This window comes from Pseudomonas sp. Au-Pse12 (genome assembly GCF_021341665.1).
GTDB lineage: Bacteria > Pseudomonadota > Gammaproteobacteria > Pseudomonadales > Pseudomonadaceae > Aquipseudomonas.
Genome location: NZ_JAJTTH010000008.1, coordinates 279749 through 335665 on the forward strand (window position 1 = coordinate 279749; position 55917 = coordinate 335665).

General features: G+C 60.5%; 54 protein-coding genes (2 of these 54 only partly in view). 22 read left to right on the plus strand and 32 right to left on the minus strand.

Annotated features, from left to right (window positions below; all coding sequences use genetic code 11):
- The 5 genes in view from LXM55_RS23065 to LXM55_RS23085 are tightly spaced (at most 34 nt apart) and all read right to left on the minus strand, a layout consistent with a single transcriptional unit that may run on beyond the window.
- Window positions 1–1322, minus strand: the 5' portion of a protein-coding gene (locus LXM55_RS23065; protein WP_233322472.1) for an ABC transporter substrate-binding protein. It extends 193 nt beyond the left edge of the window; the window shows 1322 of its 1515 coding nt (coding positions 1–1322); its start codon is at window positions 1320–1322; the stop codon falls past the left edge of the window.
- Window positions 1323–1356: 34 nt separating this feature from the next.
- Window positions 1357–2325: an ABC transporter ATP-binding protein gene (locus tag LXM55_RS23070; RefSeq protein WP_233322473.1), complete on the minus strand. Its 969-nt coding sequence runs from the start codon at window positions 2323–2325 to the stop codon at window positions 1357–1359.
- Window positions 2322–3305, minus strand: a complete 984-nt coding sequence (locus tag LXM55_RS23075) for an ABC transporter ATP-binding protein (RefSeq protein ID WP_233322474.1) — start codon at window positions 3303–3305, stop codon at window positions 2322–2324. Before LXM55_RS23075 ends, LXM55_RS23070 begins: the two co-directional genes overlap by 4 nt.
- Window positions 3302–4147, minus strand: a complete 846-nt coding sequence (locus LXM55_RS23080) for an ABC transporter permease (protein WP_233322475.1) — start codon at window positions 4145–4147, stop codon at window positions 3302–3304. Before LXM55_RS23080 ends, LXM55_RS23075 begins: the two co-directional genes overlap by 4 nt.
- Window positions 4144–5091 (minus strand): ABC transporter permease, encoded by a 948-nt coding sequence (locus LXM55_RS23085; protein ID WP_233322476.1) that lies wholly within the window; start codon window positions 5089–5091, stop codon window positions 4144–4146. Before LXM55_RS23085 ends, LXM55_RS23080 begins: the two co-directional genes overlap by 4 nt.
- Before the next feature lie 335 nt (window positions 5092–5426).
- Here LXM55_RS23085 and LXM55_RS23090 point away from each other — a divergent pair, with 335 nt between their 5' ends.
- Complete coding sequence (locus LXM55_RS23090) at window positions 5427–6188, plus strand: LuxR family transcriptional regulator (protein ID WP_233322477.1); 762 nt, start codon at window positions 5427–5429, stop codon at window positions 6186–6188.
- Between the two features lie 89 nt (window positions 6189–6277).
- Window positions 6278–7180: a proline iminopeptidase-family hydrolase gene (locus tag LXM55_RS23095; RefSeq protein ID WP_233322478.1), complete on the plus strand. Its 903-nt coding sequence runs from the start codon at window positions 6278–6280 to the stop codon at window positions 7178–7180.
- A gap of 66 nt (window positions 7181–7246) precedes the next feature.
- Here LXM55_RS23095 and LXM55_RS23100 read toward each other — a convergent pair whose 3' ends face one another.
- The 3 genes from LXM55_RS23100 to LXM55_RS23110 form a co-directional block, all read right to left on the minus strand.
- Window positions 7247–8545, minus strand: coding sequence for an NAD(P)/FAD-dependent oxidoreductase (locus LXM55_RS23100; RefSeq protein ID WP_233322479.1), 1299 nt, complete (start codon window positions 8543–8545; stop codon window positions 7247–7249).
- A 60-nt stretch (window positions 8546–8605) separates the two neighbouring features.
- Complete coding sequence (locus LXM55_RS23105; protein WP_092309978.1) at window positions 8606–8779, minus strand: DUF3094 family protein; 174 nt, start codon at window positions 8777–8779, stop codon at window positions 8606–8608.
- Window positions 8780–8967: 188 nt separating this feature from the next.
- Window positions 8968–9597 (minus strand): DUF1780 domain-containing protein, encoded by a 630-nt coding sequence (locus tag LXM55_RS23110; RefSeq protein ID WP_233322480.1) that lies wholly within the window; start codon window positions 9595–9597, stop codon window positions 8968–8970.
- Window positions 9598–9741: 144 nt separating this feature from the next.
- Between LXM55_RS23110 and LXM55_RS23115 the strand changes: the two genes are divergently transcribed.
- The 3 genes from LXM55_RS23115 (at window position 9742) to LXM55_RS23125 (ending at window position 11174) form a co-directional block, all read left to right on the plus strand.
- Entirely contained in the window at window positions 9742–10209 is a 468-nt protein-coding gene (locus tag LXM55_RS23115; RefSeq protein WP_233322481.1) for an FAD/FMN-containing dehydrogenase, read from the plus strand.
- Complete coding sequence (locus LXM55_RS23120) at window positions 10206–10895, plus strand: energy-coupling factor ABC transporter permease (protein ID WP_233322482.1); 690 nt, start codon at window positions 10206–10208, stop codon at window positions 10893–10895. Before LXM55_RS23115 ends, LXM55_RS23120 begins: the two co-directional genes overlap by 4 nt.
- 63 nt (window positions 10896–10958) lie before the next feature.
- Window positions 10959–11174 (plus strand): hypothetical protein, encoded by a 216-nt coding sequence (locus LXM55_RS23125; protein WP_233322483.1) that lies wholly within the window; start codon window positions 10959–10961, stop codon window positions 11172–11174.
- Between the two features lie 19 nt (window positions 11175–11193).
- Here the strand turns inward: LXM55_RS23125 and yacG are convergent, their stop codons facing one another.
- The 4 genes from yacG to LXM55_RS23145 are packed head-to-tail and all read right to left on the minus strand — an operon-like array spanning window position 11194 to window position 14106.
- A complete protein-coding gene (gene yacG / locus LXM55_RS23130) occupies window positions 11194–11397 on the minus strand; it encodes a DNA gyrase inhibitor YacG (protein ID WP_233322484.1) in 204 nt (67 codons plus the stop codon).
- Window positions 11394–12017: a dephospho-CoA kinase gene (gene coaE, locus LXM55_RS23135; protein ID WP_233322485.1), complete on the minus strand. Its 624-nt coding sequence runs from the start codon at window positions 12015–12017 to the stop codon at window positions 11394–11396. Before coaE ends, yacG begins: the two co-directional genes overlap by 4 nt.
- Window positions 12014–12886, minus strand: coding sequence for a prepilin peptidase (locus tag LXM55_RS23140; protein ID WP_233322486.1), 873 nt, complete (start codon window positions 12884–12886; stop codon window positions 12014–12016). The genes coaE and LXM55_RS23140 overlap by 4 nt, the downstream gene beginning before the upstream one ends.
- 2 nt (window positions 12887–12888) lie before the next feature.
- Entirely contained in the window at window positions 12889–14106 is a 1218-nt protein-coding gene (locus LXM55_RS23145; RefSeq protein ID WP_233322487.1) for a type II secretion system F family protein, read from the minus strand.
- Between the two features lie 328 nt (window positions 14107–14434).
- On the opposite strand from LXM55_RS23145, the gene LXM55_RS23150 reads away from it, so the two are divergent.
- Together LXM55_RS23150 and LXM55_RS23155 are read left to right on the plus strand one after the other, a co-directional pair.
- Complete coding sequence (locus LXM55_RS23150; protein ID WP_233322488.1) at window positions 14435–14851, plus strand: pilin; 417 nt, start codon at window positions 14435–14437, stop codon at window positions 14849–14851.
- A gap of 226 nt (window positions 14852–15077) precedes the next feature.
- A complete protein-coding gene (locus tag LXM55_RS23155; RefSeq protein WP_233322489.1) occupies window positions 15078–15434 on the plus strand; it encodes a BON domain-containing protein in 357 nt (118 codons plus the stop codon).
- Window positions 15435–15629: 195 nt separating this feature from the next.
- Here the strand turns inward: LXM55_RS23155 and LXM55_RS23160 are convergent, their stop codons facing one another.
- The 15 genes from LXM55_RS23160 to dksA form a co-directional block, all read right to left on the minus strand.
- Complete coding sequence (locus LXM55_RS23160) at window positions 15630–18548, minus strand: DUF748 domain-containing protein (protein WP_233322490.1); 2919 nt, start codon at window positions 18546–18548, stop codon at window positions 15630–15632.
- A 105-nt stretch (window positions 18549–18653) separates the two neighbouring features.
- Window positions 18654–19670, minus strand: coding sequence for a class I SAM-dependent rRNA methyltransferase (locus LXM55_RS23165; RefSeq protein WP_233322491.1), 1017 nt, complete (start codon window positions 19668–19670; stop codon window positions 18654–18656).
- A 203-nt stretch (window positions 19671–19873) separates the two neighbouring features.
- Window positions 19874–20740: an oxygenase MpaB family protein gene (locus LXM55_RS23170; protein ID WP_233322492.1), complete on the minus strand. Its 867-nt coding sequence runs from the start codon at window positions 20738–20740 to the stop codon at window positions 19874–19876.
- Window positions 20741–20793: 53 nt separating this feature from the next.
- Window positions 20794–22731, minus strand: a complete 1938-nt coding sequence (gene acs, locus LXM55_RS23175) for an acetate--CoA ligase (RefSeq protein WP_233322493.1) — start codon at window positions 22729–22731, stop codon at window positions 20794–20796.
- A gap of 127 nt (window positions 22732–22858) precedes the next feature.
- Window positions 22859–24523: a glucose-6-phosphate isomerase gene (gene pgi, locus LXM55_RS23180; protein WP_233322494.1), complete on the minus strand. Its 1665-nt coding sequence runs from the start codon at window positions 24521–24523 to the stop codon at window positions 22859–22861.
- A gap of 245 nt (window positions 24524–24768) precedes the next feature.
- Complete coding sequence (gene panD / locus LXM55_RS23185) at window positions 24769–25149, minus strand: aspartate 1-decarboxylase (RefSeq protein ID WP_233322495.1); 381 nt, start codon at window positions 25147–25149, stop codon at window positions 24769–24771.
- A 105-nt stretch (window positions 25150–25254) separates the two neighbouring features.
- Window positions 25255–26115 carry a pantoate--beta-alanine ligase gene (panC, locus tag LXM55_RS23190; protein ID WP_233322496.1) on the minus strand — a complete coding sequence of 287 codons (861 nt, stop codon included), beginning with the start codon at window positions 26113–26115 and terminating at the stop codon, window positions 25255–25257.
- A complete protein-coding gene (gene panB, locus LXM55_RS23195; RefSeq protein WP_233322497.1) occupies window positions 26112–26912 on the minus strand; it encodes a 3-methyl-2-oxobutanoate hydroxymethyltransferase in 801 nt (266 codons plus the stop codon). Before panB ends, panC begins: the two co-directional genes overlap by 4 nt.
- Before the next feature lie 395 nt (window positions 26913–27307).
- A complete protein-coding gene (gene folK / locus LXM55_RS23200; RefSeq protein WP_233322498.1) occupies window positions 27308–27787 on the minus strand; it encodes a 2-amino-4-hydroxy-6-hydroxymethyldihydropteridine diphosphokinase in 480 nt (159 codons plus the stop codon).
- Window positions 27788–27791: 4 nt separating this feature from the next.
- Window positions 27792–29189 (minus strand): polynucleotide adenylyltransferase PcnB, encoded by a 1398-nt coding sequence (locus LXM55_RS23205; protein ID WP_233322499.1) that lies wholly within the window; start codon window positions 29187–29189, stop codon window positions 27792–27794.
- Window positions 29190–29933: 744 nt separating this feature from the next.
- Window positions 29934–31361 (minus strand): sigma-54-dependent transcriptional regulator, encoded by a 1428-nt coding sequence (locus LXM55_RS23210; RefSeq protein WP_233322500.1) that lies wholly within the window; start codon window positions 31359–31361, stop codon window positions 29934–29936.
- A 22-nt stretch (window positions 31362–31383) separates the two neighbouring features.
- Window positions 31384–34338 carry a sensor histidine kinase gene (locus LXM55_RS23215; protein ID WP_233322501.1) on the minus strand — a complete coding sequence of 985 codons (2955 nt, stop codon included), beginning with the start codon at window positions 34336–34338 and terminating at the stop codon, window positions 31384–31386.
- Window positions 34322–34498, minus strand: a complete 177-nt coding sequence (locus tag LXM55_RS23220; protein ID WP_003176118.1) for a hypothetical protein — start codon at window positions 34496–34498, stop codon at window positions 34322–34324. The genes LXM55_RS23215 and LXM55_RS23220 overlap by 17 nt, the downstream gene beginning before the upstream one ends.
- Before the next feature lie 77 nt (window positions 34499–34575).
- Window positions 34576–35472 carry a tRNA glutamyl-Q(34) synthetase GluQRS gene (gluQRS, locus tag LXM55_RS23225; protein WP_233322502.1) on the minus strand — a complete coding sequence of 299 codons (897 nt, stop codon included), beginning with the start codon at window positions 35470–35472 and terminating at the stop codon, window positions 34576–34578.
- Between the two features lie 140 nt (window positions 35473–35612).
- Window positions 35613–36053, minus strand: a complete 441-nt coding sequence (gene dksA, locus LXM55_RS23230) for an RNA polymerase-binding protein DksA (RefSeq protein WP_011063504.1) — start codon at window positions 36051–36053, stop codon at window positions 35613–35615.
- 338 nt (window positions 36054–36391) lie between these two features.
- On the opposite strand from dksA, the gene LXM55_RS23235 reads away from it, so the two are divergent.
- Window positions 36392–37564, plus strand: a complete 1173-nt coding sequence (locus LXM55_RS23235) for a pyridoxal phosphate-dependent aminotransferase (RefSeq protein ID WP_233322503.1) — start codon at window positions 36392–36394, stop codon at window positions 37562–37564.
- Window positions 37564–38277: a DNA/RNA nuclease SfsA gene (gene sfsA / locus LXM55_RS23240; RefSeq protein WP_233322504.1), complete on the plus strand. Its 714-nt coding sequence runs from the start codon at window positions 37564–37566 to the stop codon at window positions 38275–38277. Before LXM55_RS23235 ends, sfsA begins: the two co-directional genes overlap by 1 nt.
- Here the strand turns inward: sfsA and LXM55_RS23245 are convergent.
- A complete protein-coding gene (locus tag LXM55_RS23245) occupies window positions 38274–38591 on the minus strand; it encodes a Rieske (2Fe-2S) protein (RefSeq protein ID WP_233322505.1) in 318 nt (105 codons plus the stop codon). The genes sfsA and LXM55_RS23245 overlap by 4 nt on opposite strands.
- 218 nt (window positions 38592–38809) lie before the next feature.
- Between LXM55_RS23245 and LXM55_RS23250 the strand changes: the two genes are divergently transcribed.
- The 4 genes from LXM55_RS23250 to LXM55_RS23265 are packed head-to-tail and all read left to right on the plus strand — an operon-like array spanning window position 38810 to window position 42371.
- Window positions 38810–39685, plus strand: coding sequence for a heme/hemin ABC transporter substrate-binding protein (locus tag LXM55_RS23250; RefSeq protein ID WP_233322506.1), 876 nt, complete (start codon window positions 38810–38812; stop codon window positions 39683–39685).
- Window positions 39682–40719 (plus strand): FecCD family ABC transporter permease, encoded by a 1038-nt coding sequence (locus LXM55_RS23255; RefSeq protein WP_233322507.1) that lies wholly within the window; start codon window positions 39682–39684, stop codon window positions 40717–40719. Before LXM55_RS23250 ends, LXM55_RS23255 begins: the two co-directional genes overlap by 4 nt.
- The gene (locus LXM55_RS23260) at window positions 40719–41486 is read left to right on the plus strand and encodes a heme ABC transporter ATP-binding protein (protein ID WP_233322508.1); all 768 of its coding nucleotides are present in this window, start codon (window positions 40719–40721) and stop codon (window positions 41484–41486) included. Before LXM55_RS23255 ends, LXM55_RS23260 begins: the two co-directional genes overlap by 1 nt.
- A gap of 21 nt (window positions 41487–41507) precedes the next feature.
- Entirely contained in the window at window positions 41508–42371 is an 864-nt protein-coding gene (locus LXM55_RS23265) for a ChaN family lipoprotein (RefSeq protein ID WP_233322524.1), read from the plus strand.
- A 233-nt stretch (window positions 42372–42604) separates the two neighbouring features.
- On the opposite strand, the gene LXM55_RS23270 is transcribed toward LXM55_RS23265, so the two are convergent.
- The 4 genes from LXM55_RS23270 to LXM55_RS23285 all read right to left on the minus strand — a co-directional run bounded on the left by LXM55_RS23270 (window position 42605) and on the right by LXM55_RS23285 (window position 45908).
- On the minus strand, window positions 42605–43405 hold the full coding sequence (locus LXM55_RS23270; protein ID WP_233322509.1) for a Crp/Fnr family transcriptional regulator: 801 nt from the start codon (window positions 43403–43405) through the stop codon (window positions 42605–42607).
- Between the two features lie 13 nt (window positions 43406–43418).
- Window positions 43419–43691, minus strand: coding sequence for a TfoX/Sxy family protein (locus LXM55_RS23275; protein ID WP_011063495.1), 273 nt, complete (start codon window positions 43689–43691; stop codon window positions 43419–43421).
- Window positions 43692–43913: 222 nt separating this feature from the next.
- A complete protein-coding gene (locus LXM55_RS23280; protein WP_233322510.1) occupies window positions 43914–44258 on the minus strand; it encodes a pentapeptide repeat-containing protein in 345 nt (114 codons plus the stop codon).
- 93 nt (window positions 44259–44351) lie between these two features.
- Window positions 44352–45908: a bifunctional aminoglycoside phosphotransferase/ATP-binding protein gene (locus tag LXM55_RS23285; protein WP_233322511.1), complete on the minus strand. Its 1557-nt coding sequence runs from the start codon at window positions 45906–45908 to the stop codon at window positions 44352–44354.
- Between the two features lie 115 nt (window positions 45909–46023).
- Between LXM55_RS23285 and mrcB the strand changes: the two genes are divergently transcribed.
- From mrcB to msrQ, 9 genes are all read left to right on the plus strand, one after another.
- Window positions 46024–48345, plus strand: coding sequence for a penicillin-binding protein 1B (mrcB, locus tag LXM55_RS23290; RefSeq protein ID WP_233322512.1), 2322 nt, complete (start codon window positions 46024–46026; stop codon window positions 48343–48345).
- A gap of 16 nt (window positions 48346–48361) precedes the next feature.
- Complete coding sequence (locus LXM55_RS23295; RefSeq protein ID WP_233322513.1) at window positions 48362–49108, plus strand: tetratricopeptide repeat protein; 747 nt, start codon at window positions 48362–48364, stop codon at window positions 49106–49108.
- Window positions 49108–49443 carry a YqcC family protein gene (locus LXM55_RS23300; RefSeq protein ID WP_233322514.1) on the plus strand — a complete coding sequence of 112 codons (336 nt, stop codon included), beginning with the start codon at window positions 49108–49110 and terminating at the stop codon, window positions 49441–49443. The genes LXM55_RS23295 and LXM55_RS23300 overlap by 1 nt, the downstream gene beginning before the upstream one ends.
- 583 nt (window positions 49444–50026) lie before the next feature.
- Window positions 50027–51751 carry an acetolactate synthase 3 large subunit gene (locus tag LXM55_RS23305; protein WP_233322515.1) on the plus strand — a complete coding sequence of 575 codons (1725 nt, stop codon included), beginning with the start codon at window positions 50027–50029 and terminating at the stop codon, window positions 51749–51751.
- Window positions 51752–51753: 2 nt separating this feature from the next.
- Entirely contained in the window at window positions 51754–52245 is a 492-nt protein-coding gene (gene ilvN, locus LXM55_RS23310; protein WP_011063488.1) for an acetolactate synthase small subunit, read from the plus strand.
- A gap of 45 nt (window positions 52246–52290) precedes the next feature.
- A complete protein-coding gene (ilvC, locus tag LXM55_RS23315) occupies window positions 52291–53307 on the plus strand; it encodes a ketol-acid reductoisomerase (RefSeq protein WP_007959661.1) in 1017 nt (338 codons plus the stop codon).
- A gap of 146 nt (window positions 53308–53453) precedes the next feature.
- The gene (gene pssA / locus LXM55_RS23320; protein WP_011063487.1) at window positions 53454–54311 is read left to right on the plus strand and encodes a CDP-diacylglycerol--serine O-phosphatidyltransferase; all 858 of its coding nucleotides are present in this window, start codon (window positions 53454–53456) and stop codon (window positions 54309–54311) included.
- A gap of 63 nt (window positions 54312–54374) precedes the next feature.
- Entirely contained in the window at window positions 54375–55388 is a 1014-nt protein-coding gene (msrP, locus tag LXM55_RS23325) for a protein-methionine-sulfoxide reductase catalytic subunit MsrP (RefSeq protein WP_233322516.1), read from the plus strand.
- A protein-coding gene (gene msrQ, locus LXM55_RS23330) for a protein-methionine-sulfoxide reductase heme-binding subunit MsrQ (protein ID WP_233322517.1) crosses the window boundary here: on the plus strand, window positions 55388–55917 show its 5' portion. Its footprint extends 91 nt past the window's final position; only the first 530 of its 621 coding nucleotides appear in the window; the start codon lies at window positions 55388–55390; the stop codon falls past the right edge of the window. Before msrP ends, msrQ begins: the two co-directional genes overlap by 1 nt.

Here is a 55917-nt window from a genome sequence, read left to right on the forward strand (position 1 = left end):
GCCACCAGCTCCTTGACCTGCGGGTTTTTGTAGCGGGTCATGTAATTCATGTTGGTGTCGTGCCCAAGGACGAATGTGGTCTTTTGGTCTGGGTCGAGGATGTCGGCGGTCCAATACATGACCGAGAGGTCGTAGTTACCGTCGACCAACATTTGCCAGCTTTGGCTGGGATCAACCTTTTGCAGGTTGGCTGTCACCCCTACGGCCGCTAACTGGTTCTGGACAAGTATGGCGATCTGTTCGTCTGCTTCGTTGCCGGCATTGACCACGTAGTTGAGCTTCAGGCCCTTGGCGCCAGCCTGCTCCAGCATTTTCTTGGCTTTTTCTGGATCATACGGGCGCTGCAGGTTATTGGCGTAGTGGTACATAGCGCCTTTAGGAATGTATGAATAGGCCACCTCACCATGGCTGAAGGTGACAGCGTCCACTAGGGACTTCTTGTCGATTGCCAAGTCCAGAGCCTCACGTACTTGTGGCTTGGCCAGCAGTCCGTGCTCATGGTTGATCAACAGGTGATCTTCTCGTGTGGACGGGTCCAGATGTACCACCAGATTTGGATCTTTCCTCAGGGCGTCGACTCGAGAAAAAGGTACGAAGAGCGCGGTATCTAGTTCCCCAGCCTGGACTTTGAGCATTCGGGTATTGTCATCGGGTATGGAGATCCATTCCACGCCATCAAGGCTGACGGTGTCGGCTTGCCAGAAGTGAGGGTTCTTTTCCAAGATCACCCTGTCCCCTTGCAGCCACTCCTTGACGATGAAAGCGCCGGATGAAACGGGTTTCTGCGCGTAGGCCTCGTCTCCCATTCGGGCCATTGCCTGCTGTGACAGGATTGAGGCATTGGGAGACGCCAGTTGAGCGAGGAAGGGTACTGAGGGACTTTTCAAGGTCAGCACAAGGGTCTCAGGATCCGATGCTTCGGCTTTGTCGAGAATGGTGTAGGTATCGGTCCACAGCGAAGTTTTATCGTCGCGAATTCGCAGCAGGCTGAAGACTGCGTCCTGAGCAGTGATGGGAGAGCCATCTGAGAACTTGGCTGGACGCAGCTTGAAGGTATAGGTCAGCCCATCGTCGGAAACGCTCCAGCTTTTTGCCAGGCCCGGAAGCAGTTTGGTTCCAGCCTTGTCGACACGTACGAGCACGTCGTACACGTTGGTGAATACCCAACTGTCACGATTCTGAGCGCTTTTGATCGGGTCGAAGGTAGTGCTTTCTTCCCGGCAGCCGATGGTTAGAACTCCGGCCGCTTGAGCAATACCACTGGTCAATGTACAGGCCAGAAGTGACGCAGCTGCCAGTAACTGTCGGTGTCTTGTTTTCATAATCAAACTCCCTGTTGATATGTGTTTTTAGTTTTTAGAACTGCGTTTCATCTAATACGCAGCTATAGCGTCGGTTCTGTAGAGACCGGATAGGAGGTGGCGTCTTGGCACAAGCAGGTAGCGCTAGATGGCAGCGAGGATGAAACATGCAGCCGGATGGCAGCTTTAATGGGCTGGGTGGTTCACCTGGCAGAGGATGAGTGGGCAAGGGTTTGCTTGGGTCCAACTGGGGAATGGAGCTAATCAAAGCGGCTGTATAGGGGTGATGTGGACGATTGAATACGGCTTCCACAGGACCCTCTTCTACGATTTGCCCCATGTACATCACTGCAACTCGATCGCAGACACGATGAACCACTGATAGGTCGTGGCTGATAAACAACAATGCCAGGTTCATTTGCTGTCGCAGTTTCAGCAGCAGATTGATGATCTGCCCTTGAATGGACACATCCAGAGCTGAAACACATTCATCGGCAACAATCAGTCTGGGTTCGACTGCTAGAGCCCGTGCAATTCCCAGTCGTTGGCATTGACCTCCGCTCAGGGAGTGAGGTCGGCGCGAAACCATCTCTTTGGGTAACCCCACGAGTCTAAGCAACTCCATCACTCGATCCGTTCTTTGTTCTATCGGAAGTCTGTGATGTACCTGCAAAACTTCCGCGAGAATTTCGCCAACTTTCATTCGTGGATTGAGGGCGGCGTATGGGTCTTGGAAAATCATCGCGGTTTCATGTCGCAGACGTTGAATATCGCACCTGTTACCACGGGTTATATCGACGCCGTCGAACGACACTGTTCCGCTGCGTATCTCTTCTAAATACAGAATCGCTCGCCCGAGGCTGCTCTTGCCACTTCCTGATTCGCCAACCAAACCTAAAACTTCTCCGCGTGCGAGGCTCAAGGAGACGCCATTGACTGCTTTCAGCCATCGTTTATGCATTCCGAGCCAACCAGAACTGGCTGGAAAATGGACGTGCAGGTCCGTGACTTGCAGCAGGCTCATGGAAAGGAGGCCCTCAGTGGGAAGTGGCAGGCAACTAGTTGATTTTCAGTGATTGGTCGGGAGTCTGGGCGCTCGTTGATACATTGCGATTTGGATTGTTGGCAGCGTGAGCTGAATCGACAGCCTTGGGGGCGTGCGTCTGGCTGGGGAGGATGGCCAGTGATCGTTTTCAGGCCGCTAAAGCCAGTGCTTCTGGAGGGCTGGCAATCGATCAAGGCTGCCGTGTAGGGGTGCTGCGGTGATGTCAGTACTTCATGCTTGTTGCCTTGCTCACAAAGCCTCCCCGCATACATCACGGCTACCGAGTCAGCGGTCTGGGCTACTACTCCCAGGTCATGGCTGATCAGGATCAGTGAGAGGCCTCGCTGGTCTCTGAGGTTCAGTAGCAGGCGCAAGATCTGCGCTTGTACGGTCACATCCAGTGCAGTGGTCGGCTCATCGGCGATCAACACTTTTGGATTGCAGCCCAAGGCCACAGCGATCATCGCCCGTTGTCGCATGCCGCCGGAAAACTCATGAGGAAAATGCTTGGCTCGGGCCTGCGGATCGGGAATGCCGACCTGGCGTAGCAGTTCTATGGCCAGCGCCTGAGCTTCCTGTTTTGTGGCCCCCTGATGAAGGCGAATGCCTTCACTGATTTGCTCACCGACACACATCAGTGGGTCGAGGTGGCTGCTTGGGTTCTGGAACACCATGCCTAGTTGGCCGCCACGTATTGCGCGCATTTCGTTGTCGTTCAGTTCCAGCAAGTTGGTGCCGGCGAGCCGTACGGCGTGACCATGGGCATGGAGGTTCCCTGTGGGTAGCAAGCGCATAAGTGCACGGCAGGCCAACGTTTTGCCGCTGCCGCTTTCGCCCACAAGGCCAAGTATTTCTCCTTCGGCGAGTGTGAATGAGAGACGGTCTACCAGAGTGACATCGCGTCCGTTGGAGCGAGCAATAACGCTAAGTTCATCGACCTGCAGCAGAGGGGTATTCATGAGCGTTCACCGAGAATTTCGGCGATACCATCTGCCATGAGGCTGAAGCCCATAGCCAAGGAGACGATGGCCAGGCCAGGAAAGGTGCAGATCCACCACGCCGACGTGATCAGACTTTGGCCTTCAGCGATCATTGTTCCCCACTCTGCCGTAGGGGGCTGCACCCCGAGGCCCAAGTAGCTGACGGCGGCGCCATTCAACAGAATCAGTACTGCATCGGACATGAAAAATACGATGGAGCTGAACAGCGCATTCGGTAGTAAATGTCGGAACAGGATTCGTACATGGCTGTAACCCAGGCTTCTTGCAGCAAGGGCGAAATCGCTATTTTTGAGAACCAGAATTTGTGAGCGGGTCAGGCGGGCGTAGGACACCCACCCCACCAGAGCAATGGCAATGTAGAAACTGCCAAGGCCCGGGCCTATCAGCACCATGATTGCCAGCATGAGGACCAGGAAGGGAAAGGCCAAGATGATATCGGTCACACGCATGCACAGAGTATCGACGCCACCGCCGATGTAGCCCGCTAGCGCGCCTATAGAAGTACCGATCAGAAATGGCAGGATTACGCCCAGAAGTGATAACTGTAGATCTACTCGAGCGCCCCAGATGACCCTGGACAAAACATCTCGACCGAAGTTGTCGGTTCCGAACAGGTGGGTGAAATTTGGAGCGCTCAAACGCAACTCGATATTGTGTTCCAGTGGATCAAAAGGTGCAGTCCATGGCGCAAGTAACGCCAGTAGCAACCAGAGGCAAAGAATCCCCAGTCCTAGCGCCAGTCGACCGTTGCTCAATACCAGATGCAGCCGCCAATTTTCAGCCACAGGTAACGAGGTCATTGGATTTTGACCCGAGGATCGATGGCAACTGTCAGTACATCAGCAAGGAAGTTCACCATAACAGTGGCGCAAGCGAGCACCATGGTTACTCCTTGGACCACCATATAGTCGCGAGTGAATATTCCACGTACCAGCAATTGGCCAATACCGGGAATTGCGAAGAGACTTTCAATCACAACAGTGCCGCTGATCAGCCAGCCAATATTCACTGCCAATAAGTTGATGGTGGGAATCAACGCATTGGGTAGTACATGTCGACGAAATATTGCTGCTTCGTCCAGGCCTCGGGCACGGGCCGCAGCAATGTGATCAGCCTGCATTTCTTGAAGAAGGCTTGCGCGCAAATTTCGAATCAGCAAAGACGACAAGGCCAGGGCGATGGTCAGGCAAGGAAGCACCAGATGATGCAGTTTTTCGGTCCAGGTACGGCCGTAGCCTGACACTGGGAAGAGTCCCCATTGCACACTGAATAACAGTATCAACATGATTCCCAACCAGAAGGCAGGCATCCCCAGTCCCGCAGTAGTAAACAGGCGAATCAATTGATCACGCTTGCCGTCTTGATGGCGCGCGGCTGAACTGGCCAGTGGCAGTGCAATCAATAGCGCCAAGACCACGCTTCCCAACACCAATATCAGAGTGGGTTCAGTGCGCGAACTGATGAGCTTCAGAGTGTCGACCTTGTATAGCAACGACTGGCCTAGCTCTCCATTGAGCAGGTTTTTTAGGAAGTAGAAGTATTGCTGCCACAGAGGTTGATCAAGACCGTATTGAGCCCTGATCTTCAGCAGCGCATAGGGGGAGCTACGGCTGCCTAGCAGGATTCGGGCAGGGTCTCCAGGAATTGAACGTACCAGCACAAACGTCATCAGGCTGATGCCGAAAAGTACCGGTAGCAATTGCAGAGGACGAGATAATACAAAACGGTAACGCCCGAGGTTCATGAGATGACCTCAAGGCTGTAGCTGGGGGTTTGGTTGCCGGGTAGGCGAGCGCGATGTGGTCGTGCCGACAGTCGGCAGATGGAGTTTACCCTCGGAGCCGGGAAGGCATCCCCGATACCGTAGCTATAGACCTCCTGGTCGTACTGCGGCGCTGCCGCCATTTCCTGCCGCATCACTAACATCCTGTCAGTTGCTACCTGATGATCCAACTTAATGAGGAAGCGGTAGCGCCGTAAGCTAGTAAATCTTATAGGTTCGCTCTGGCTGTCCCTCGCCGAGGCATGGCATTCTACTGGGTGGTTGTCAAGAATGAAAACCACAAGGGAGCTGAAGGGATGCAGATCAAGCTGTCTGAATACAATGACTGTCTTTTACCAGGAAGGAATCTTGAGGAGCAGTTGGATAAAGCCATGCTATTGGCGGCCGATTTAGGTTTTGACGCCTTAGTGTACGACTACAGTCCAGTACCTTTTGATCATGCGGGCTTGTTGATTACGCCTGAGGTTCTCTTGCGTAACACTCCGACGGAGTGGCAGGAACTGTGGTGCTGCGAGGGTTACTACCAGATCGATCCAGTGCAGCAAGTGGCACTCAATTCAATTTCACCGTTTCTCTGGTCCTATCAACCAGAGGCAGAAACGGTTTTGAAACAAGTCATTGGTCTGCATCACGCGCCCGTTGTGAGCTATCTGCAGAATGCTCAGATGGCTCATGGCGTATCAGTGCCGATCCACCTTCCAAAAGGCGGTTTTGCTAGTCTCGCGGGATTGCGCTCCGGACGGACCCAAAGTGCGCTTCAAGATATGCGCCACGTTCTCGGTGAGTTCAGCCTGATTGCTTATGCGCTGCAGGAAGCGGCTTATCCTGTTCTCAGTCAAAGAGAGGGGACTCATCCTTCGAAGCCACTGACCAAGCGTGAGCGAGAATGTTTGAAGTGGGCGGCAGAGGGATTTACGGCTATTGAAATAGCTGATCGATTACACCGGTCTGTCGCGACAGTGACTCTGCACTTGAACTCAGCCATGCATAAACTGGGTGCCAGGAACCGGGTTCAGGCGGTGGCTCGGGCAGTGCATTACCGACTATTGGATAGCTGAAACGGGGCAAAACCTATCCTTTCTTCTAGTTACATCGACTTTCCCCCGTCGATAGTGTGTGCCATGTGGAATACAGGGAGTGGCACACAATGGACTCGAACAAGAAAGTACTCGAAGGTTATGCGCCCTTCGGTCTTTATAGAACCTGGTATCGCGTTACCGGCGATTTACTCAATGGGCATACGCCCTTGGTGATTCTGCATGGCGGGCCGGGTTGCACCTATGACTATGTCGATACATTCAAGGATGTGGCTGCCAGCGGTAGAGCGGTTGTTCACTATGATCAGCTTGGCAATGGCTTCTCCACTCATGTGTCGGACAAGCCTGCAACATTCTGGACGGTGAAGCTGTTTCTTGAGGAACTGGACAGCCTTCTGGATCACCTGGGCATAAGCGATAACTATGCGCTGTTGGGACAATCCTGGGGAGGGATGCTGGCCAGTGAGCATGCAGTGCTGCGCCCAGCAGGTTTAAAGGCATTGATTATCGCCAACTCTCCGGCCGATATGCGTACCTGGGTCGCGGAGGCCAATCGCTTGCGTGAAGCCTTGCCAGAGGAGGTGCAGCAAACTCTGCTGCAGCATGAACAGGCAGGGACCACCGATTCTGCAGAATACATTGCTGCTTCGCGCGTCTTTTATGATCGGCATGTCTGCCGTATCAAGCCCTGGCCTGACGACGTGGCCCGCACCTTTGCCAAGGTTGACGCTAATCCCACGGTGTATCGAGCCATGAATGGTCCCAATGAATTCCATATCATTGCCAGCCTGAAGGACTGGACCATCGTCGAGCGCCTGAAACGCATCAACGTACCGACGCTATTGATTTCCGGGCGTTACGACGAGGCCACTCCGACCGTGGTCCAACCCTATCTGGAGCAGATCCCCGACATCCGTTGGGCGTTGTTTGAAAACTCCAGCCACATGCCCCACGTCGAGGAACGGGTCGCCTGCATGGGGACGGTGGTGAGTTTTCTCGACGAATGCCTGTAGTCGCCAGGTAGGTGGCCCATGAGCCCCACTACCTGGCGTAGCGGGGCCCATGGACAGTTCAGAGGCTCAGTGCAGCTTCAAGCGTGGGTCGGTGCCGCGGCCGATGCGGCTGCCGAGCATCAGCATCGCGGTGCGAAAGACCCCATACAGGGCCATCTGGTGCATGCGGTACAGCGAGATGTAGAACATCCGCGCCAGCCAGCCTTCGAGCATCACGCTGCCGGTAAGGTTGCCCATCAGGTTGCCCACCGCCGAGAAACGCGACAGCGAGATCAGCGAGCCGTAGTCGGTGTACTTGTAGGTCGGCAGGTCCTTGCCTTCGATGCGCAGCTTCAGCGACTTGGCCAGTAAAGATGCTTGCTGGTGCGCGGCCTGGGCCCGCGGTGGCACGTTGCGGTCGCTACCTGGTTGCGGGCAGGCGGCGCAGTCGCCGAACGCGAAGATGTTCTCGTCGCGGGTGGTCTGCAGCGTCGGCAGCACCTGCAGCTGGTTGATGCGGTTGGTCTCCAGGCCGTCGATCTCCTTGAGGAAAGCCGGTGCGCGAATGCCCGCGGCCCAGACCTTGAGGCTGGCGGGAATGGTCTGGCCGTCGGCGGTGATCAGGCTGTCGGCGGTCACTTCGCTGACCGAGGCATTGGTCAGGACCTTGACCCCGAGTTTTTCCAGGGTCTTGTGCACCGGGCCGCTGATGCGCTCGGGCAGGGCCGGGAGTACCCGTGGCCCGGCTTCGATCAGGGTGATGTGCATGTTTTCCGGGAGAATCCGGTCCAGCCCGTAGGCGGCCAGCTCATGGGCGGCATTGTGCAGCTCTGCCGCCAGTTCCACGCCGGTGGCGCCGGCACCGACAATCGCCACGCTGATCTGCTCCACGGCATCGGTCTGCCCGGCATGAGCGCGCAGGTAGTGGTTGAGCAGTTGCTGGTGGAAGCGTTCGGCTTGCTTGCGAGTGTCGAGGAACAGGCAATGCTGGGCCGCGCCCTGGGTGCCGAAATCATTGGTGGTGCTGCCCACGGCGATCACCAGGGTGTCGTAACCCAGTTCCCGGGCCGGCAGCAGTTCCACGCCGGCCTCGTCGTAGGTGGCGGCGAGCTGGATCTTCTTCTGCTGACGATCGAGCCCGCTCATACGGCCCAGCTGGAACTCGAAGTGGTTCCATTTGGCTTGGGCGACGTAGTTGAGTTCGTCTTCGGAGGAGTTCAGCGAGCCGGCAGCCACTTCATGCAGCAGCGGTTTCCAGATGTGGGTCAGGTTGGCGTCCACCAGCATCACACTGGCGGTGCCGCGCTTGCCCAGAGTCTTACCCAGGCGGGTCGCCAACTCCAGGCCGCCGGCGCCGCCGCCAACGATGACAATACGATGAGTCATGGGGATATCTCGCAAGGCTAAAAGAAATCGGTGCAGTCAACCGAGCGAGCGCGAAGCGGCTCATAGCGTCAGGTAACTGATAAAACGGCTCAACAGGCCCAGTGCGACAGTCACCGCGACCACCACCACGAGGAGCATCCACGGCCGAAAGGGCCGGCGCTCGACTCGGTGCTGGGGCAGTTGCAGATATTCTTCGACATGGCGTTGGTCGTCGGGGTTCAGGCGGCTGCTCATAAAAGGCCTCGTCAGGTAGACGTCGCAACTTTGAGGAATGTTACAGCGCGGTATAAGCCGGCATGAACGGAGCATAGCCGCTGCCACCGGGGGGCTCGAAGGCCGGGTCCCGGTGCTGGCAGGCAGTGCGCTTTTTTACCATTGCCGGGCGGATTGCGCCATGCCGACACAGGGCGGATTGACGGGCTTTACAAACTGATGCCGACGTCGAAGAGAATGCTGCGGCCCAGGTTGCTGCGCAGGAATTCCGGCGCATCCGGGTGGGCGAACAGCACGCGGGCGAAGGTTGGCCCCACCAGGGATAGCGAGCGCCAGCCCTGGCGCAGGTATTCGGTGGGAGGCGGGAAGTGGCTGTTGAGGTCCAGCACTTCGCGTTTCAGGGCGGCAAAGGCAATGATGTCCAGTTCCCCGAGGTTCATCCCGCGTTCCTGATAATTGTGCGCTTTCTTGCGCAAGGTCGGCCCCAGGCGCAGCAACAGCTCGTTGGCCGGGATGCGCTTGGGCTTGGCTTCGCGCCGTACCAGCTGGCTCAGGGAGAACGCGCTGCGCCGCCGCTGCAGTTCGTCGCGCCATTCATCATTGAGCCGTCGGCCTTCATCAAGGACGAAGAACACTTCGAAACTGGCTTCGCGAAACAGCACGTCCGGCGGCTCTTGTCCGGCGGCGGTGAATTCGTCGTTGCGATAGGGAATATTCAGGCCTTGCAGCAGGCGCTGGCAGACCCAACGCTCACGCTCCCATTTGCGGGCATTGGACAGGAACGCGTTGGCTTGTTCGGCCTGGATGGTAAGCAGGCGCAAAAAATCTGAGTCATCCATACCCCCAAGCTTAGCGCTCAAATATGACCTTAAAAACCACGCCCGCGGAAAAACCTCTGCCGGTGTTGACGGTAACCCTCGCTGGAGCCTGCTCAGGGGCGGTGTAGACTGTTCGCCTTCCAACCGTTCGATAAGGAGTGTGCCGTGAAGCGCTGGTCAATGCTGTTGCTGGCCCTGTTGCCGTTGTGGGCCCAGGCCCTGGAGATCGGTGAGCGCCTGGCACCCTGGACCCTGCTGGATCAGTTCGACCAGCCCTACAGCCTGGATTCCCAGGCGCGGATTCTGCTGGTCGCGCGCAGCATGGAGGCAGCCAAAGTGGTGAATGCGGCGCTCAAGGACAGGCCCCAGGGCTATCTGCAGGAGCGTCACGGGGTGTTTGTCGCGGATATCCAGCGCATGCCGACGGTGATCGCCAAACTCTTCGCCGTGCCGGCCATGCGTGATTATCCCTACCGGGTGATGCTCGACCGGGACGGCCGCGTAGCTCCGCGCTATCCGGCCGCCGAGAACCAGGTGCTGTGGCTGCAACTGAAGGATGGGCAACTGGTGGAGCAGCAGGCGTTCACCACCGCCGAGCAACTGGCGACGGCGCTGGAGCGGGCCTTGCCATGATCAGTGCGGCGCTGCTGTCGCCGGAAAGCTTGATGGGCGGTTGGCTGCTGTATGTGCCGGTACTGATCTGGGCCATGCTGCGCGCGCCCTGGGTCGAGCTGTTTACCGACAGCCGGCGCCAGCATCTGCTGTTCGGTACTGTATTCGCCTTGTTTCTGTTGTGGCTGGTACGCCGGGACTTCGACACCGGCGTCTCCTACCACTTCATTGGCATGACCGCGGTCACCCTGCTGCTGGACTGGCCGTTGGCGATCGTTGGCGGGCTGATCGCGCAGTTGGGGCTGCTGGCCCTGGGGCGTCAGGATCTCGCGGCGCTGGGAGTCAATGGCGTTCTGCTGATCCTGCTGCCGGTGGCGGTCACCGAGGCCTGCGCCTGGCTGGTGGAACGGGCCCAGCCACGCAATCCCTTCGTCTATATCTTCTGCTCGGGATTCTTCGCCGCCGCGCTTTCGGCGCTGTTGTGCCTGCTCTGCGCCCTGGGCCTGCTGTGGTTCGACGAGCGCTTTGCCATGCCTGAATGGCTGGAGGACTTTGTCGGCTACCTGTGGCTGATCATCTTCCCTGAAGCCTTCATCAACGGCATGGTGATCAGCGCCCTGGTGGTGTTCTGCCCGGAATGGCTGGAAACCTTCAACCGCACTCGCTACCTGTCGGCGCCTTGGAAAGATGAGGATCCGCGCTCTTGATCCATATCAATCCAGGGTTTTTGGCGGCGCTGCATGCTCGGCAAAAATCTCAGGAGTGCGGTCATGAGTGTCTACCAGTGGGCCCGGCAGGAAGTGCGTGACAGTCTGCAAAATGCTCAGCAGGAAGGCTTTGAACCAGGGTTGAGCCTGCGTGCCCTGCTCAGTGCAGTGGTGCAGCAGAGCAAGAGCGTACGCAGTATCGAGGACTTGGCGGACGAGCTGCAGTTTCTTGCGGAAAACCTCGATGACGACCAGGACTACAGCTTCATGCGGCCCTGATCGTCAGCGAAGTGAGCGCTCAATGAGCGCGGGGTGGCATGTCTTCGGAGAACAGTTCGTCCTCGGCATCCGGGCTCACCGGAATCTTGTGTTCTTCGGCGGCCCAGGCGCCCAGGTCGATCAGTTTGCAGCGATCGGAACAGAACGGCCGATTGACGTTGGCCGCCGTCCATTCCACGGGGGCGCCACAGGTTGGGCATTCGACGGTCAGGGGTTGGCTCATGACTGGCCTCCACGCAAAGTTAGGTAAAAGTGATGCAGGCGCTCGACCTCGCTGCGCAACCAGGCTTGGTCGCGGTCGTTGACCAGCACATCATCGGCGTGGCGCAGGCGTTCCTCGCGGCTGGCCTGGGCCTGGAGAATCGCCTGGACCTGCTGTTCGCTGATCTGGTCGCGCTGCAGGGTACGCTCGATCTGCAATTGCTGTGGCACATCGATCACCAGAATCCGTTGGGTCATCCGTGACTGCCCGGATTCGATCAGCAATGGCGATACCAGAATCGCGTAAGGCGATTCCGCGCGGGCCAGGTGGCTGACAATTTCCTCGGCAATCAATGGATGCAGCAGGGCTTCCAGCCAGCGGCGCTGTTCGGGCACTTCGAAGATCAGCTTACGCAGCGCGGCACGGTCCAGCTGGCCGTCGGCCTGCAACACGCTGTTGCCAAAATGCCGGGCAATCTGCTCCAGGGCCGGGCGGCCGGGCTCCACCACCCAGCGGGCGGCGTGATCGGCATCGATGACATGCACCCCCAGGTCGATGAAATGCTGCGCTGCGGCGCTTTTGCCGCTGCCAATGCCGCCGGTCAGGCCGAGGGTCCAGGGTGTGTTTACGGAGTGAGTCATTGGTAACCGACAAACTGCAGGTAGAAGTCGGCCATTTGACCACCCCAGAGCAACGCAATCCAGCCGGCAATCGCCAGATACGGGCCAAAGGGGATGGGCGTCGAGGTCTTTTCCCTGCGCAGGCGCAGCATCACCGTGCCGAGAACTGCCCCCACCAGGGAGGACAGCAGCAGGGTCAGTGGCAGGATCTGCCAGCCGCCCCAGGCCCCGAGCAGCGCCAGCAGCTTGAAGTCGCCGTGGCCCATGCCGTCCTTGCCGGTCAGCAGCTTGAACAGCCAGTACACCGACCACAGGGTCAGGTAGCCGAATACCGCTCCCCACAGCGCATCCCCGAGGCTGACCAACAGGCCGAAACTGTTGGCGATCAACCCCAGCCACAACAGTGGCAGCACCAGGGCATCCGGCAGCAATTGGTGATCGGCGTCGATCAGGCTCATGGCCAGCAGTCCCCAGCTCAAGATCAGCATCAGCCCCGCTGCCCAGCCGAAACCGAAGTGCCAAGCGATAAAGGCCGAGATCAGCCCGCAGGCCAGCTCGGTCAGTGGGTAGCGCGGGCTGATGGCGACCTTGCAGTGAGCGCAGCGGCCGCGCAGCCAGAGGTAACTGAGCAGCGGGATGTTTTCCCAGGGGCGGATCGGCTGCGCACAGTGCGGGCACTGCGAGTGCGGGAGCAGCAGGTTGTAGGGCGCGGCCGCAGGCTCAGGTTCCAGCCCCAGCACGTCACGAGCCTGGGCTTGCCAGTCGCGCTCGAGCATCTTCGGCAGGCGCCACACCAGCACGTTGATAAAACTGCCGACGATCAGTCCCAGGATCAGGGCCGAGACCACGAATGCCAGGGGGTAAAGGGTCAGGAGTTCAGTCAGGGGCATGTTCAGATCGCTGTACCGAGTTGAAAGATAGGCAGGTACATGGCAACCACCAGGGCGCCGACGATACCGCCGAGGATCACCATGATCAACGGCTCCATGAGGCTGGTCAGGCTGTCCACCAGGTTGTCCACTTCGACCTCATAATGATTCGCGACTTTTTCCAGCAGATGATCCAGGGTCCCGGATTCTTCACCAATGGCGGTCATCTGGACCGCCATAGTAGGGAAGACGCCGCTGGTGCGCATGGCAAAGTTCAATTGCATGCCGCTGCCAACCTGCTGGCGGATGCGCTCCACCGCTTGCCTGAAGACGCTGTTGCCACTGGCTCCGGCCACCGAGTCCAGGGCCTGCACCAGCGGGACGCCGGCGGCGAAGGTGGTGGCCAGGGTCCGGGCATAGCGGGCCACCGCAGACTTGTGCAACAGCGGGCCGGCCAGGGGCAGTTGCAGCAGGCCGACATCCAGGCGGTCACGCAAGCGCGGCGAGCGCCGATAAGCCTGGCGCGCGACCCACCCGCCCAGCAGGCAGGCCCCCAATAGCAGCCCGCCGTGCTGCTGGATGAAGTGCGACAGGGCGATCACCCACTGGGTGAGCGCAGGCAGCTCGGCATGGAAGCCGGCGAACAAGCTCTGGAACTGGGGGACCACCTTGAGCAGCAGGATGCTGCTGACTGCCACGGCCACGGCAATGACCGCGATTGGATAGACCGTGGCTTTCTTCAGCCGCGCCTTGAGGCTTTCACTTTTTTCCTTATAGAGGGCGACTCGCTCCAGCAGGGTATCCAGGGCTCCGGCCTGTTCGCCGGCGTCCACCAGGTTGCAGTACAGCGGGTCGAAATGGCGTGGGTGCCGGCGCAGCGCCGTGGCCAGGCTGGAGCCGGCTTCGATATCGCGCTTGAGGCTGGCCAGTAGCTGGCGCATTTGCGGTTGTTCGAAACTCTCGGCAATGATTTCGAAGGATTGCAGCAACGGTACACCGGCCTGCAGCAGCGTAGCCAATTGCCGGGTGAACAGGGCGATGTCGCGGGCCCTCAGCCGCTGGCCCCGGCGCAGCCATCCCCTGGGTTTGCGCCGGACTCGGGTCGGGGTGATGCCCTGCTTGCGCAATTGCGCCCTGATCAGCGCCGGGCTTGCGGCGCTGAGTTCTCCGGCCATGGTCCGGCCCTGACTGTCGGTGCCGTTCCACAGATAGACGCTGGTCGTGGGGGCTTTTGCCGCCATGGTTCGATCCTTGGTGCAAGGGTGGATATCGGGGCGCGCGTGCCTTGCGGGTCTCAAGCAGGTGACGGATTAGCCTGTCCCCGGGCGTTCCCTGGCGGGGCGGCAGCCCGACTGTCGGGCTGCCATGCACCTGCCGAAGTCTAGCTGCGAGGTACCTGACACACAGGGGCAGCGGGTGACGAAATTTGTCAGTTTGTGCGACTTCTGGTGCTCAAGGCCTTGGGCTATCGCGCCTGCAGGCCGCGTAGTCCGTGGGTTGGCCTCTGGCACAAGGCGTGCTTCAGGCCTGGTTGCTCATGCAATGTTCGTTCATGCCAGGAGGCAATCCATGAAACATCAATCCGGTTTTACCCTGATCGAATTACTGGTGGTGGTGGCCATCATCGGCATTCTCGCCACTGTGGCGCTGCCCCTGTATTCCAAGTACCAGGCGCGGGCCAAGGTGATTGCCGCACTGGCCGAGGTTTCGGCGCTGAAGGTCAATGTCGAGGACCTGCTCAACCAGGGAACCGACCCGACCCTGGCCCTGGCCGGCGGTACGGCGCTGACTTCGAATTGCCAGATGAGTGCCGGCGGGACCGCGGCCACTGGTGAAGGCAGCATCGATTGCAGCTTGCTCAATGCGCCAGGGGCCGTGTTGAACAAGACCCTGACCCTGAGCCGCTCGGCAAACACCGGGTGGACTTGCACCACCACGGTGGAGGCGGACTATGCGCCAAAGGGCTGTGGCGCGGAGGGTGCCTGAGGACGATTGGAGCGATCGGCGCCGCGCCGCTGAAAAACGGCAAGTTGCATGCAGATTGGCGGGGCATCATGCATTTTGCATGATTCCGGTTTTCTTGGTTGTTTTTAAGTTATTGATTTATATCGATATTTTTACTGATCGGACTTGGCACAGCACCTGCAATATCCCTCATAACCCTGTTGCCAGGACACGGCGCAGGTTTTCTAAAAGAACAGGAGTTACTCGTATGAAGAAGTTCGCTATCGCTGCTGCAACGGCTACCGCTCTGACCCTGACCCTGGCCAACGGCGCGTTTGCGCAGACCACTCAAAACACCCAGTCGCCGATGGTTGTGGCTGCCGGTGAAGTGACCAAGGCCAAAGAGGCCACCTCCGATACCTGGATCACTACCAAGGTGAAAAGCGATCTGGTAACCGAGAAAGGCATTCCTGGCACCGACATCAAGGTTGAAACCAACAAGGGCGTTGTTTCGCTGTCGTCCACAGTGGCAATTACCGAGGCGCAGAAAGCCACCGCCGTGGCGATCACCAAGAAGATCAAGGGCGTCAAGGCTGTCTCCGCTGACGGCCTGAAAGCCGAATAACTGGCAAGCTTCTCGCCTGGACAGGGAGAGGGGGCGGTAGACGAGCCGAGTGATACGTCTGCCGTTTTCCCTGAAAAGTTCATGCGAAAGATCACAAGGATGTGATCATTACAGGCCCCGGCACTCTGTGGCGGGGCCTGTTCTATTGCGGGCGGGCAATACCGGCCGGGCCCGATGGGGCCCGGCGCAAGGCGCTTACTCGCTGTCCAGATGCAGTGGCGTCACCACACGGCCGTCGCTTTCTGCCTGGCCCAGGTTGGCGTCGATAAAGTAGACCCGGTCGTCGGCCAGTTGCCCCTTGTCCACCAGGAAGTCCTTGATGCTGCTGGCGCGCTCTTGCCCCAGCTGCCGCAACAGTACGTCGCTGCCGCTCCAGAACTTGATCAGGCCTTCACGCAGCTTGGCACTGCGCTCGTCGCGGCTGAGCTGGGTCCATTCGGCCGGCGGCTGCTGTTTCAGGCGGGTGCGGTAGATGCCTTCGAGCAACGGTGCTTTCTCGTCATCGGGAACCTGCAACAGGGACGCCTGGGCCGGAACCTTGTCGCCGCGGCGCTGGAGGATCTTGTAGTAGGTGTATTGGTATTCCCGCTCCAGCCGCTGTTCGGCGATCAGCGGGCCGTCGCTGCTCTGGGCGCTGGTGCCTTCGATTTCCAGGCGCAGGGTCGGACGCTCCTTGAGGGCCTTGGCCAGGGTGGTCAGGGCCGACTCGGACTCCTTGCTCAGGTCGCTGGAGCCGGGGGCGAAGGAGACGTTGCTGAGGTCTTCCGAGCCGCCGCCACTGATCAGGCCGCCAATGAACTTGAACGGTGCTTCGGCGGCGCGCAGTACCAGGTTGCGCAGGGTCTGCCAGACGATGGGCATCACGCTGAACTGCGGGTTGTTCAAGTCGCCGGATATCGGCAGTTCGATGGAGATCTTGCCGTCGGTGTCTTTCAGCAGGGCCACCGCCAGGCGGATCGGCAAGTCCACGGCGTCGGGGCTGTCGACCTTTTCACCCAGTTGCAGTTGCTCGACCACCAGTTTGTTCTCGGCCTTGAGCTGGCCCTTGGTGATCATGTAGTGCAGGTCGAGGTTGAGCCGGCCCTTGCGGATGCGAAAGCCGGCGAATTTGCCGGAGTAGGGGGTCAGGGTGGTCAGTTCCACCCGTTTGAAGCTGGTGGCGATATCCAGGGCGGCCATCGGGTCGAATGGGTTGACGCTGCCCTTGATGGTCACGGGGGCATAGCGGTCGACCTTGCCCTTGACGTCCACGTCCGCCGGTTTGGCCTGGCGGCTGTCGATGGTGCCGACATGGCCGTTGAGTTGCTGGATGGCCGTGGCGAAGTTCGGTGTCAGGCTCAGGTCGGCGAAGTTCGCCGAGCCGTCGTTGATGGCGATTTCACCGATGTGGATACCCAGTGGCTTGCTCGAACTGGGGGCCGATTTTGCCGAAGACTTGGGGCTGCTGTCGGCAGGCTGGGGAATCAGCAGGTCGTCGATATTGGTGGTGCGGTCATCGTTGATGATGAAGCGCGCATAGGGTTGCATCAGGTTGACCCGGCTGATGGTCAGGCTGTCACCGTGCTGGTAGTTCAGGCCTTCCACCACCACCTGCTTCCACTTCACGAAGTCGCGGGTCTTGAGGGTGTCCAGGGTGTGCAACTGGTCCACATTGGCCCGGCCGGTGACGCTGAAGGTCAGCGGTTCGACTTTCTTCAGGTCCACCGCCAGGTCGCTGCCAAGCATGCCGCTGCGCAATTCCAGGCGGATGAACGGGCTGATATAGGACTGGGCGACGCGCAGGTCGATGTCCCTGGTCTGCACCTTGAGCCTGGCGCTGATGGGGTTGAGGTTGACCTCGCCATTGGCGATGACTTTGCCTTGCTTGCCCAGGCCGGTATCGAGCTTGAGGGTAAAGGGCGACTGGTTGAGGCTGTCGAAGTTCTGCAGGTCCAGGTTCAGCGGCCCCAGCTCCAGCGCGACCGCGGGCCTGGCCTGGCGATCGGCCAGGTGCACCTGGTAGTTGCGCAGTTGCACGTCCTTGAGCAGTACCTGCCAGGGCTTGCTCGGTGCTGCCGGTTGCTTGGGCGCATCGGCGGCGGCCGGCTCGGCCTTTGGCGCCGGCTTGGCTGGCTGGCTGGCGAAAAGTTTTTGCCAATCCAGTTGGCCGTCGGCTTCGCGAGCGGCCCAGGTTTCCAGTTTCTGGCTGCGGATCTTGCCGACAGTCACTTGCTGCTTGGCCAGGTCCACCGTGGTTTCACTGATGTCCAGGCGCTCCAGCCGCGCGAGCGGGCGTCCATCCGGAGCCTTGATGGCAAAAGGCGCGACGCTGATGGCGGTGTTGTCCAGCAGCAGTTCGGTTTCCTTGGCCAGGCTGAACCTGTAGTGGGTACTGAGGTTGACCACGCCGTCTTCCAGCACCAGCGGCACCGCATCGCGTACGTAGGGCCACCAGGCTTTCATCTTGCCGTCGGTGACTTTCAAGGTGCCTTCGGAGGTCAGCGGGGTCACGCTGAAGTTGCCGCTCCAGTCGATCTGTCCGCCTTCGGGGCCGGTGGCCACCAGGGTCATGTCGGCGCTGTCGTCCGGCAGGGTGCTGAGGTTTTTCAGTTCGAAGTCGAGCTTGTTGTAGATGAACTCGATGGGCTCGCTGGGGCGCAGGTCCTGGAAGTGCAGGTAGCCGCCGGCCAGCTTGATGCGTTCGACGCGCACGGGGAAAGGCTTGGCGTTGGGGTCGCTCGGGGTCGGCTCGCTGGCTGGCAGCTTGAACAGCGCCAGGAGGTTGAGCTTGCCTTCCTTGTCGAAGAGGATCTCGGTCTTGGGCTGGTCCAGCTCGACGTCGGCCAGGTGCAGGGCACGGGTCCACAGGCTGTCCAGTTGCAGATTGGCGTAGAGGCGCTCGAAGGCGATCTGCTCCTTGCCCGGCTCACCGATAGTCAGGCCCCAGACCGTCAGCTCCAGGCTGAAGGGGTTGAGTTCGATGCGCTGGATATGGGCTGGGGTCGTGGCGTAGTTGGCCAACTGCTGGTTGGCCACCCGCAAGGCAATGCCCGGCAGAATCAGAAAGCCCAGCAGACTGTAAAGGGCCAGAGCGGTCAACAAGGCGCAAAGAGCGCGAATCAATCCTTTGGTCATGCGAGGCTTCATCTATCTGGATCGGAAGTGCCTTGGAGTATGGCACGCGTTTACGGTTCCGAAACCACTCCAGTCTTCAGGATTGTTCAGATTTCCTGCCCTTGATCAAAGTTGCAGGATCAGGGTTTTCAGCGGCGGTTGTCCGTCTTTTGAAGGGAAGTCCGCGGCAGGCGCCAGGACCTGACAATCGCGTACCGGCCGCCCGGCTTTCTCGGCGCAGCGCAGCACCTGCTCGCGCCAGTCCTGCATCGAGACCTTGGCCAGATTGTTACAGCAGATCAGCACGCCATCCTCGGCGGTGGCCAGCAGCGCCGGTTTCAGCAGGCTCTGGTAGTCGCGCAGCAGGTCGACGGTGCCGAAGGCGCTTTTGGCCCAGGCGGGCGGGTCCAGCAGCACCAGGTCGTATTGGCGCTGCTCAAGGCGCGGGTAGCTGGGCAGTTTTTGCCCACGGCGCTGGCTGATGGGCAGCCCTGCCAGTTGGCGGATGGCCGGGAAGTAGTCCGACTGCACGAATTGCATGCCCGGCAGTTGCGGGTTGAGTTGGCCGTTTTCCCGGCCGACGGCCAGGTTGCCTTCGGCGAAATCCAGGTTGCATACCTCGCGGGCACCGCCGGCCGCTGCGCTGAGGCCGACGCCACAGGTATAGGCGAAGAGGTTGAGCACGCTTTTCCCGGCGCTGTGCTGCTTGACCCAGCCGCGGGCGTTGCGCAAGTCGAGAAACAGCAGCGGGTCCTGGCCGGCATGGCGTCCACGTACCCGATAGTTCAGGCCCCACTCATGGCCGACCAGGTCTGCCAGGGCTGCCTCGTCGGCGCGGTACACCGAGTCTTCACGATCGATCCGCGAATTGCCCCGAGAGCGATCGTTGTAGACCAGCAGGGTGGGTAGGTTCAGCCGCTGGTTGATGATTTCGTGCAGTTGCAGCAGGGCATCGCGTTCCAGCGTCTGGTGAAAGCTCTGTACCAGCAACTGCGGGCCATAGCGGTCGATGGTCAGGCCGCCGGCGCCTTCCTGGCTGCCGTGGAACAGACGATAGCAATCAGTGGCTTGCTGATGCAGCTCGGCGAGCAGGTCCTGGCGGTGATCGAGTGCGGCGCGCAGCGCCTGATTCAAGGAGGACATGCGGGGCGCCTTGGAGCTGAGGAGTGAGGCGCGGCAGTTTACCAGCGTCGCGCACCTTGTAGGAGCCAGCGTGCTGGCGAAAGCGCTCTCACGGATGCCTGCGCTGGCAAGCCAGCGCCTACAGGGGACGTTGTGCCAGAGGGCCCGTGCAGGTCACGGGCCGGGTCGTTAGCGCTACGCGGTGAAGGCTGAGCCGTCGGCTCTTACAGACCCATGCGGCGTTGCGCCCGGTGCACAGAGCTGTCGCGTACCGCCCAGCGCAGCATCGGCGTGCTGCGTTTGACGCTGGCGCGAATCAGCTGGCGTTGCAGCGGGTTCTGGTTGACCTCGAGCATGGCGCTGGCCCAATCCGGCAGCAGGTCGAGGCCTGCTTGCATCATCAACGAGCCGAAGGGCTTGGCCAGGCGGCTCGGAGCGGGGGCCGCCAGCAGCAGGCGCAGGACTTCGCGGCTGCGCTCATCGCACAGCAACTGCGGGCGCATGGCCCGCAGATACTCAGCCACGGCCCGTCGCGAGCGCGGCACATCGCGGGCCCCCAGGCGCTCGGCGATCAGGGCGATTTCGTCGTAGTAGCGATCCTGGTCGGCGCCGGACAACCGGGGGTTGAGGTAGCGCAGGTGCGCAGCCAGAAAACTGCTGACTTCCGCCACGTGAACCCAGGTCAGCAGGTCGGGATCACTCGCGGCATAGGGGCGGCCATCGGGGGCGGTTCCGACGATATGCAGGTGAATGTTGCGTACTTTGTCGATCAGCCATTCGGCGTCCTGGCGGGAGCCGAAGGTGGTGCCAGAGATGAACTGCCCGGTACGGCGCAAGCGGCCGATCATGTCCTGGCGAAAGTTCGAGTGGTCCCAGACGCCGGCCAGGGCCAGGGGATGCAGGGCTTGCATCAGCAAGGCGCTGATGCCGCCAATCAGCATGCTGCTGAAGTCGGCGTGGACTTGCCAGCTGACGGATCCCGGCCCGAACAGGCCGGGGTCGCCTTTGGGGTTCTCCAGGTCGAGCTGACCCAGGGACAGGCCGGACAGGCTCATGACTTGGCTTTCGATGCGGCTGCGAATGAATTCCATGACAGCTCGGTGTGGCTATTGAAAAAGGGGGCGCGGCTATCGCCGCGCCGGTTTCAAGCATTCAGGCGCTTGTCGATCAGACCGTCCACTACGCTGGGGTCCGCCAGGGTCGAGGTATCACCCAGGGTGTCCAGTTCGTTGCAGGCGATCTTGCGCAGGATACGCCGCATGATCTTGCCCGAGCGAGTTTTCGGCAGGGCTGGAGCCCACTGGATCAGCTCCGGCTTGGCGAAGCTGCCGATCTCGCGGCTGACCAGGGCCAGCAGCTCCTTCTTCAACTCCTCGTCGGGCTCGATGCCCTGCATCGGTGTGACGAAGGCATAGATCCCCTGGCCCTTGAGGTCGTGGGGGTAACCAACCACCGCCGCTTCGGCAATGCTGTCGTGGAGCACCAGGGCGCTTTCCACTTCGGCGGTGCCAATTCGGTGCCCGGAAACGTTGATCACGTCGTCGATGCGCCCGGTGATCCAGTAGCTGCCGTCTTCGTCGCGTCGGGCGCCATCGCCGGTGAAGTAGTAGCCGGGGTAGGGCGCGAAATAGGTTTCGACCATGCGCTTGGGGTCGCCGTAGACGCTGCGGATCTGTGCTGGCCAGCTGGCCTTGATTGCCAGGATGCCGCTGCCCGCGCCGTGGATTTCCTTGCCCTGGTCGTCCAGCAGTACCGGTTGTACGCCGAACATCGGGGTCGAGGCGCAGCCGGGCTTGATCTGCTGGGCGCTGACCAGGGGGCTGAGCATGATGCCGCCGGTTTCGGTCTGCCACCAGGTATCGACAATCGGGCAGCGCTGTTCGCCTACGACATTGAAGTACCACTCCCAGGCTTCCGGGTTGATCGGCTCGCCGACGCTGCCGAGCAAGCGCAGGCTGGCGCGGGAGGAGTTCTGCAGCGGTGCGCTGCCTTCGCGCATCAGGGCACGCAGGGCGGTGGGCGCGGTGTAGAAGATATTCACCTGGTGCTTGTCCACCACTTCCCAGAAGCGCGAGGTGCTCGGGTAGTTGGGCACGCCCTCGAAGATCAGCGTGGTCGCGCCGTTGGCCAGTGGGCCGTAGAGGATGTAGCTGTGGCCGGTGACCCAGCCGACGTCGGCGGTGCACCAGAAAACCTCGCCGTCACGGTAGTCCAGGACGTACTTGAAGGTCATGGCCGCCTGCAGCAGGTAGCCGCCCGTGGTGTGCAGCACACCCTTGGGTTTGCCGGTGCTGCCGGAGGTGTAGAGGATGAACAGCGGGTCTTCGGCGTCCATCGGCTCGGGCGCGCACTGGTCGCTGGCCGCGGCCACGGCCTGCTCGTAGTGAATGTCGCGGCCTTCTACCCAGTTCACCGGGTTGTGGGTGCGTTCGACCACCACCACGCTGCCGACATCCGGGCAACTGAGCAGGGCCTTGTCGACGTTGTTCTTCAGCGGGATCAATTTGCCGCCGCGCACGCCTTCATCCGCGGTGATCACGGTGCGGCAGTCGGCATTGAGGATCCGGTCGCGCAGGGCTTCCGGCGAGAAGCCGCCGAACACCACCGAATGCACGGCGCCGATGCGCGTGCAGGCGAGCATGGCGTAGGCCACTTCGGGAATCATCGGCATGTAGATACAGACCCGGTCGCCCTTCTTCACGCCACGGCTTTTCAACACGTTGGCCAGGCGACAGACCCGGTCGTGCAACTGCTGGTAGGTAATGCGCTGGGAGTCCGCGGGGTTGTCACCTTCCCAGATGATCGCCGCCTGATGGCCGCGTTTTTCCAGATGACGATCGATGCAGTTGTAGCTGACGTTGAGTTGGCCGCCGCTGAACCAGCTGGCTTGGCCGGTGCGCATGTCGTGGCTGTGCACGCTGTCCCAGGGGCTGCTCCAGTGCAGGAACCGCTTCGCCTGCTCGGCCCAGAACTGGTCCGGCTGTTCTATGGATTGACGGTAGAGGTGGTGGTAGTCGTCCTGACTCATTTGCGCCGCCCGGCGGACGGCATCGGCTTTCGGAAAAGTGCTGATATCGAACATGACGGTTCCTTATTCTTGTTTTGCGACAAGCCATAAGGTTGCGCACAAGTGTCAGGAAGGTTCAAGGGGGGAGGGCCGGGGCCCGGACAGGAGCCGGCTGGGCCGGCTCCTGGGAAGGCAAGGTCGATCAGCCGCGGTGACGGCCGCGGAAGTAGTTGATCAGGCCTTGGGTCGATGCGTCGTCGGCCAGGGTTTCATCGCTGCCGACCAGGCGGTTGTAGACACCTTTGCCCAGCTCCTTGCCGAGCTCTACGCCCCACTGGTCGAACGCGTTGATGCCCCAGACCACGCTTTGCACGAAGACCTTGTGCTCGTACAGCGCTACCAGGGCGCCCAGGCGCCGCGGGCTGATGCGTTCCACCACCAGGGTATTGCTCGGACGGTTGCCGGGAATCACCTTGTGCGGCGCGAGTTTCGCCACTTCGGCTTCGCTCAGGCCTTTCTCGCGCAGTTCGCTCTCGGCTTCGGCGCGGGTCTTGCCCAGCATCAGCGCCTGGCTCTGGGACAGGCAGTTGGCGTACAGCCATTGATGGTGGTCGGCCACCGGGTTGAAGCTGACGATCGGCACGATGAAGTCGGCCGGAATCAGTTGGGTGCCCTGGTGCAGCAACTGGTGATAGGCGTGCTGGCCGTTGCAGCCCACGCCGCCCCAGATCACCGGGCCAGTGTCGGTGGCTACCGGCGTGCCGTCCTGGCGCACGCTCTTGCCGTTGGATTCCATGTCCAGCTGCTGCAGGTGCTTGGTGATGTTGCGCAGGTAGTGGTCGTACGGCAGGATCGCGTGGCTTTGCGCGCCCCAGAAGTTGCCGTACCACACGCCCAGCAGGGCCAGCAGCACCGGCATGTTCTGTTCGAACGGGGCGCTCTGGAAGTGCTGGTCCATGGTGTAGGCACCGGACAGCAGTTCCTTGAAGTTGGACATGCCGATGGCCAGGGCAATCGGCAGGCCGATGGCAGACCACAGCGAGTAGCGCCCGCCGACCCAGTCCCACATCGGGAATATGTTCTCTTCGCGGATGCCGAAGGCCACGGCGGCCGCGTTGTTGCTCGACACGGCGATGAAGTGGCGATGCAGTTCGGCTTCGGAGCCGCCTTGTGCCAGATACCAGGCCCGCGCTGCTTGGGCGTTCTTCAGGGTTTCGAGGGTGTTGAACGACTTGGAGGACACGATGAACAGCGTGGTTTCCGCGCGGATCTTCGCCGAAAGCTCATGGAACTCACTGCCGTCGATGTTCGCCAGGTAGTGGCAGCGCACGCCTTTCTGGGCGTAGGACAGCAAGGCTTCGGATACCAGTTCCGGGCCGAGGAAGGAGCCGCCGATGCCGATGTTCACCACGTCGGTGATGGGCTTCTCGGTGTAGCCGCGCCACAGGCCGTCGTGGATACGCCCCACCAGCTCGGTGATCTGGTTCAGCACCTTGTGCACTTCCGGCATCACGTTGACGCCGTTCACCGACAGCTTGTCGCCAACCGGACGGCGCAGTGCGGTGTGCAGGGCCGGACGGCCTTCGGAGGCGTTGACCAGCTCGCCGGTGAGCATGGACTTGATGGCATCGGCCAGGCCGACTTCCTTGGCCAGGTTCACCAGCAGGTCGCGGGTCTGGCTGGTGATCAGGTTCTTCGAGTAATCGAGAAACAGTCCGCAGCTGCTCAGGGTGAATTGGCTGAAGCGCTGTGGATCGGCATTGAACGCCTCGCGCATGCTGAAATCCTGCATGGCTTGGCGGTGGTCTTTCAACGCTTGCCAGGCGGGCAGAGCGGTAACGTCGTGAGGAGTGCGGTAGTACGCCATCGCTGCGGTTTTCCTTTTGCTTGAACTGCCTTTTGGACACTGAAAAGCCCGGAACGTCTTGCACGGTCTCAAGGAACCGTTCGGCCGGCCTTGTGCTGATACGTTTAATCACTCAGGGAGGTAACAGTAACTCCAGCGTGCTGTTCTGTCTTGGCTTTGTCCGACTGGTGGCCAGTACTGTTGGCTACCGGGCGGCCCTGTCAGCTCTGCATTCGGGTTTTCAGTGAGTAGAAATACGGACGGCTTCAGGCGAGCTGAACCGGGATCGCATGGCTGGTATGGCTCAGCTCGTTGCCGGGGGCCATGTACAGCATGCGGGGCTTGAAATCGAGCAGCTCGGCTTCGCTGTAGTGAGCGTAGGCGCAGATGATCACCCGGTCACCCACCTTGGCCTTGTGCGCTGCTGCGCCGTTCACCGAGATCATGCGTGAGCCGGATTCGCCACGGATGGCATAGGTGGTGAAGCGCTCGCCATTGTCGACGTTATAGATCTGGATCTGCTCGTATTCACGAATGCCGGAGAGGTCCAGCCAGTCGCTGTCGATGGCACAGGAGCCTTCGTAATCAAGCACGGCGTGAGTGACTTCTGCTCGATGCAGCTTGGCCTTGAGCATGATGGCGTGCATGGGGTGTTCCCTGGGTCGGATCCTCGAACGGGGCCCGCAGTTATTGGCTGCAGGCCCCAGCCGGCGGCAGTTTGCCCGAAGGTTGGAGTTCGGGCAATCAGGCGTTTATGCCGGCGTGTTGAGGTCCAGGTGCAGGTTGTCGATCAGCCGCGTCGCGCCCAGATAGGCCGCGACCAGAATCACCAGGTCGCGGTCTTCGGCGGTAGCCGGACGCAGGTTCTGGGCCTGGCGGATTTCCAGGTAATCGCGGCGCAGGCCGGCGGCTTCGAGCTGCTGCTGTTGCTCAGCCAGGAGCCGCGGGTAGTCGCGTTCGCCGTTCCTGATGGCCTGGGCGATCTGGCCCAGGCTGCGGTACAGCGCGGGGGCAATGGCACGTTGCTCTTCGCTCAGGTAGCCGTTGCGCGAAGACAGCGCCAGGCCGTCGGCGGCGCGTACCGTTGGCTCGCCGATGATCTGGATCGGCATGTTCAGGTCATGCACCAGCGCGCGAATGACCGCCAGTTGCTGGTAGTCCTTCTGGCCAAATACCGCGAGGTCGGGCTGGACCATATTGAACAGCTTGCTGACCACGGTAGCCACGCCTTCGAAATGCCCGGGGCGGCTGGCGCCGCACAGGCCTTCTGACAGCTGTGGAACGCTGACCCGGGTTTGTCCGGCCATGCCGTCGGGGTACATCTCTTCGACGCTGGGGGCAAACAGCAGGTGGCAACCGGCTTCGAGCAGTTTTTCCTGGTCGGCGGCGAGGGTACGCGGGTACTTGTCCAGGTCTTCGCCGGCACCGAATTGCAGTGGGTTGACGAAGATGCTGGCGACCACGAAGTCCACACGCTGGGCGGCCTTGGCCACCAGGGCGGCGTGGCCGCTGTGCAGGTTGCCCATGGTCGGCACAAAGCCGATCCGCTTGCCTTCACTGCGCGCGCGGGCGACCGCAGCGCGCAACTCGCGCACGGTTTTTACTGTATTCATGCGGAGAACCCGTGTTCGGCGCCTGGGAAGGTAACGGTTTTGACGGCTTCGACGTAGGCGCTCAAGGCCGCCTGGATGCTGTCCTTGCCGGCCATGAAGTTCTTCACGAACTTTGGCGAACGGCCGCTCAGAGAAAGCCCCAGCATGTCGTGAAGGACTAGAACCTGGCCGTCGGTGGCACTGCCGGCACCGATGCCGATCACTGGAATCTTCACCGCCTGGGAGATCTCCGCCGCCAGCTCGCTGGGCACGCACTCCAGCAACAGCATGGCCGCGCCAGCCTGTTCCAGGGCGATGGCGTCGGCACGCATCTGCCGGGCCTGGCTTTCATTGCGGCCCTGGACCTTGTAGCCGCCCAGCACGTTCACGGTCTGTGGGGTCAGCCCCATGTGCACGCAAACCGGCACGCCGCGCTCGTTCAGCTGGCGCACTGATTCGGCCAGCCAGGCTGCGCCTTCGATCTTGACCATGTGCGCGCCGGCCTGCATCAGCTGGGCCGAGCTGCTCAGCGCCTGCTCAGTGGTGGCGTAGGACATGAAAGGCAGGTCGGCCAGGATCAGCGCCCCATTGTTGCCGCGCTTTACCGCCGCGACGTGATAAGCCATGTCGGCGATGCTGACGGGCAGCGTGCTGTCGTGCCCTTGCAGCACCATGCCCAGGGAGTCGCCTACCAGTAGAACTTCGACGCCGGCTTCACAGCAGGTGTGGGCGAAGGTCGCGTCGTAGCAGGTCAACATGGTGATTTTCTCACCTTTCTGCTTGAGGCTTTGCAGGGTGGTCAGAGTGATGTCTGGCATGAAAAGGGGTCCTCATTTCAGGCGCTTTGGAAACTACTGCGAGTAACGCGCGTGATTCTTCGTTATTCCGGCGCACGGTCTTTTGTCGTGCTTATACAGCCTGGTTCCAAGCGATTTGAACGGGCTTGCGGGAGTCGCGCCTGTGGCGTCGAGCACATCATTGTGTGCCCGGAAGAAGCGTCGTGCCAGCGGGTGCCACCGCTGCTGCACAACTGTCTCCGCCTGGCATTTCCCGGGGTCGCCACGAACCGGCCTCACTTGAATTGCGCCCTTTAGCGCCGTGATGGCGGCAACGGGACGCCTATAGTCGTGAGGAGAACTCGGGAAGTCAATTAGATGTGTTACCGCATTGTTACGCCTGCAGTGTTACCGCCGTTACTGATGCGTTTCAGCTTTCAGGCCAGGCGTTCCAGGCCGACAAATGGGCACGCCGCGAGCAATGCTTGCAGGCTGCGCCCGTCAGCCAGCAGCAGGTCGGCAGGGGCCAGTTCCGCCAGCGGGTAGAGGACAAAGGCGCGGGCCTGCATGTGGTAATGAGGGACTTTGAGGCGTGGTTCGTCGATCAGTCGATCACCGAACAGCAGGATATCCAGGTCCAGGGTCCGAGGTCCCCAGCGCTCATTTCGCTCGCGGCCTTGCTGGTTTTCGATCGCCTGCAACGCGTCCAGCAGTGCCAGCGGGGCCAAGTTGCTGTCCAGTGCCGCTACGGCATTGGTGTAGCGGGGCTGGCCGGGGAGCAGTGAGTCGCTTTGATAGAAGGCCGATACGCCGTGCAGGCGGCTTTCGGGCAACTGCGCGAGGGCCTCGATGGCGCTGCGCAGTTGTGCTTCGGGGGCTGCCAGGTTGCTGCCCATGCCGATATAGACGCGTTCCATCCGCTTACTCGCCCGATGCGCCGGAGCCACCGCTGCGCTTGCGTTTGGCACCGCTGCTGCGCCGGCGTTTGCGCGGCGCGCCGCTGGCGTCTTCCTTGCCGCTGAGGTCGCGGATCATGTCGCGACGTTCGGCATCATTGGCGTCCTGGTAGTCGGTCCACCATTCGCCCAGGCCATCGGTTTGTTCGCCGGCGCTTTCACGCAGCAGCAGGAAGTCGTAACCGGCACGGAAGCGTGGGTTGTCCAGCAACTGGTCGGCGCGCTTGCCGCTGCGTCGTGGCAGACGCTCCTGCATGTCCCAGATCTCGCGGATCGGCATGGTGAAACGCTTGGGGATAGCAATGCGCTGGCACTGTTCGGCGATCAGTTCGTGGGCGGCTTCCTGCATGGCCGGAATGGGCGGCATGCCACGTTCCTGCAGGCGCAGCACCCGTGCCGGCAGGGCTGGCCAGAGCAGGGCGGCGAACAGGAAGGCTGGAGTCACCGGCTTGTTCTGCTTGATCCGCAGGTCGGTGTTGATCAAGGCTTCGCTGATCAGTGTGTGCGTGTAGGTCGGGTTGTATTCCAGGGCTTCGGCGCTGGCCGGGAACAATGGATCGAACAGTTGCAGGTCCACCAGCATTTCGAAAGTGTCCGCGGCGTAGCCGGAGAGGAACAGCTTGAGCACTTCTTCGAACAGGCGCGCCGAGGGGATTTCTCGCAGCATCGGCGCCAGTTCGCGAATCGGGGTCGCGGTGTGTTTCTCGATGCCGAAGTTCAGTTTCGCGGCAAAGCGCACGGCCCGAAGCATTCGTACCGGGTCTTCCTGGTAGCGCTGGCGGGGATCGCCGATCAGACGGATCAGATTGTTGCGAATGTCGTGTACGCCATTGGCGTAATCGAGAATGCGTTCGCTGACCGGATCGTAGTACAGGGCATTGATGGTGAAGTCGCGACGTTGCGCGTCTTCTTCCAGGGTGCCGTAGACGTTGTCTCGCAGGATGCGTCCGCTTTCGTTGCGCGAGGACTGATTGCTGTCCTCATCGTCATCGTTTTGCGGGTGATTGGCACGGAAGGTTGCGACTTCGATGATTTCGCGGCCGAAGTGGATGTGCACCAGCTTGAAACGCCGGCCAATGATGCGCGCGTTACGAAACTCGGCCTTGACCTGCTCCGGTGTGGCGCTGGTGGCGACGTCGAAGTCCTTGGGGGTGATATTGAGCAGCATGTCGCGCACGCAGCCGCCCACCAGGTAGGCCTGGTAGCCAGCGTTCTGCAGGCGTTCGACGATATTCACCGCATACCGGCTGAATTGGGCGCGTTGCAGCGAATGCTGGCTGCTATTGAGCACTTCAGGCGTGCTGCGTTTATGTTGCGTACGACGCAAGGGAGAACGAAATGACTGGAACAGCTTCTTCAGCATGGGATGCACTGTTTGAAGGAATATTCGGCCAAAACGAAGAATGGCCGCATGATGGGCGGGGATTCTAGCATTTAGTCGAAGGATGGTGTAGGAAGCTGCCGCGACTTGTACAGGCAGGCGCGAAGCTGCGGTTTTGCGGGGCTGAGGAGAGGGTCTGGGCTGGAAAACGCGAATTGCAGAAACCACAAGGGGAGCCGAAGCTCCCCCAGAATAGTTGCGTGCTCTATTTTTATTATTGGTTTCGGGCTTCTTGTTTTTGTTAAACGCCCTTGTCACCTGGTTTAACCAGTGTGACCCTCCCAATCGGGAGCCAAGAGCAAACGGATTGCTTTGATCGCTGAGTTGCAATGACCTTTCGATCCAACCAGTTCAGGCTCTGCCTTAGGGCAGTTTTTGTTGTTCTCGGCCTGGTTGTGGGGCACGCCCCAAATACAACGCCTCTCCAAAAGAATCAGTTAGCTGCGCCTCCGCCGTGTTGTTTTTATTATGCGTGAGTCGATTCGTCTTATTTTTATTGTCTTGTGCATTGCTTGTTATTGTTCTTGTACCAAACATATAGCAGGTGTCGTGCCAACTTTTGCGATCCCCAGTAAAACAAGGGGTTAGGCGCGCTGCAGGGTGTTTTTCAGAGCAAAAAAAACCGGGGCTTCGTTACCTTTAGCCCCGGTTCTTGTTACGTACGATGTTGCGGGTAACAGTTTTTCACAAAAAGCGAGTGTTACCCGCGCTTTCGTCAGCGGTGGTTCAGCTTTCGCTGGCTACCCCGCTCTTGCGCCGTGGGATGCCCAGGCGCTGACGACGCTCCCAGAGGCATTTGCGGCTGACGCCGAGTTTGCGCGCCAGTTCGGTCTCGGTCATGTGGTCCTGGTGTTCAAGGACGAAGTGCTGGAAGTAGTCTTCCAGAGACAGGTCCTCGGTCGGTTCGTGGCTGGTGTTACCCGGTTGTGGGGCCAGACCGACGAAGTCGTCGTCTTCCAGGTCGCTCAGTTCGATGTCGATACCCAGCAGGTCGGCAGAGATTTCCGGGCTTTCGCACAGAATGACGGCACGTTCGACAGCGTTCTCCAGCTCCCGTACGTTTCCTGGCCAGGAATAATGGCGGATAGCTTGTTCGGCGTCCGCGGCGAACTTCAGGTCGGTGCGACCGACCCGCGCGCTTTGGCGAGCCAGGAATGCGTTGGCAATTTCATTGACGTCGGCACCGCGCTCACGCAGGGCTGGGAGCTTCAGGGCGATCACGTGCAGGCGGTAGTACAAGTCTTCACGGAACTGGCCGATTTTCGACAGGCTCTTCAGGTCCCGGTGAGTGGCCGCAATCAGACGCACATCGACTTTCTGCGACTGTACTGAGCCCACTCGGCGGATTTCGCCTTCCTGCAGTACCCGCAGTAGTCGAGCTTGAGCCTCGAGTGGCAGCTCGCCGATTTCGTCGAGGAACAGGGTGCCACCATCCGCAGCTTCCACCAGGCCCGCGCGACCGGCACTGGCCCCGGTGAATGCACCTTTTTCATGGCCGAACAGTTCGGACTCGATCAGGGTTTCCGGAATGGCCGCGCAGTTCACCGAGATCATCGGCGCCTTGGCGCGTTTGGAGAGGTTGTGCAGAGCCCGCGCCACCAGTTCCTTACCGGTACCGGACTCACCCTGGATCAGGACATTCGAGTCAGTTGGGGCAACTTTGCGGATCTTGCTGTACAGATCCTGCATCGGCGCGCAGGAGCCGATAATGCCGATTTCGCCATTGTTGTTGCTGGCGCCAGCCTTGTCCGCAGAGGCGCCGGTCTTGCCTGAAGGACGTTCTGCCGGGGCATTTTCGGCGCTTTGCCGATCCCGAAGGATCCGCGCCACGGCCTGAAGCATTTCATCGTGATCGAATGGTTTGGCGATGTAGTCCACCGCGCCCATTTTCATCGAGTCCACGGCTGAGCGCAGGCTGGCGTAGCTGGTCATGATCAGCACCGGGGTGCCCTGGCCGAGCTTGATCAATTCGGTGCCCGGGGCGCCTGGCAGGCGCAGGTCACTGACGATCAGATCGAAAGTGGGGATGCTGAAGCGTTCCTGGGCTTCCTGCACTGAGCCGGCTTCGCTGACCTGGTACTGGTTGCGTTCCAGCAGGCGGCGCAGGGCGGAGCGGATAATGGTTTCGTCTTCGACGATCAGAATGTGCGGCATTGATTCAATTCTCTCGACGGTCTCAGTTCACAGCGGACGTCGCTTCGACATGACGCGGTAAAGTCACCCGAATACGGGTGCCGCGTTGGCTTTGTAGATCGGCCGGGCTGTCGATGGTGATTTGTCCATAATGCTCTTCAACGATGGAATAGACCAGCGCAAGGCCCAGACCGGTGCCTTCCCCAGGGTCCTTGGTGGTGAAAAACGGTTCGAACAATCGGTCCATGATGTTCTTCGGAATGCCACTGCCTTCGTCCTCCACGATCAAGTCGACCGTGTGCTCGAAAGCCTCGCTCTTGACGCGTACCGCGCTGCCGGGAGGGGAGGCGTCGCGAGCATTGGAAAGGAGGTTGATCAGAACCTGGGCCAGGCGCTGTGGATCACCGTCGACCCAGTGGTCGGGATCGCACAGGTTGAAGAACTGCACCTCGAAATTGCGCCGGTTCAACGCCAGCAGGCCGATGGCATCCTGGGCCACTTCGGCCAGGCACACGGCTTCGTCGTTGTGCTGATGGCTGCCGGCGTGGGCAAAGCTCATCAGCGACTGGACGATGCGCGAGATGCGCTTGGTCTGTTCGAGGATCTGCTCGCTGATTTCCGTCAGTTCGCCGTCTTCCTCACGTTCTTCTCGCAGGTTCTGCGCCAGGCAGGCAATGCCGGTAATCGGGTTGCCGATTTCGTGGGCGACTCCGGCCGCCAGGCGCCCGATGCTGGCCAGGCGCTCCGAGTGCACCAGCTTGTCTTCCAGGGTCTGGGTTTCGGTCAGGTCTTCCACCAGCAGCACCAGCCCACTGTTGCCCGGTGCCAGGGGCTCGTCGATGGCGGCCTTGTGCAGGTTCAGCCAGCGGGTCTGGCCATCGAGGGCCAGGTGCTGCTTGTGCAGGTGTTCGTCCGGCAGGTTGATGAAGCCTTGCAGCAGGTCCTTCCACGGATTGGTAATGGTGCTCAGGCGTGAGCCCACCACGTGCTGGGCCGGTATGCCGGTGAGCTCCTCCATGGCCTTGTTCCACATGAGGATCTCCTGGTCCTTGGCCAGCGAGCAGACCCCCATCGGCAGCTCCTGCAAGGTTTGCCGGTGGTAGCGACGCAGCGCATCCAGCTCGGCGGCGAGCCCGGTGAGGCGTGAGTGGTAGTCCTCCAGCCGGCTTTCGATGAAGTGGATGTCCTCGGTGACGTAGTTTTCTCCTCCGGCCTTGTAGGGCAGAAAGGTTTCCACCATGTCCTGGGCAACGCTCGGGCCCATCAGGCCGGACAGGTTGGCCTCGATCCGGTCCCGCAGGCGTCGCAGGGCGTAAGGGCGGCGCTCGTCGAAGGGGAGGTAAAGGTCGCGCAGTGCCTGCTCCACTTCCTTCTGTGCCGCCTTGGCCCCTAGCGGCTTGGCCAACTGAGTGGCGAACTCCTGGGGCGAGGCCGCGTGCAGTTCCCGGCGTTGCGGGCGACGTACGTTGTCCACGGCGCAGGCTTCGGCGGCACTGGCTTCCTCGGCACTGGCATTGGTGAACAGCGAGATCAGGGTGAACATCAGGACGTTGGCTGCCAGCGAGGCGATAGCCGCCATGTGCCAGCTGGTGTCGTCGAGGACGTAGATCATGTTCAGCAGGGGGATATAGAACCCCTGCAGATTGCCGATCAACGGCAGCAGCATGGTCACCAGCCACACCAGGATCCCCGCCAGCAGGCCCGCGATGAAACCGCGGCGGTTAGCTGTCGGCCAGTAAAGTACCGACAACACACCCGGAAGAAACTGCAGGGTGGCGACGAAAGCGACGATCCCCAGGTTGGCCAGGTCCTGTTCGGCGCCCAGCAGCAGGTAGAAGGCATAGCCGGCCATGATGATGGCGACGATCAGGGCGCGGCGGGTCCATTTCAGCCAGCGATAGATGTTGCCTTCCGCCGGTGGCTGGTAGAGCGGCAGCACCAGGTGGTTCAGGGCCATCCCCGACAACGCCAGAGTGGTGACGATGATCAGGCCGCTGGCGGCCGACAGCCCGCCGACATAGGCCAGCAGCGCCAGGGCCTGGCTGTTGGCGGCGATGCCGATGCCCAGGGTGAAGTATTCCGGGTTGGTGGTGGCACCGAGCTTGAGCCCGGCCCAGAGAATCAGCGGCACCGCCAGGCTCATCAGCAGCAGGAACAGCGGCAGGCCCCAACTGGCGCTGACCAGGGCGCGGGGGTTGAGGTTCTCGGTAAAGGTCATGTGATACATGTGCGGCATGACGATCGCCGAGGCGAAGAACACCAGCAGCAGCGTACGCCACGGGCCTTCCTGCAACGGCGTATGCAGTGCGGCGAGGGCGGTCTGGTTCTGCAGCAGCCAGAGCTCCAGCTGTTGCGGGCCATCGAAGACGCCATACAGCGCATACAGGCCGACGCCGCCGATGGCGATCAGCTTGATCACCGATTCAAAGGCAATGGCGAAGACCAGGCCTTCGTGTTTCTCCCGGGTCGCGATGTGTCGCGAGCCGAAGAAAATCGTGAACAGGGTGATCAGCGCGCAAAAGCTCAGCGCCACCCGGTGCTGCACCGGCTCGTGGGTAAGAATGCCAATGGAGTCGGCCACTGCCTGAATCTGCAGGGCAAGCAGCGGCAGTACGCCGATCAGCATGAAAATGGTGGTCAGCGCGCCGGCCCAGGTACTGCGAAAGCGGAAGGCGAACAGGTCGGCCAGCGATGACAGTTGGTAGGTACGGGTGATTTTCAGGATCGGGTAGAGCAGTACCGGAGCCAGGAGAAAGGCCCCGGAAACCCCCAGGTAGCTGGACAGGAAACCGTAGCCGTATTGGTAGGCCAGGCCGACCGTGCCGTAGAACGCCCAGGCGCTGGCGTAGACCCCAAGCGACAGGGTGTAGGTCAGTGGGTGGCGAATGATCGAGCGCGGGATCATCCCGCGCTCACTGATCCAGGCAACGCCGAACAGCACCGCCAGGTAGGCGGCGCTGATCAGGATCATCTGGGTCAGGCTAAAGCTCATCGGCATCTTTTTGGCTCTGCAGGATGAAGGTCACGACGATCAGAATCAGCCAGAGCAGATACGGGCGATACCAGGCGCCAGTAGCATCGATCCACCAATCCATGATGGCGGGGGAAAACAGATAGATCCCCACTACTAGGAGCAGGACCAAGCGATAGATGTACATCTCGGCCTCTCTTTATTGTGTGCGTGCCCGAAAACGTGCGGCGATGGTAACGGATGGGCGCCAAGCTGCAAGTAGCGTCAGCTCAATTGCGCTTCCGGCACGCTCAATGTGCGTGGAATCAGGGTGGCGTCCCAGTGGTATATGCCCCACGCCATGATCTGCGCGACGCTTGCACCATCGAGCTCGGTCGGCGGTTTCTGGCCCAGCGCTCGCAAGGCGCGCAGTAGCAGGGGCGGTGCCTGATCCTCGGCCAGCGGTGGCGAGCGGTAGGACTTGCCCAGTTTGTGCCCGTCCGGCTGGGTGATCAGCGGCACATGCAGATAGCGCGGCTGGGACAGGCCCAGCAGTTCCTGCAGGTACAGCTGGCGCGGTGTCGAGTCCAGCAAGTCGGCGCCGCGCACGATATCGGTGATGCCCTGCCAGGCATCGTCGAGCACCACGGCCAATTGGTAAGCATAGAGGCCGTCGCGGCGACGGATCACGAAGTCCCCGACTTCCCGGCCCAGGTGCTGGTGATACTCGCCCTGGACCCGGTCGACGAAGCGGTACTCCAGCTCCGGCACCCGCAGGCGGATCGCCGCGTCATTCTGGGCATGGCCAAGGTTGCGGCACAGGCCCGGGTAAATGCCATGGTAGGGCTCCAACTGCTTGCGCGAGCAGGTGCAGGCATAGGCCAGGCCCTGCTGGAACAGGCGATTGAGGACTTCGGCGTAAGCATCGTGGCGATCGCTCTGACGAACCATCTGTCCGTCCCATTCGAAGCCATAGCATTCCAGGGCCTTGAGAATCGCCGCCTGGGCGCCGGGCTCTTCCCGGGGCGGGTCGAGGTCTTCCATGCGCAGCAGCCAACGGCCGCCGACGGCCCGGGCATCGAGATAGGAGGCCAGCGCGGCAACCAGCGAGCCGAAATGCAGGTAGCCGCTGGGGGTTGGGGCGAAACGCCCGATGTACGAGGAAGTTCTGGAGGCAGTCATGGAGCGGATGTTACTTCGTCTGGCCCCGAGGTCGCGATGGCGCCGGGGGGATCGTTCTTGCGAGCAGGCTCGCTCCTGCTGGGGGAGGCGGAAACGAAAACGGAGCGTGGGCACGCTCCGTTTCAGGTTCAAGCAGGCGATTACTTGCCGACTTGTTTTTCCTTGATTTCCGCCAGGGTCTTGCAGTCGACACACATGTCGGCGGTTGGGCGGGCTTCCAGACGGCGAATGCCAATCTCGACGCCACAGGATTCACACCAGCCGTATTCTTCGTCTTCGATCAGTTGCAGGGTCTTGTCGATCTTCTTGATCAACTTGCGCTCGCGATCACGGGCACGCAGTTCGAGGCTGAACTCTTCTTCCTGGCTGGCACGGTCAGCCGGGTCGGGGAAGTTGGCCGCTTCGTCTTTCATGTGATCAACAGTGCGGTCGACTTCCTGCATCAAGTCCTGTTTCCACTTGTTCAGGATCTTGGTGAAGTGCTCGCGCATGGGCTTGCCCATGTACTCTTCGCCCGCAGTTTCAACGTAAGGTTCAAAACCGCTGATCGATTGAATCTGTTGCTTTGCTTGGGTGGGCATGAATGGACCGCCTCTACTCTTGTAATCCATTGCGCAGGATTGCTCCATCTCCGACACTTGCCGGCCCTGCGGCTGCAAGCGGGCGAACTTACCAGATCAAACCAGAGCGCGCTACTCCCGGTTGTCGAGCCTATGTCCTGTATCGTCCATAGATATGGGAAAAGTCTGACATGGCTTGTTGATCGGTTCGTTCAATCATTGATTTTAGTCAAATCTGCGGGTTGTGTTTGCGTCTGTTGGCGCACGTAACAGACCGCTCGGATCAGCCTGGGTTCTCTCGGGCTTGATCAGATGGGTAGAATCGATCTTTTGCTCCCCCCTCGAATGAAGGAAGGCTAATGGCTCTGCCCTACAGTGCGCGCAGTCGCGCTATCGAACCTTTCCATGTCATGGCCTTGCTGGCTCGCGCCAATGAGTTGCAGGCCGCCGGCCATGACGTGATTCACCTGGAAATCGGCGAACCGGACTTCACCACCGCCGAGCCGATCATCAAGGCCGGGCAGGCGGCGCTGAGCTCCGGCAAGACGCGCTACACCGCGGCCCGCGGAATTCCCGAGCTGCGGGGAGCCATTTCCGGTTTCTATCAACAGCGTTATGGCCTGGATATCGACCCCGAGCGGATCATGATCACTCCCGGCGGTTCCGGCGCCTTGCTGCTGACCAGCAGCCTGTTGGTCGACCCAGGCAAGCACTGGCTCCTGGCGGACCCGGGCTATCCGTGCAACCGGCATTTTCTGCGCCTGGTCGAGGGGGCTGCGCAGCTGGTCCCGGTTGGGCCGGAGGTGCGCTACCAACTGACGCCGGATCTGCTGGAGCGTTACTGGGATCACGACAGCGTCGGCGCCCTGGTGGCCTCGCCAGCGAACCCCACCGGTACGGTCCTGAGTCGTGACGAGCTGGCGGGCCTGTCTGCCGCGGTCAAGGCGCGCAACGGGCATCTGGTGGTGGACGAGATCTACCACGGCCTGACCTATGGCACCGATGCCGCCAGCGTTCTGGAAGTGGATGACAGCGCCTTTGTCCTGAACAGTTTTTCCAAGTATTTCGGCATGACCGGCTGGCGCCTGGGTTGGCTGGTGGCACCACCGGCCGCCGTGGGTGAGTTGGAGAAGTTGGCGCAGAACCTCTATATCAGTGCGCCGAGCATGGCCCAGTACGCAGCCCTGGCCTGCTTCGAGCCGCAAACCATCGATATCCTGGAAGAGCGCCGCGCCGAATTCGGCCGTCGCCGGGATTTCCTGCTTCCGGCCTTGCGTGAGCTGGGTTTCGGCATTGCCGTGGAGCCTGAAGGCGCGTTCTACCTGTACGCGGACATCAGTGCCTTTGGTGGCGATGCCTTTGCCTTTTGCCGGCACTTCCTGGAAACCGAGCACCTGGCCTTTACCCCGGGCCTGGACTTCGGTCGGCATCAGGCTGGTCATCATGTGCGCTTTGCCTATACCCAGAGCCTGGAGCGCCTGCAGGAAGCGGTTGAGCGTATCGCTCGTGGCCTGCAGAGCTGGCAGGCCTGATGCGTTTCGATCCTCCCCTGGAAGAGGGGCGTCTGTTGCGCCGCTACAAGCGTTTCCTGGCGGACATCGAAACCACGACAGGCGAGTTGTTGACCATTCACTGTCCCAACACCGGCTCGATGCTCAATTGCATGGTCGAGGGCGGGCAGGTGTGGTTCAGCCGCTCCAATGACCCCAAGCGCAAGTTGCCGGGCACCTGGGAAATCAGCGAAACCCCTCAAGGTCGCCTGGCTTGCGTGAATACCGGGCGGGCCAATGGCTTGGTCGAGGAAGCCTTGCGGGCGGGGCTGATCAGTGAGTTGAGCGGCTTCACCGGGCTCAAGCGCGAGGTGCCTTACGGGCAGGAAAACAGCCGCATTGATTTTCGCCTGGACTACCCCGCAGGCCCGGCATACGTCGAAGTCAAAAGTGTCACCCTGGGGTTCGACGGCACGGCGGTGGCGGCGTTTCCCGATGCGGTGACTCAACGCGGCGCCAAGCACATGCGTGAACTGGCGAGCCTGGCACGGGAGGGCGTACGTGCGGTTCAACTGTATTGCGTCAACCTTTCGGGCATCGACGCGGTGCGTCCCGCGCAGGAAATCGACCCGGGGTACGCCGCGGCCCTGCGTGAAGCTCGTGCGGCGGGGGTTGAGGTGCTGGCTTACGGTGTGCGTCTGACGGCCGAGGAAGTGTGCATCGACCGGCGCCTTGAGGTGCTGCTCGCGGGTTAGAGGTCGACCCAGATCCCCTGGCTGTCTTCACGGCAGTCGATGCTCTGGAGGAACTGGCCGGCACAAGGGCCGGCCACGCATTCTCCACTCTCGATCAGAAACAGTGCGCCATGGGTGGCGCACTGGATGAGGCTGGAACTGGGGTCGAGGAACTGATCGGCTTGCCATTCCAGTGCCACGCCCCGGTGTGGGCAGCGATTGGCGTAGACATAGGCCTGCTGTTCGCGGCGTACGGCAAACAGCTTCAGCCCTGCGAGCTGGAAGCCGCGGCTGCCGGCTTCGGGCAGATCGCTCCCGGCGCAAAGAAATTTCATGTCTATCCTCTTGGTCCGAAGGCTCTGCGTCCGGGCTGTCACTGTTTCTTTCCGGCGGCAGGATGAAACATGTCGGTGCTTGACGGCTAAATGAAAACAATTATCAAATGGCCGCCCCGCCCGTTACCGAACGCGTGTTCCTTTCGATGCCTGGCCTGTCCGGCATGTCACATGGATAGCCGCTTCGCGGGCCCTACTTTAATGAAGGAAATGTTCTTATGCGCCTGAATGCCAGCGTGATTGCGCTCTGTGTCGGATTGCTGGCGAGCCAGTGGGCCACCGCCGATGAGTTGCCGCAGCGCTGGGTCAGCGCCGGTGGGGCCTTGTCCGAGTGGGTGACGGCCTTGGGGGCCGAGTCGAAGCTGGTGGGCGTCGATACCACGAGCCAACACCCGGAGTCGCTCAAGGCGCTGCCGAGCATAGGCTATCAGCGTCAGTTGTCGGCCGAAGGCATCCTCAGTTTGCGGCCGCAGATCCTGGTGGGCACCGAGGAAATGGGGCCGCCGCCGGTGCTTTCGCAAATCCGCAGCGCCGGGGTCAAGGTCGAATTGTTTTCCGCCCAGGCCGACCTGCCGACCTTGCAACATACCTTGCAGCACCTGGGCCGGTTGTTGGGGCGTGAACAGCAGGCCGGGCAACTGTTCCAGGGGTATCAGCAACAGCTTGAACAACAGCAGGCCTGGGTCGTCCAGGCTCAAAGGCAACACACGGCGCCTGGGGTGCTGTTGTTGCTCGGGCATGCCGGTGGCAAAACCTTGATTGCGGGCAGGGACACCGCCGCAGACTGGTTGTTGCAGCAGGCCGGCGCTCGCAACCTGGCCACTCATACCGGCTACAAGCCATTCTCGGTTGAGTCCCTGGCGGGTTTGAATCCGCAGGTGCTGGTGTTCTCCGATCGCAGCTTGACAGGGGATGCTGCCCGAGTTGCTCTGTTCAAGGAGAGCCCGGTGCTGGCGTCCACGCCGGCGGCCAAGGCCGGGCGCGTGGTGGAGCTGGACCCCACCTTGCTGGTGGGTGGCCTGGGCCCCCGTTTGCCTGACAGCCTGAAGCGTCTGTCGGGCGCCTTTTATCCCCAGGCCAAGCCGGCCCAATGAGTCGTCTGGTCAAACCCCGGACATTGTTTCTTGGGCTGGGAGGCTTGTGTCTTGTGGCGGTCTGGCTGTCCCTGGCGTTGGGGCCGGTCAGCCTGCCTTTGTTCGATACCGTGCGCGCTTCGCTGCGCCTGCTTGGCTTGCCGATAGACGGGCGGGGGCTGGAGCAGGCGGAGCTGATTCTTGGGCAGATTCGCTTGCCCCGGACTCTGCTCGGCCTGGCGGTGGGAGGGGTTCTGGCCCTTTCCGGCGTGGCCATGCAGGGACTGTTTCGCAATCCCCTGGCGGACCCGGGGCTGGTGGGGGTTTCCAGTGGTGCGGCGCTTGGCGCCGCGATTGCTATTGTCGGCGGTTCGATGTTCGGCGGCTTGCCGGAGGCTGTCGGTCCCTATCTGCTCTCGGTGTGCGCCTTTCTTGGGGGCCTGGGAGTCACCGCGCTGGTTTATCGCCTGGGGCGGCGCAATGGGCAGACCCATGTGGCAACCATGCTGCTGGCGGGGATTGCCCTGACCGCGTTGGCCAGTTCGGCCGTGGGGTTGTTCACCTATCTGGCGGACGATGCCACGTTGCGCACCCTGACTTTCTGGAATCTTGGCAGCCTGAACGGTGCCAGTTATCAGCGTTTGTGGCCTTTGCTGCTGGTGACCACGGTCGTTGCACTGTGGCTGCCGCGGCGGGCCAAAGCGCTGAATGCCCTGCTATTGGGTGAGTCTGAGGCCAAGCATCTGGGCATTGATGTCGAAGGCCTCAAGCGCGAGCTGGTGTTCTGTACCGCCCTTGGCGTAGGTGCCGCCGTGGCGGCTGCGGGGATGATCGGTTTTGTCGGCCTGGTGGTGCCGCACCTGGTGCGTCTGCTGTCGGGGCCGGATCACCGGACGTTGCTCCCGGCCTCGATCCTGGCCGGTGCCAGCCTGTTGCTGTTGGCCGACCTAGTGGCGCGTCTGGCCCTGGCCCCCGCCGAGTTGCCCATCGGCATCGTCACCGCCTTTATCGGCGCGCCGTTCTTTCTGTACCTGTTGTTGCGAGGGCGTGCCTGATGTTGCGAGTCGAGAACCTGCATGTCCGGCGCGGCGGCAAAGACGTTCTGGCCGGTATCAATCTGCAATTGCTGCCCGGGGAGGTTCTGGGCGTGCTGGGGCCCAATGGCGCAGGTAAAAGCAGCTTGCTGGGGGCCTTGAGTGGCGAGTTGGCTGCTCATCAGGGGCGTGTGCTGCTGGATGACCGGGAGCTGCTGCATTGGCCGGGCGTCGAGCGCGCGCAACGTCTGGCGGTACTGCCCCAGTCCTCAAGCCTGGATTTTGCCTTTCGCGTCGAGGAGGTCGTGGGGCTGGGGCGTTTGCCGCATCAGACTGGCCGGGTGCGTGACGAGGCGATCATCAACGCCGCTCTGAATGCTGCCGATGTAGCGCATCTGTCGGGGCGCAGTTATCTGGCACTGTCTGGAGGCGAGCGTCAGCGGGTACATTTGGCGCGGGTCCTGGCGCAACTGTGGCCGGGCCAGGCAGGGCACAACCTGCTGCTGGATGAGCCGACCTCGGCTCTCGATCCCTTGCACCAGCACATTACCTTGCAGGCTATTCGCGCCTTTGCCGATCGTGGCGCAGCGGTGCTGGTGATCCTGCATGACCTGAATCTGGCGGCGCGCTACTGTGACCGGGTCTTGCTGCTTGAAGGTGGGTGTCCGCATTCATTGGGGTCGCCTGCCACGGTATTGCGCCCTGAGCCGCTGAAGGCGGTGTTCGGCCTGGAAGTGCTGGTTCAGGCGCATCCTGAGCGGGGGCACCCGTTGATCATTGCCCGTTGAGGCGGTTTCAGGAGAAACATGATGCGTGCACTGCCGTTGTTGCTGGCCATGCTGCTGGTTGCTTGCCAAGGCAGGCCGGTGATCCTGCCGCCGCCGGTAACTCCGGGTGCGGGCGGCATCATTGATCTGCGCACTGCCCAGGCGTTGACCCCGGCCGAGCTGGTGGAGCGGCTGGCCCCGGTGCAGCGGGTGATTGTCGGTGAGCAGCATGACAACGCCGACCATCATGCCCTGCAGCTTTGGCTCTTGCGCTCTATGGCTCAGGTACGACCGCAGGGCAGTCTGCTGCTGGAGATGCTGAACCCGGATCAACAACCAAGAGTCGATGAAGTACAGCGTTCTGTTGCAGGTCAGCGCCTGCCCGACAACCTGCCTGATGCACTGGCCTGGCAAGCGGGTTGGGACTGGAGCCTCTACGGTCCGCTGGTGAGCTTTGCCTTGCGTCAACCCTATCCCCTGCTCGCCGCTAATCTGGATCGCCAGGAGCTGCGGGCGGTCTACGCCAAAGCGCCAGCCCTGGTGGGAGAGCGGAGCAATGCGCGTTCGGTGACTGAGGCCTTGGCCGCGCAGATTCGTGATTCTCACTGTGGCCAGCTGCCCGAGAGCCAAGTGCCAGCGATGCTGGCGGTACAGCAGCAACGAGACCGGCGCATGGCCGAGCGCTTGCTGGCGGCCCCGGCTCCAGCGCTGTTGCTGGCCGGGGCGTTTCATGGGCGCAGGGATCTTGGCGTGCCTTTGCATCTGGCGGATCTGGACCGGAAGCAGGAAGTGGCGGTGCTGATTCTGGCGGAGCAGGGGCATCAGGTCGCTGCGGCGTCGGCCGACTACGTCTGGTACACGCCTCCTCAGCCGGCCAAGGATTATTGCGCGCAACTGCGGCGCTGATCGGAGTGCCTTTCTACAGGCAAAAAAAGACCCGGCAAGAGCCGGGTCAAATAACCGTGATTAGCCTGATGAGGAGATAATCTGAGAGTCCGAACCACTGGTCTTCCAGGTTATCGACTGATCTCGCGACCAGTTGTGATAATCATAACGATTCTCATTTAGATGTCAACACGGCTTTTCAGATTTCTGCATATTTTGCCAAACACCTGTTTGGAATTGCCCTGAAGCAGGGCTCAGCCCGGGTTGCTCAAGGTCATGAGCCGGGTCACTTCCTTGTTCAGCAGGTCGATGCGGCGTGCCATGCTTTCGATCAGGCTGTGAGCAATGCGTGGATTGCTCTGGGTCAGGCTGAGGAACTGGTCCTTGGGGATCAGCATGACTGTACTCGGTTCGCTGGCGATCACGCTGGCGCTGCGTTTCTCTCCCGTGAAGACCGCCATGGCGCCGAAAATCTCGTCTTTGGGAACGTCGCCCACCTTGTGGCCGTCGACAAAGGCCTGTGCATGGCCTTCCAGGATCACAAATACATGATCGGCTTCGTCTCCCTGGGCTATCAGCAGTTCGCCCGCTTCAACACGCTTGAAGCCGTTGTTGCTGCGCAATTCCGGAGGCTTGAGGCGAGCGATGGCATCGCAGAGCAGGGCGGTCTGACCGATCAGGTACTGCACTAACAGCTCAGAACGTTGTTCATCGGCATGGATGTGCTGAAAAACATCGGTTCTCAAATAGGGCGTCAACTGCAGGGGCGTGTCGCAGTACAGGTGCCATTGCGGGGGGGCAATGCCGCGCCGTAGCCCGACCAGATCTCCCTCATGCAGATAGAACAAGGGCCGCTCTTCAACACGGGCCTGGATCACGCCACTTTCCAGCAGGAACAATTGGTTGTCGGGCAATACGCTGGACAGTTGCTCCGTGGGGCCAAACTCCAGTACCGGACCGCAGGGCGAAAGCCCGTCCAGCAATTGCACCGGGATGCTTTGCAGTCGATTGATCAAGGCGTCGGCGTAAGCCGGTTGTTCCCCCAGTAGATACATTTGGCTCTGCCAGTCAGTTCTTGTGACGAGAGGAAATAGCGTCCAACTGTTTGTTCAATGCCTCTTTGCGTTCAGCCGGAAGGTCGTTCCAGTGCATGTCCATCAGGGCTCCCTCGATGGCGTAGAGCAGGACTTTGGAGGCGCGAAAACCACGGGTACGCACGGCTCGGTATGCATCCACCGCCCCCAGGCGTCGCAAGTCGGAAGCGCTATGGATGCCCACTGCATGCAGCCATTGCGCAGATGTCTTGCCAAGGTTCTTCAGGTGTTGCAGTTCATCATTCATTAAGCCTCCTGGCGATGGCCGAAGGGTCAGTGGGCAGCCTCAGAGAAGTGTAGCGCTCAGTAGAAAACGCGCTGTTCTTTGGTCGGGTTTGGCGCAAATGCTTCTAAGGCGAGGCAGCCAAGGCTCGATAACTGGCGTATTCAGGCCTTGTGCAGAAGGGGGAGGGGCAGAGCTACAGTCCGGCGCGCAGCGGGGCGCCGGACAGGGCAGGCGCTGGATGCTTCAGCGGGTGTTGTAACGCAGGCGCGTGCCGAAGTTGACCGACATGAGGATCTCGTCGGCGGTCAGTTCGACCGGGAAGTAGGCGCCGGAGATCTGTGCATGGGCCAGGCTTGCGCCCTCCATCGAGGCGTCGCGCAGGTCCAGGCCGCGCAGGTCGGCGGAACGGAAGTAGGCGTCAGTGAAGTCGATGCCCTGGGCGTTCAACTGTCGCAGGTCGAGGCCGCGGAAATCTCCGCCGCGCATGTCGACAGGCTTGTCTTTCGGACGCTCGCGGTTGAAACCGACGATGTCGTCCTTATGCAGCAGGGCGTAAAGCGGAGTATCCAGAAGTTTCGGTTGGCTCATGGCGACGTCACCAGTGTTGGATTTATGACGCCAGTATAGTGCCACTGTTTTTCAGCCGTGAAGTCTTTGCCACTTCACGGCTGAAATAACCGTTTACAGGCCTGGGAGGCGCTGACGAATGTTGGCGACCAGGGCATCCAGGCTGCCGCTTTCGTTGGTTTCTACGCGTTTACTGCGCAGCAGTTCTTCGTCGGTCAGGGGCTCGCGAGTGGCTTGCTGGATGGCAATCACTTCCAGGGTAGCGTCTGAAGGATCGTTCTGATCCGCTTGGCGCTGGGCCAGCCAGCTGGCAACCACGGCTTCGGGGGCATTGCAATCGATGATCAGGCAAGGTGTGCCGGTGGCTTCGGCTACCTTGGCGGCGGCATCGCGCTGGCTACGCTTGAGGTAGGTCGCATCGATCACTACCGGGAAACCGGCGCGCAGGATGGTCTCGGCAATTTCATGCAGGCGAGTGTAGGTAGCGTTGCTGGCTTCGCCGCTGTAGATGCCGGCATGTGGATCGTTGGGCACGTGCTGCTCACCGAACAAGCGCTTGCGCTCTACGTCGGAGCGCAGGCGAACGGCGCCCAGGGCCTCCACCAGGCGCATGGCCACGTGGCTCTTGCCGACGGCCGAGATGCCCGAAGTGATGGCCAGGAAACGCGATGGAATAGTGCTGTAGCTCTCCGCCAGGTTGGCGTAGTTGCGGTATTGACGCAGGGTGGTGGCGCGCTGCACTGGAGTGGCATCGGCCGGCATGCTGAACAGGCTGACCTTGGCGCGCACCAGGGCACGATAGGCTTTGTAGAAGTTGAGCAGCTCCAGGCCCTGGTAATCGCCGGTCAGCTCCAGGTACTGGCTGATGAAGCGGCGCGCCAGGCTTTTCAGGCCGCGGTCTTCAAGGTCCATGGCGAGGAAGCCGGTGTCGGCGTAGACGTCGGTGAAGCGGAACGGTTCGTTGAATTCGATGCAGTCGAAAATCACTACCTTGCCGTCGATCAAGGTGGCGTTGCCCAGGTGGATATCACCATGACATTCACGAATGAAACCTTCGCTCTTGCGCTGGGCCAGCAACGACTTGAGGCGTTCAAAGCTGGCCTCGGCCCAGGCTTCCAGGGCGTCGAGCTGTTGCAGGTCGGCCTTGTCGCTGAGGAAAGGGCGGATCTGCTCGAAGTTCTGGCGCACAGGAGCCATGACACTTTCCGGAGTGCCGGCTTCGTGTGCGGCCGGAACCTTGGGCGCGCTGAGGTGGAAGTGGGCAATCTGCTTGGCCATCTCGTCAATGTGCGCAGTGGTCAGTTCGCCGTTGGCCTGCAGGGTGCTGAGCAGCTGGCTTTGTGGAAACTGGCGCATTTTCAGCGCGTACTCGATCACCGGACCAGCGCCGCCCAGTACCGGTGCCTCGGCGCTGCCAGTGATCGGCAGGACGTCCAGGTACAGGTCCTCGGTCAGGCGCTGGTTGAGGCGCAGCTCTTCGCCGCAGAAGTGCGCGCGAGCATCCAGGTGGGTGAAGTCAAGGAAGCCGAAGTTGACCGGTTTCTTCACTTTATAGGCAAAGGGACCGGTGAGCAGGACCCAGGAGATGTGAGTTTCGATGACCTGAAACCCGTCTACGGGATGAGGATACAAAGCGGGGTTTTGCAGGGCAGCGATCAGTGACTGGCTCACGGGCGATCCTTCTGAGTCGGGAAAATCGAGGGCGTCATTATGGCCGCTGGGCGCGCTAAGGCAAACCTCGGGTGGCGCATGTTGACGATGAATAAAGTGCGTATAATCCGCCGCCATGACTCGTACCCGATCCCCCCGTTCTGCTAAAAAAACTCCGTCTGGTGGCCTGCGCCCCTGGCTGGGCTGGGCGCTCAAGCTCAGCCTGGTTGGTCTGGTGGTACTCGCCGGCTTTGCGGTTTACCTCGATGCTGTGGTTCAGGAAAAGTTCTCCGGCAAGCGCTGGACCATTCCGGCCAAGGTCTACGCGCGTCCGCTTGAGCTGTTCGTCGGACAAAAGCTCAGCAAGGACGATTTCCTCACGGAGCTCGATGCCCTGGGGTATCGCCGTGAAAGCGTCGCCAATGGCCCGGGCGCAGCCTCGGTCAATGGCAATACCGTGGACCTGAACACCCGTGGCTTCCAGTTCTATGAAGGCCTGGAGCAGGCCCAACCGGTGCGCGTGCGTTTCTCCGGCGACTATGTTGCAGAGCTGTCGGGCAGCAAGGGCGCGAAACTCGCGGTGGTGCGGTTGGAGCCGTTGCTGATCGGCGGGCTGTATCCGAAAAACCTTGAAGACCGGATTCTGATCAAGATCGATCAGGTTCCGCCTTACCTGCTGGAAACCCTGGTGGCGGTGGAAGACCGCGACTTCTATTCGCACTTCGGGGTGTCGCCCAAGTCGATTGCCCGTGCGATCTGGGTCAACACCTCGTCAGGCCAGATGCGACAGGGCGGTAGTACCCTGACTCAGCAGTTGGTGAAGAATTTCTTCCTGACCAACGAGCGCAGCCTGTCGCGCAAGCTCAATGAAGCGATGATGGCGCTGCTGCTGGAGCTGCACTACGACAAGCGCGAGATTCTCGAGGCCTATCTCAACGAGGTCTTTGTCGGTCAGGACGGCCAGCGTGCGGTGCACGGTTTCGGTCTGGCCAGCCAGTTCTTCTTCAGCCAGCCACTGTCCGAACTCAAGTTGCACCAAGTGGCGCTGTTGGTGGGGATGGTCAAAGGACCTTCCTATTACAACCCGCGACGCTACCCGGAGCGTGCTTTGGAGCGACGCAACCTGGTGCTCGATCTGCTGGCGCAGCAGGGCGTGGCTACGCCCGAACAGGTGGAAGCGGCGAAGAAAATGCCGCTGGGCGTGACCAAGCGCGGCAGCCTGGCGGACAGTTCGTTCCCCGGCTTCCTTGACCTGGTCAAGCGCCAATTGCGTGAAGACTACCGCGACGAAGACTTGACCGAGGAAGGGCTGCGGATCTTCACCAGTTTCGATCCGATCCTGCAGATGAAGGCCGAAGCCTCGGTCAATGACACCTTCAAGCGCCTGGCCGGGCGCAAGGGTTCGGAGGATGTCGAGGCGGCGATGGTGGTGACCAACCCGGAAACCGGCGAGGTGCAGGCCATGATCGGCAGTCGTCAGGCCAGTTTTGCCGGCTTCAACCGGGCGTTGGATGCGGTGCGTCCGATCGGCTCGCTGATCAAGCCGGCGGTTTACCTGACGGCCCTGGAAAAGCCCAGCCAGTACACCCTGACCAGTTGGCTGTCGGATGAAGCCTTTTCGGTGAAGGGCGCAGACGGCCAGGTATGGAAGCCGCAGAACTATGATCGGCGCTCCCACGGTACGGTTTTTCTGTATCAGGGCCTGGCTCATTCCTACAACTTGTCCACCGCTCGACTCGGCCTGGAAGTGGGGGTGCCGAATGTCTTGAAGACCCTTGGGCGCTTGGGGGTTACCCGCGAGTTCCCGGCCTTCCCATCGATGCTGCTGGGGGCGGGTGGCATGAGCCCGATGGAAGTGGCGACCATGTACCAGACGCTGGCCAATGGCGGTTTCAATACGCCGATGCGCGGGATTCGCAGCGTGTTGACCGCTGAAGGCGAGCCGCTCAAGCGTTATCCGTTCCAGATTCAGCAGCGCTTCGATGCCGGTTCGATCTACCTGATTCAAAGCGCGATGCAGCGCGTGATGCGCGAGGGCACCGGCAGCTCGGTGTACAACGTGTTGCCCAAGACCCTGACGTTGGCGGGCAAGACCGGTACCAGTAACGACTCCCGTGACAGCTGGTTCGCCGGTTTCAGCCAGGACCTGCTGGCGGTGGTCTGGCTGGGGCGTGACGATAACGGCAAGACACCTTTTACCGGCGCTACCGGTGCCTTGCAGGTATGGACCAGTTTCATGCGCAAGGCCGACCCGCTGCCGCTGGACATGCCGCAGCCTGACAACGTGGTTCAGGCCTGGGTCGATTCGCGTACAGGGCAGGGCTCCGATGCCAACTGTCCGGGGGCCGTGCAGATGCCGTATATTCGCGGCAGCGAACCGCCACCCGGCGCTTCTTGCGGTGGTGAAACCCCGGCAGGTAGCGATGTGATGGATTGGGTCAAAGGCTGGATGAACTAAGCGATGAGGGTTTGACGTGAACAAGTGGTGGGTTCCAGCTATTACAGCTTTGGCGTTGCTCAATGGTTGCGCCAGTGTGCAGCGCGGCTCCATTCCCGTCGTGGATTCCGGCACTGCCGTGTCCAACAGCGAGCGGATTTCCGCTTCCGGAGGCTTTCGCCAGACGACTATCAAGCGCCCGGCGCAGGCTCAAGCACAGGCCATCCCGGAAGATTCCGGGGTAGTGGTGATGGTTCCGGGCGGTGGCGCAACAGCTTCTGCGCCGATCAGCAGCTCGCCTATTACGCCTGGGCCGGTCAGTTCCGGGCCTATTACTCCAGGTCCGGTGGACGGTTCCGGCTATCAGCCGGCACCGATCAATCAGGGCACCTACAACATGCCTTCCACGCCGAGCGGGATCCCTTCGGCGCGTGCCGGTGGCCTGTCTGCCGATGAGCAGCTGGACGGCCCGGTGCTGGCGTTGTTGACCACTGCGCAACAGCAGCAGTCCAGCGGGGATCTGAACGGTGCGTCTTCCAGCCTCGAGCGGGCGCAGCGTGTTGCTCCGCGTGAGCCACAGGTGTTGTACCGTCTGGCGCAGGTGCGCATGGCCCAGGGGGATGCTCCCCAGGCCGAACAGTTCGCCCGCCGTGGCCTGAGCTTCGCCAATGGTCGCCCCGATCTTCAGGCCAGCTTGTGGGAGCTGATTGCCCAGGCGCGTGAGAAGCAGGGTGATGCCGCCGGTGCTGCCCAGGCGCGTCAGAAAGCCCGAGTCTCGCTGTGATGGATGAGCGCTTTCCGAAGATCGCCGAACAGCTGCTGCTGATCGAGCGTGAATTGCGTGTGCAGGGCCTGTGGGACGAGGCTGTGCCCAGCGCTGAAGCGCTGGCCAGTACTCAACCTTTTGCCGTGGACACCCTGGAGTTCGAGCAATGGCTGCAGTGGATCTTCCTGCCACGCATGAAGATGATTCTGGAGCAGGATTTGCCGCTGCCCAGCGCGTCCGGTATCCAGGAAATGGCTGAGATGGTGTTCTCCACTCGCCCGATGCAGGGGCGCGACCAGCAGTTGCGAGTCCTGCTCAAAGAGTTTGATCAACTCATCGTTGCTACCCGCTGAATCACGGCTGCCAGGTGCGCCTGGCAGTCGCTGTCTTTCCTCTCTTGCACTCCTGTTCTTGACACCTGAGGTCACCCCTTCAGCGGGCGCGTTCTTTCCTGCGTGCTACTTCTCGCGACGTCGTCCGATACGACGCATGGCAATCTGGCAATAGGGCGCAGACGAAAGTCCGGCTTCGTATTTCTGAGAAGCTTGCTGAAGTTTGCGCAATTGAAGCGCAGACAGTTGTCGATTTTGGGTTTTTTCTTGCGTTCTCATGCGCTTAGTTCGAATTAACTACATAGACGACTTGACTTGAAGAGGACGAAACAGAAGAATCCAAAGTCCGCTGTAGAGGGACTGCCAGAAGCAGACCCACTCAGCAGATCATGAGGCGCACATCCGCGCCGAAGTGCTACACCCGCAACGCGTTACCTCGCGCTGGGTGGGAAAACCCCGCAACACTTTGGGGCGCTCCCAATACTTGCTCAGTCAGTGCTGACGTAGTCGGCGACCACCGTCGCTCATGCTCTGCTGAGAAGTAAACCTATTAAGACCCGCTCCCTTTTGAGGGCGGTATTCTGGCGTTTTAGAGGTGAACAACGTGGAGCTTTTATCTGGCGGTGAGATGCTCGTCCGCTTTTTGCGTGACGAAGGCGTCAAGTATATCTACGGGTACCCGGGTGGTGCTCTCCTTCATGTTTACGATGCCCTGTTCAAAGAACCGGAAGTGACCCACATCCTGGTTCGTCATGAACAAGCGGCAACCCATATGGCTGACGGCTATGCCCGTGCCACCGGTAAAGCCGGCGTGGTACTGGTGACTTCCGGCCCGGGCGCGACCAATGCCATTACCGGTATTGCCACCGCCTATATGGACTCGATTCCAATGGTGATCATTTCCGGTCAGGTGCCTAGCACCATGGTCGGCACCGACGCGTTCCAGGAAACCGACATGATCGGTATCTCCCGGCCGATCGTGAAGCACAGCTTCATGATCAAGCACGCTTCGGAAATCCCGGAAGTCATGAAGAAGGCGTTCTACCTGGCGCAATCCGGTCGTCCTGGCCCGGTGGTGGTCGATATCCCCAAGGACATGACCAATCCGGCTGAAAAGTTCGAATACGTTTTTCCCAAGAAAGCCAAGCTGCGCTCCTACAGCCCAGCTGTTCGTGGTCACTCCGGGCAAATCCGCAAGGCGGCAGAAATGCTCCTGGCGGCCAAGCGTCCTGTGCTTTATGCCGGCGGCGGGGTGATCCTTGGCGGCGGTTCCGCACCGCTGACCGAACTGGCCAAGATGCTCAATCTGCCAGTGACCAATACCCTGATGGGCTTGGGTGCCTATCCGGGCACCGATCGGCAGTTCGTCGGTATGCTCGGCATGCACGGCAGCTACACCGCCAACCTGACCATGCACCACGCTGACGTGATCCTGGCTGTTGGCGCACGCTTTGATGATCGGGTTATCAACGGTGCACCGAAGTTCTGCCCGAACGCCAAGATCATCCACGTCGATATCGACCCGGCTTCCATCTCCAAGACCATCAAGGCCGATGTGCCTATCGTGGGGCCAGTGGAGAGCGTGCTGACCGAAATGGTCGCGGCACTCAAGGAAATCGGCGAGACCCCGAACAAGGACACGGTGGCCAGCTGGTGGAAGCAGATTGACGAGTGGCGCGGTGATCGCGGCCTGTTCCCTTACGACAAGGGCGACGGCAGCATCATCAAGCCGCAGACCGTGATCGAGACTCTGTGCGAAGTGACCAAGGGCGATGCCTTTGTCACCTCCGACGTGGGTCAGCACCAGATGTTCGCCGCGCAGTATTACAAGTTCAACAAACCCAACCGCTGGATCAACTCCGGTGGCCTGGGCACCATGGGCTTCGGTTTCCCGGCGGCCATGGGCGTCAAACTGAGCTTTCCTGAGAATGATGTCGCCTGCGTCACCGGCGAAGGCAGTATCCAGATGAACATTCAGGAGCTGTCCACCTGCTTGCAGTACGGTCTGCCGGTCAAGATCGTCAACCTGAATAACGGTGTGCTGGGCATGGTGCGCCAATGGCAGGACATGAGCTACGGCAGCCGCCACTCGCACTCCTACATGGAATCGCTGCCTGATTTCGTCAAGTTGGTTGAAGCCTATGGGCATGTGGGCATGCGCGTCACGGACCTGAAGGATCTGAAACCGAAGATGGAAGAGGCGTTCGCCATGAAGGATCGCCTGGTATTCCTCGATATCCAGGTTGATACCAGCGAGCACGTCTACCCGATGCAGATCAAAGACGGCTCCATGCGCGATATGTGGCTGAGCAAGACGGAGCGTACTTAATCATGCGGCACATCATTTCCTTGCTTCTGGAAAACGAACCGGGCGCTCTGTCTCGTGTAGTCGGTCTGTTCTCGCAGCGTAACTACAACATTGAAAGCCTGACCGTGGCACCGACCGAAGACCCGACTTTGTCGCGTTTGACCCTTACCACGGTTGGTCACGATGAGATCATCGAGCAGATCACCAAGAACCTGAACAAACTGGTTGAGGTGGTGAAGCTGGTGGACCTGTCGGAGAGTGCTCACATCGAGCGTGAGCTGATGTTGGTCAAGATCAAGGCTACTGGCGCCCAGCGCGCCGAGGTCAAGCGCACCACCGATATTTACCGCGGGCAGATCGTTGATGTCAGCGCTAGCGTGTATACCGTTCAATTGACCGGTACCAGCGACAAGCTCGACAGCTTCATTCAATCGATCGGCACCGCATCGATTCTGGAAACCGTACGCAGTGGCGTCACCGGGATTGCCCGTGGCGACAAAGTACTGAGCATCTAAACCAAATTAGCGAATGGCCGGAACGGCCTGATATAGGGGAAATTCATGAAAGTTTTCTACGATAAAGACTGCGACCTGTCGATCATCCAGGGTAAGAAAGTTGCCATCATCGGCTACGGTTCCCAGGGCCACGCTCAAGCTTGCAACCTGAAAGACTCCGGCGTTGATGTGACTGTCGGCCTGCGCAAAGGCTCCGCTACCGTTGCCAAGGCAGAAGCCCACGGCCTGAAAGTGACCGACGTTGCTGCAGCCGTTGCCGGCGCCGACCTGGTCATGATCCTGACCCCGGACGAATTCCAGTCCCAGCTGTACAAGAACGAAATCGAGCCGAATATCAAAAAAGGCGCCACCCTGGCCTTCTCCCACGGCTTCGCGATCCACTACAACCAGGTTGTACCGCGTGCCGACCTTGACGTGATCATGATCGCGCCGAAGGCTCCGGGCCACACCGTGCGTTCCGAGTTCGTCAAGGGCGGCGGTATCCCTGACCTGATCGCCATCTACCAGGACGCCTCCGGCAACGCCAAGAACGTTGCTCTGTCCTACGCAGCAGGCGTGGGCGGCGGCCGTACCGGCATCATCGAAACCACCTTCAAGGACGAGACTGAAACCGACCTGTTCGGCGAGCAGGCTGTTCTGTGTGGCGGTACCGTTGAGCTGGTCAAAGCGGGCTTTGAAACCCTGGTTGAAGCGGGCTATGCGCCAGAAATGGCCTACTTCGAATGCCTGCACGAACTGAAACTGATCGTAGACCTCATGTACGAAGGCGGTATCGCCAACATGAACTACTCGATCTCCAACAACGCCGAGTACGGCGAGTACGTGACTGGCCCGGAAGTCATCAACGCCGAATCCCGTCAGGCCATGCGCAACGCTCTGAAGCGCATCCAGGACGGCGAATACGCCAAGATGTTCATCAGCGAAGGCGCTACCGGCTACCCATCGATGACCGCCAAGCGTCGTAACAACGCTGCTCACGGTATCGAAATCATCGGCGAGCAACTGCGCTCGATGATGCCGTGGATCGGTGCCAACAAAATCGTCGACAAAGCCAAGAACTAAGTTCGAGTCTTGTCAGGGAAAACGCGGCCTAGGCCGCGTTTTTTCGTTTGGACGGGTAGGTTCTGGTATAAAGCTGGATCCTTTGTGGCCGAATCGCGGCCCTGAGTATCTGTCGAAACTTTTCACACCGTTGCAAGGTATTGTCCATGAGCGAACGTCCCGAAGAGCCAAACCAGGCCTCTGACGCCGAAAGCCTGCTACCCATCGATGAGCATGTCGAAGAAGGGCATGACGCTGAAGGCCGTAAAGTCCGGCATCGTGGTATCTATCTTCTGCCGAATCTGTTCACCACTGCGAACCTGTTCGCAGGGTTCTATTCCATCATCAGCTCCATGAGTGCCCAGAGTGCGATGAGTGCCGGGGATGCGGCGGGGGCGAGCAAGTATTTTGCCTTTGCCGCAATCGCGATATTCGTGGCCATGGTGCTTGATGGCCTGGATGGGCGAGTCGCCCGCATGACCAACACCCAGAGTGCTTTCGGTGCCGAGTACGACTCGCTGTCCGATATGGTTGCCTTCGGGGTTGCTCCTGCGTTGCTGGCCTTTGGCTGGGCCTTGGGCGACATGGGCAAGGTCGGCTGGATGGTCGCCTTCATCTATGTGGCGGGTGCGGCCTTGCGTCTGGCGCGCTTCAATACTCAGGTGGGTACTGCCGACAAGCGTTATTTCATCGGTCTCGCCAGCCCGGCTGCTGCGGGTGTGGTGGCGGGGATTGTCTGGGCTTTCAGCGATTACGGTATTCAGGGATCGAAGATGTCGTTCCTGGTGGCGTTGATGGTTGCGGCGGCTGGCATGCTGATGGTCAGCAATATCAAGTACAACAGCTTCAAGGACCTGGACCTGAAAGGGCGGGTGCCTTTTGTGGCAATTCTGGCTGTCGTGCTGGTGTTTGCCGTGGTGTTCAGCGATCCGCCACGTATTCTGCTGTTGGTGTTCCTCGCTTATGCGGCTTCGGGCCCTATCCAGTACTTGTTGCACCTGCGTCGTCGCAAAAGCGTCGAGTGATGTAATTTCCTCCATACTCCGCAGTCTATTGGTACATCTGTCCTCCAATGCTGCGGAGTTGCCATGTTGTTCAAATTCCCCAAAGCGTCTGACTGTCATGAGTCGGATGTCACGCCAGAATCTCTTTATCTCTCTCGACGCAGTTTGCTGGGTGGTGCGGTAGCAGGCCTGGCCTTTGCCGGTTTGCCCCGTTGGGCGGCTGCGCAGGATGCGGCGCGTTACGCCGATGTGGAGCCGGGCCATGCACCTGCGTGGTTCTCCGACAAGCTGAGCAAGACTCAGTGGCAAGCCGTAACAGTCAAGGATGAGGCGATCACGCCTTTCAAGGATGCGACCCACTACAACAACTTCTATGAGTTCGGTACTGACAAGGGCGACCCAGCGGCGAACGCGGGGGCACTCAAGACTGAGCCATGGAGTGTGGTGGTGGACGGTGAGGTCGCCAAGCCTGGGCGCTATGCCCTCGAAGACTTCATGAAGCCATATTCGTTGGAAGAGCGTATTTATCGACTTCGCTGCGTAGAAGCCTGGTCGATGGTGATTCCCTGGATAGGCTTTCCCATCTCGGCGTTGCTCAAACAGGTGGAGCCAACCAGTAAGGCCAAGTTCATTCGTTTTGAAACACTGCAGGATCCTAAGAGCATGCCGGGCCAGCGTTCTGGTTTTGCCCTGATCGACTGGCCCTATGTTGAAGGCTTGCGTATTGATGAAGCGATGAACCCGCTGGCGATTCTTGCGGTAGGGATGTATGGGCGTGAACTGCCTAACCAGAATGGCGCACCATTGCGTCTGGTGGTGCCATGGAAATATGGCTTCAAAAGTGTGAAGTCTATTGTGCGTATCAGCTTGGTCGACGAGCAGCCAAAGACTACTTGGCAGAGTATTGCATCCAACGAATATGGCTTTTACGCGAATGTGAATCCGACAGTTGATCATCCGCGATGGACTCAAGCGCGAGAGCGTCGTCTGCCCAGCAGCCTGTTCAGTCCCAATGTGCGGGAAACGCAGATGTTCAATGGTTACTCGGATGAGGTTGCCTCTTTATATAGCGGCATGGATCTGCGGAAGAACTACTGATGCGTTATTCGTTCTGGCGTATTGGCGTCTTTATTGCGGCGGCCATCTGGCCGCTGTATTGGCTGTACGAAGCTTGGGATTCGGTCCTGGGCCCCGACCCGGGCAAGGTACTGGTTGATCGTCTGGGCTTGGGCACGCTGGTGCTGCTGTTGATTACCTTGGCCATGACTCCCATGCAGAAGCTCACTGGCTGGCCGGGCTGGATAGCTGTGCGCCGACAACTGGGTCTATGGTGCTTTGCCTATGTAGTGCTGCACTTGAGTGCCTATGGGGTATTCATTCTGGGGTTGGACTGGTCTCAGTTGGGAGTGGAGTTGCGTAAACGCCCCTATATCTTTGTCGGAAGCTTGGGGTTCCTTCTTCTTTTGGTATTGGCACTGACATCCAATCGCTATAGTCAGCGTCGTCTAGGGGGGCGCTGGAAAAAGCTGCATCGCCTGGTTTATCTCATCCTTGGGCTTGGGCTGCTGCATATGCTCTGGATTGTCCGGGCTGATTTGAAGGAGTGGGTGGTTTACGCTTCTATAGG

Excerpts from the sequence above, each read along its gene's own strand:
- LXM55_RS23070 (WP_233322473.1), bottom strand. The coding sequence starts at position 2,325 with ATGAGCCTGCTGCAAGTCACGGACCTGCACGTCCATTTTCCAGCCAGT.
- LXM55_RS23075 (WP_233322474.1), bottom strand. The coding sequence starts at position 3,305 with ATGAATACCCCTCTGCTGCAGGTCGATGAACTTAGCGTTATTGCTCGC.
- LXM55_RS23080 (WP_233322475.1), bottom strand. The coding sequence starts at position 4,147 with ATGACCTCGTTACCTGTGGCTGAAAATTGGCGGCTGCATCTGGTATTG.
- LXM55_RS23085 (WP_233322476.1), bottom strand. The coding sequence starts at position 5,091 with ATGAACCTCGGGCGTTACCGTTTTGTATTATCTCGTCCTCTGCAATTG.
- LXM55_RS23090 (WP_233322477.1), top strand. The coding sequence starts at position 5,427 with ATGCAGATCAAGCTGTCTGAATACAATGACTGTCTTTTACCAGGAAGG.
- LXM55_RS23095 (WP_233322478.1), top strand. The coding sequence starts at position 6,278 with ATGGACTCGAACAAGAAAGTACTCGAAGGTTATGCGCCCTTCGGTCTT.
- LXM55_RS23100 (WP_233322479.1), bottom strand. The coding sequence starts at position 8,545 with ATGACTCATCGTATTGTCATCGTTGGCGGCGGCGCCGGCGGCCTGGAG.
- LXM55_RS23105 (WP_092309978.1), bottom strand. The coding sequence starts at position 8,779 with ATGAGCAGCCGCCTGAACCCCGACGACCAACGCCATGTCGAAGAATAT.
- LXM55_RS23110 (WP_233322480.1), bottom strand. The coding sequence starts at position 9,597 with ATGGATGACTCAGATTTTTTGCGCCTGCTTACCATCCAGGCCGAACAA.
- LXM55_RS23120 (WP_233322482.1), top strand. The coding sequence starts at position 10,206 with ATGATCAGTGCGGCGCTGCTGTCGCCGGAAAGCTTGATGGGCGGTTGG.
- LXM55_RS23125 (WP_233322483.1), top strand. The coding sequence starts at position 10,959 with ATGAGTGTCTACCAGTGGGCCCGGCAGGAAGTGCGTGACAGTCTGCAA.
- yacG (WP_233322484.1), bottom strand. The coding sequence starts at position 11,397 with ATGAGCCAACCCCTGACCGTCGAATGCCCAACCTGTGGCGCCCCCGTG.
- coaE (WP_233322485.1), bottom strand. The coding sequence starts at position 12,017 with ATGACTCACTCCGTAAACACACCCTGGACCCTCGGCCTGACCGGCGGC.
- LXM55_RS23140 (WP_233322486.1), bottom strand. The coding sequence starts at position 12,886 with ATGCCCCTGACTGAACTCCTGACCCTTTACCCCCTGGCATTCGTGGTC.
- LXM55_RS23145 (WP_233322487.1), bottom strand. The coding sequence starts at position 14,106 with ATGGCGGCAAAAGCCCCCACGACCAGCGTCTATCTGTGGAACGGCACC.
- LXM55_RS23150 (WP_233322488.1), top strand. The coding sequence starts at position 14,435 with ATGAAACATCAATCCGGTTTTACCCTGATCGAATTACTGGTGGTGGTG.
- LXM55_RS23155 (WP_233322489.1), top strand. The coding sequence starts at position 15,078 with ATGAAGAAGTTCGCTATCGCTGCTGCAACGGCTACCGCTCTGACCCTG.
- LXM55_RS23160 (WP_233322490.1), bottom strand. The coding sequence starts at position 18,548 with ATGACCAAAGGATTGATTCGCGCTCTTTGCGCCTTGTTGACCGCTCTG.
- LXM55_RS23165 (WP_233322491.1), bottom strand. The coding sequence starts at position 19,670 with ATGTCCTCCTTGAATCAGGCGCTGCGCGCCGCACTCGATCACCGCCAG.
- LXM55_RS23170 (WP_233322492.1), bottom strand. The coding sequence starts at position 20,740 with ATGGAATTCATTCGCAGCCGCATCGAAAGCCAAGTCATGAGCCTGTCC.
- acs (WP_233322493.1), bottom strand. The coding sequence starts at position 22,731 with ATGTTCGATATCAGCACTTTTCCGAAAGCCGATGCCGTCCGCCGGGCG.
- pgi (WP_233322494.1), bottom strand. The coding sequence starts at position 24,523 with ATGGCGTACTACCGCACTCCTCACGACGTTACCGCTCTGCCCGCCTGG.
- panD (WP_233322495.1), bottom strand. The coding sequence starts at position 25,149 with ATGCACGCCATCATGCTCAAGGCCAAGCTGCATCGAGCAGAAGTCACT.
- panC (WP_233322496.1), bottom strand. The coding sequence starts at position 26,115 with ATGAATACAGTAAAAACCGTGCGCGAGTTGCGCGCTGCGGTCGCCCGC.
- panB (WP_233322497.1), bottom strand. The coding sequence starts at position 26,912 with ATGCCAGACATCACTCTGACCACCCTGCAAAGCCTCAAGCAGAAAGGT.
- folK (WP_233322498.1), bottom strand. The coding sequence starts at position 27,787 with ATGGAACGCGTCTATATCGGCATGGGCAGCAACCTGGCAGCCCCCGAA.
- LXM55_RS23205 (WP_233322499.1), bottom strand. The coding sequence starts at position 29,189 with ATGCTGAAGAAGCTGTTCCAGTCATTTCGTTCTCCCTTGCGTCGTACG.
- LXM55_RS23210 (WP_233322500.1), bottom strand. The coding sequence starts at position 31,361 with ATGCCGCACATTCTGATCGTCGAAGACGAAACCATTATCCGCTCCGCC.
- LXM55_RS23215 (WP_233322501.1), bottom strand. The coding sequence starts at position 34,338 with ATGCCGATGAGCTTTAGCCTGACCCAGATGATCCTGATCAGCGCCGCC.
- LXM55_RS23220 (WP_003176118.1), bottom strand. The coding sequence starts at position 34,498 with ATGTACATCTATCGCTTGGTCCTGCTCCTAGTAGTGGGGATCTATCTG.
- gluQRS (WP_233322502.1), bottom strand. The coding sequence starts at position 35,472 with ATGACTGCCTCCAGAACTTCCTCGTACATCGGGCGTTTCGCCCCAACC.
- dksA (WP_011063504.1), bottom strand. The coding sequence starts at position 36,053 with ATGCCCACCCAAGCAAAGCAACAGATTCAATCGATCAGCGGTTTTGAA.
- LXM55_RS23235 (WP_233322503.1), top strand. The coding sequence starts at position 36,392 with ATGGCTCTGCCCTACAGTGCGCGCAGTCGCGCTATCGAACCTTTCCAT.
- sfsA (WP_233322504.1), top strand. The coding sequence starts at position 37,564 with ATGCGTTTCGATCCTCCCCTGGAAGAGGGGCGTCTGTTGCGCCGCTAC.
- LXM55_RS23245 (WP_233322505.1), bottom strand. The coding sequence starts at position 38,591 with ATGAAATTTCTTTGCGCCGGGAGCGATCTGCCCGAAGCCGGCAGCCGC.
- LXM55_RS23250 (WP_233322506.1), top strand. The coding sequence starts at position 38,810 with ATGCGCCTGAATGCCAGCGTGATTGCGCTCTGTGTCGGATTGCTGGCG.
- LXM55_RS23255 (WP_233322507.1), top strand. The coding sequence starts at position 39,682 with ATGAGTCGTCTGGTCAAACCCCGGACATTGTTTCTTGGGCTGGGAGGC.
- LXM55_RS23260 (WP_233322508.1), top strand. The coding sequence starts at position 40,719 with ATGTTGCGAGTCGAGAACCTGCATGTCCGGCGCGGCGGCAAAGACGTT.
- LXM55_RS23265 (WP_233322524.1), top strand. The coding sequence starts at position 41,508 with ATGCGTGCACTGCCGTTGTTGCTGGCCATGCTGCTGGTTGCTTGCCAA.
- LXM55_RS23270 (WP_233322509.1), bottom strand. The coding sequence starts at position 43,405 with ATGTATCTACTGGGGGAACAACCGGCTTACGCCGACGCCTTGATCAAT.
- LXM55_RS23275 (WP_011063495.1), bottom strand. The coding sequence starts at position 43,691 with ATGAATGATGAACTGCAACACCTGAAGAACCTTGGCAAGACATCTGCG.
- LXM55_RS23280 (WP_233322510.1), bottom strand. The coding sequence starts at position 44,258 with ATGAGCCAACCGAAACTTCTGGATACTCCGCTTTACGCCCTGCTGCAT.
- mrcB (WP_233322512.1), top strand. The coding sequence starts at position 46,024 with ATGACTCGTACCCGATCCCCCCGTTCTGCTAAAAAAACTCCGTCTGGT.
- LXM55_RS23300 (WP_233322514.1), top strand. The coding sequence starts at position 49,108 with ATGGATGAGCGCTTTCCGAAGATCGCCGAACAGCTGCTGCTGATCGAG.
- ilvN (WP_011063488.1), top strand. The coding sequence starts at position 51,754 with ATGCGGCACATCATTTCCTTGCTTCTGGAAAACGAACCGGGCGCTCTG.
- ilvC (WP_007959661.1), top strand. The coding sequence starts at position 52,291 with ATGAAAGTTTTCTACGATAAAGACTGCGACCTGTCGATCATCCAGGGT.
- pssA (WP_011063487.1), top strand. The coding sequence starts at position 53,454 with ATGAGCGAACGTCCCGAAGAGCCAAACCAGGCCTCTGACGCCGAAAGC.
- msrP (WP_233322516.1), top strand. The coding sequence starts at position 54,375 with ATGTTGTTCAAATTCCCCAAAGCGTCTGACTGTCATGAGTCGGATGTC.